Source organism: Synechococcus sp. Lug-A (assembly GCF_024345655.1).
GTDB lineage: Bacteria > Cyanobacteriota > Cyanobacteriia > PCC-6307 > Cyanobiaceae > MW101C3.
In genome coordinates this window covers 112,460-153,998 of sequence record NZ_JAGQBN010000005.1, presented here as the reverse complement: position 1 = coordinate 153,998, position 41,539 = coordinate 112,460, and the positions used below count along the sequence as shown (strand labels likewise).

Genomic DNA, 41,539 nt, shown 5'->3' with positions numbered 1-41,539 from the left:
TGGGCGGTCGCTGCCGGCGCCGGCCTGGCGGCCACTGGTGCCGGTTTGGGTTGGGGCGTTGCTGGTGCCGGGCGCGCAGGTGCGGGTTTGGCGGCTGCGGGCTTGGGCGGCGCGGGCTTTGCGGCGGCGCGGGCGGGTGCGGGTGTGCTGGCGCGCAGCACCAGGCGGCTGCCGGCCTGGATCTCGTCGGGTTCGGTGAGCTTGTTGAGCGCCATCAGCCGCGACATCGGCACCCCGTAGCGATCGGCGATGCCGGAGAGGGTTTCACCTGGTTGGACGGTGTGTTCGCGGGCGTTCCTGTTCACCGCTGCGGGACGGGCGGCGGCGGGGGCGCCGGGCACCACCAGGCGGGTGCCCTCGGCCACCATGTCAGGGTCGCGGATGCCGTTGAGCTCGATCAGGCGCTGCACCGTGGTGCCCAGCCGGTCGGCGATCTCGGAGAGGGTTTCGCCCGGCTTCACGGTGTAGCTGCCGCGCCCACCAGTGGAAGAGCCGGCGCCGGAGCTGGCTCCACCGGGCACGGTGAGGCGGGTGCCGGCCGTGACCAGATCCGGATCCTTGATGCCGTTCAGCTGCATCAGGCGGTTGAGGGACACGCCATAGCGCTCGGCGATCTCCGAGAGCGTCTCCCCGGGCTTCACCACGTGCTGGGCGGCCAGTCCCGGCAACGGGAGCAGCAGGGCGAGGGCCAGGGCGACGATGGCGCGGCGCATGGGCAACGATCAGCTGGTTGAACCTTAAGGAGAACCCTCTGGCGCGCCAGTCCCCCGGCGCCAAATCGTTGGTCCGGTTCAGCCCATCAGCCGCTTGATCAGGCCGAGACGGTCGCCGTAGGGGGGATAGCGCAGCGGCACATCGAAGCGGAACGGGCGCCGCAGCACGCTGCGCAGGTGCGAAAAGGTGTCGAAGCCCGACTGGCCGTGGTAGCGGCCCATGCCGCTGGGGCCGACGCCACCGAATGGAAGCTCGGGCACCCCCACCTGCATCACCACGTCGTTGAAGCAGACACCCCCCGAACTGGTGCCTGCCAGCACCTGCTCCTGGGCGGCGGCACTGCTGCTGAACAGATAGAGCGCCAGCGGCTTGGCTCCACGCCGCACCCGGGTGATTGCCTCATCCAGCGAAGCCACAGGCAGCACCGGCAGCAGGGGACCGAACAGCTCCTCCTGCATCAGCGGATCGTCGGCCGCATCGACCGCCAGCAGGGTGGGGGCGATGCGCAGGCGCTCCGGATCGATCTGGCCGCCGGCCAGCAGCTGCCCCCGCTGCCGGGCGCCCTCCAGCAGGCCGCACAGCCGCTCGAACTGCGGGCGGTTGACGATGCGGGCCAGATCCGGCGACGCCAGCGGGTCGTCGCCGTAGCAGCGCGTGATCTCCCGCGTCAGCCGCTCCACCAGCGCCGGCCGCACTGAGTCTTCCACCAGCAGATGGTCGGGGGCGATGCAGGTCTGACCGGCGTTGAGCCCCTTGCCCCAGATCAGGCGACGGGCAGTGGTGTCGAGGTCGGCGTCGGCCAGCACGATGGCCGGGCTCTTGCCGCCCAGCTCCAGGGTGACCGGGGTGAGGTGACGCGCGGCCGCCTCCATCACCAGCCGGCCCACCCGGCCGCCGCCAGTGAAGAAAATGTGATCGAAGCGCAGCTGGAGCAGCGCGCTGGCCACAGCTCCGTCTCCTTCCACCACCTGCACCACATCGGGCTCCAGGTGGCGCGCCACCAGCTGGGCGATCAGGGCCGAGGTTTGCGGGGCCTGCTCCGATGGTTTCAGCACGGCGCTGTTGCCCGCCGCCAGCGCACTCACCAGCGGCTGGATGGTGAGTGAGAAGGGGTAATTCCAGGGGCCGATGATCAGCACGCAGCCGAGCGGCTCCGGCATCAGCCGGGCCTGGCCCGGCTTCTGGCTGAGCGGCACCGGCACCGGTCGGGGCGCCATCCAGCGCCGCAGCTGGCGCTGGCAGAGGCGCAGCTCCTGACGCACGGCCACCACTTCGAAGTAGGCCTCCACCGGAGGCTTGCCCAGGTCGGCGGCGAGCGCCGCAAGGATCGCCTCCTCCGCACCATCGAGCAGCGCCGTGAGCCGCGCGAGCTGCTCGCGACGCCAGGCCAGCGGGCGGGTGAGCCCCTGGCTGACCGGCTCACGCAGGCTGTCCACGGCGGGCATGGCCACGGCGGGCATGTCCGCCATGGGCATGGCGGTGGAGGCGGTCATGGGAGCGGGCGAACGAGAATGGCTCCAGCATGGCGGCTGCTACCCGGCCACGGGGCCTGCTGGAGCGGGTGTGGGAGCGGCTGGCGGCCACAGCTCCAGCACGATGGTGAGGGCGAGAAGGATGGAACAGCAACTCAATCTCCTGCAGCCAACGCCGCCGGCCGGCACCCCTCAGACGGTGACGCGGGAAGGACTGGCGTTGCGCTACTGGCCCTTGTGGCTGGCGGATGCGGCGTCCTGGCTGGTTCAGCTGCGGACTGACGTGCCCTGGCGCCAGGAGCACATCACCCTGTTCGGCCGCACCCATCCGATTCCGCGGCTCACCTGCTGGATGGGCGATCCCGGTTGCCACTACGCCTACAGCGGTGTTCACCAGGCGATCGAGCCCTGGACCGCCTCGCTGCAGCAGCTGCGCCGGCAGGTGGAGGCCGCCGCCGGTTGCCGCTTCAACTCCCTGCTGCTCAATCACTACCGCGACGGCAACGACAAGCTGGATTGGCATGCGGACGACGAGCCCGAACTTGATCCCGAGCAACCGATTGCCTCCCTCAGCCTCGGGGCGGCGCGCAGTTTTCGGCTCAAGCTCCGGCAACCTTCCGCAGATGCAGAGTCACCGCTGAGCTTTGAACTGGGCGAAGGCGATCTGCTGGTGATGGATCCACCCACGCAACAGCACTGGTTGCATCAGGTGCCCCAGCGGCGGCGGGTCGCACGTGACCGCATCAATCTCACCTTCCGCGTGATTCGAAGGGGAGCGATTGCACAGCGGTGAGCTCGATCGGGGCGTGTGGTTGCAAGGGTGTTGAGCTGAGTCTTTGGCAGGGACTTCGTGAGTGAGTGCGCCTAGGCATTCGACACCATTTCAATCAACGCCATTGCGGATCGATGGTCGCCCTCTGTGACAAGCAGGCAGGAACCACCACGGATACCTGGCAACGCCAGCAGCGGGCCATCCTCCCCAAGCGATCCCGCCCCAACTCCGCCCGTCGCCCCCACTGGGACGATCCTCCTGCTCCTCTGCGGTTGCAGTGCAAGCGTCGCCATCATGTTGGGGCAGTGGCCTGATGCTGTTCCGGGGTGTACTCAACGCGTGCAGAGACGCAGGGTGCGGTGGGCCGGTGTTGCGCAATCGGTTCTGGCTGAACGCAGCGTGCTGCAGTTGGGGGGTCCGCGTCTTTGGCCGAGGCGGTCAGCCGCGCCGACGGCTACAGCCCCAGCTTGCGCCGCCCCTGCCACATGCCCACGCCGTAGCCGATCGCAGGTAGCAGCAGTGCAGGGCGCAAGGGCAACAGCAGCAGCAGGGCGATCCCCACCAGCCAGGGCAGCAGCAGCAGGCTGCCGAAGGCCAGCTGGCTCAGCCGCGAACGGCGAGCCAGGCTGCCCGAGCGCTGAACCAGCCGAGGCACGCCCTTGCCCAGGCCAAAGCCCAGCAGTGCGGTGAGAACGGTGAGCAGGATCGCGCCCATGGCGGGGTGGCAGCCGTTGGGAGTCTGCCGCCCGGTCGCTCCCGGCGATGGGGACCGCCTGGCCACACCTTGCCAAGGGGATCGGCAGCCCGAAGGTCCAAGTGAATGGCCGGAAAGGGGTGGGAGGAAGCCCTTGACGAGACTTGAACTCGTGACCTCTCCCTTACCAAGGGAGTGCTCTACCGCTGAGCTACAAGGGCATGTGGAAGGTGGGCCGGGTTGGATTTGAACCAACGTAGGCAGAGCCAGCGGATTTACAGTCCGCCCCCATTAACCACTCGGGCACCGACCCGCTCCACCCGAGAAACTTACCAGTCGACCTTCCCCATGCAGCTGCTCGTGCTTCACGGCCCCAACCTCAACCTGCTGGGGCGCCGTGAGCCTGGGCTTTACGGGGTCAGCACCCTGGAAGCCATCAACGCGGCGCTGACGGCCCAGGCAGCGGCGCAGGGGGTGGGCCTGGCCTGTTTTCAGAGCAACCACGAGGGTGCCCTCGTGGACCGCATCCACGAGGCAGCCGGCGTCTGCGACGGCATCGTCATTAACGCCGGTGCCTACACCCACACGTCGATCGCCATCCGTGACGCGCTGCTGGGGGTGGCGTTGCCCTTTGTGGAGGTGCACCTCAGCAACGTTCACGCCCGCGAGCCGTTCCGGCACCACTCCACCCTGGCCGACCGGGCGGTGGGCGTGATCTGTGGCTTCGGGCCCGCCAGCTACAGCCTCGGCCTCGACGGCCTGGTGACCCACCTGCGCGCCCAGGAGCCGGCATGAGCACCACCGCTTCCCTGCCGCTGGCGGCCGGCGTGGCCGGGGCCGCGCCGGCCCGGGTGAAATGGCTGACGGCGCCCAGCAGCGACGCCTGGTTGGAGCAGGCCCTGGCCCACCCCGAGCTGCTGTTGATCGACCATGCCCACTGCGAACGCAAGGCGGCGGGCGTGGCGCTGCAGCTGATGTTCCGCTACCCCTCCGACGGGGAGCTGGCCGCGGTGCTCAGCCCCCTGGCCCGTGAGGAGCTCGAACACTTCGAGCGCGTGCAGGCCCTGCTGGAGCGGCGAGGCCATGCCCTGCGCGCCCTGGCAGCCCCGCCCTACGGCGCCGCCCTGGCCGGCCAGGTGCGGCGGGGCGAGCCGCAGCGCATGCTCGACAGCTTCCTGGTGGCCGGCCTGATCGAGGCCCGCAGCCACGAACGCATGGCCCTGCTGGCTGCCCACAGCCCTGACCCGGAGCTGGCGGCCCTGTACGGCGACCTGCTGGCCAGTGAGGCGCGCCACTTCGGCGTCTACTGGGTGCTGGCTGAAGCGCGCTTCAGTCGCGAAGCCACGGTGGAGCGGCTGGAGCAGCTGGCGCTGGCGGAGGTTCAGGCCCTCACAGGAGTGTTGGCCGATCCAGGGCTGGTTCGGATGCACTCGGTGGGCGTGGCCTGACCCTGGCGGGCGGCAACGCCAGAGGCGTGGCTTTGCAGAGTTGCCAGGCCGCAGGCGTGGCCACGGCCGATTTGCCTGGTCTCAAACGGCGGTCAGCAGTTCGTCGAGCAGGGGGAACCGTTCGGCGATGGCCTCACCGGTGAAGGTGGCCACCCACCCCTCCGGGTTGTCGAAGAAGCGCAGGGCGGCGAAGTGGGGCTCGGGCCCCATGTCAAACCAGTGGGGCGTGCCAGCCGGCACAGAGATCAGGTCGTTGCGCTCACACACCACCTGCAGCACCTCATCACCGAGGTGAAGGCAGAACAGGCCGCGCCCTTCCACGAAGAAGCGCACCTCGTCCTCGCTGTGGGTGTGCTCCGAGAGGAACTTCTGCCGCAGCGCCACCCGATCCGGATGGTCGGGCGTGAGGCGGATCGCATCGACGGTGGGATAGGCGCCGCTGCTCTGCAGTCGGGCGATCTCCTCGGCGTAGAGCGCCAGCAGCGCGTCGGCAGTGGTGGCCTCGCCAGTGGCGGCCCGGGCCGGCCAGCGCTCGAAGCGGATGCCGCGGGCCTCCAGCTCCTGGCGGATCCGGTCGCCGTCGTTGGTGCGCAACGTGGGCGGGCAGGGGGTGGCGGCAGGGGCGGCGCTGCCATCGCTGGGCAGTTGGTGAATGGCCAGCAGAGTCATCGGGGTGCGGCACGGGCGATGGCTCCAGCCTATGGAAGCCCTGCGGGCCGGAGGTGCGGGTTTGTTGCGGCGCCGCCGCAAGGCCTGAGCACGCCACTGGCGCGTGGCCCATGGGCTGAGCCGCTGGCGCCACGGCGTGATGGGATGAACCCCACGGATCTGGTGGCAGCACCCAATGAGCGAGGCCCCCTCGGTGCCCCCAGGCTCCCCCGGTTTTCCCGGCCTGCCAGGCCTTCAAGGCCTGCCCGACCCCACCGGCGCCGCTGCCTTGCCGGGGCTCACGCTGGTGGGTGTGGGTCCGGGCGATCCGGATCTACTCACTGTGGCGGCGGTGCGGGCGATCGCCGCTGCCGACCTGGTGGCCTACCCGGTGGCCCAGGCGGGTGGGGAGGGAATGGCCGCGGCGATCGCGGCGCCGTGGCTGAATCCGGAGCAGGCCACCTTGCCGCTGGTGTTTCCGATGGTGGCGGAGCCTGAGCCGCGCCGCCAGGCCTGGCGGGCTGCGGCTGAGGCGCTGGCGGCCGCGGTGGCCGCTGGCCGCCGGGTGGTGCTGCTCTGCGAGGGGGATGTGTCGCTCTATGCCAGCGCCTCGTACGTGCTGCTGGCTCTGCGCGATGCCCACCCCGCCTGCCCGGTGCGGCTCATCCCCGGCATCCCCGCCGTCGCAGCGGCGGCGGCCGCAGGCCACTGGCCTCTGGCCCTGCAGGGGCAGGGGCTGCTGGTGCGCCCCACGCCCGATGCGCCCGGGGTGCTCGATACCCTGCTCGACGCCATCGCCCTGGAGCCCCCGCAGGCGCGCACCGGCCTGGCCCTGCTCAAGCTGGGCCACCGCTGGAGCTGGGTGCGGCCCCTGCTGGAACGGCGCGGGCTCCTTGGGGACGCCCTGTTCGCCCAGCGGGTGGGCTGGCCCGATCAGGTGGTGGTGCCGGCCGATGCGGTGCCCTCCGAGCAGCGGCCCTACTTTTCGCTTCTGCTGATCCGATCCGGCTGGCCGTCGGTACTTCCTTAGCGCCGGCGCCCCTCGGCTGTGACAGCCTTTGGCTGGCTTCCCCACCCCCCACCAACTGCTCCATGACCCCGATCGACTGGTTCTCGCTGCTGCATCCGGTGCTGGTCATCCTGTTTGTGTATCCCGTGGTGGGTGCCACGATCCGCCTCGGCCTGCTGGCCCGTGAGCGCCGGCTCAAGATCCACCCACAGCCGCCCACCGTGGGGGTGGAGCACGCCGACCATGGCCGCTGGCTCACCGCCGGCATCGTGGTGGCGGTGCTGATCGCCCTCCTCTATTCCTTCATCAGCAAGTTCGTGGTGCCGGAACCCCCCTTCACTGGCGGGGCCGGACGTCTGGCGCTGCTGCTGCTGGTGAGTGCCGGCACCTTCGCGAGTCTGCTGGGGCTCTGGCGGGCGAAGAAAGCGCCGCTGCGGGCCAGCTTCGCCCTGCTCACCTGGGTGGGCCTGCTGGGCCTCGGCAGCCAGCCGGAGATCTGGCGCCTCAGCGACAACCCGCTCAGCCCTGCCTTCTGGAGCTCCCACTACTGGGCCGGCGTGCTGCTCACTGGCCTGATGCTGTTCTCGCTGGCCTCCAAGGCGGAGATCTTCCGCTCCCTGCGGATGCGTCGCCTGCACATCACCGCCAACGTGCTCGCCTCCGTGCTCTTTGCCGTGATGGCGATCACCGGCACCCGCGACCTGCTGGAAATCCCACTCAGCTGGCAGAAACCGGCGATCTATTCCTGCAACTTCGAGCTGCGCACCTGCCCAGCACCGGCCCAGTCAAGTGTTGACGCTCCTGCCCCGTCAGCCAACACAGCGACGGTGTCAGCCGCTGCCGCTTCCAGCAGTGCCCTGGCCTCCGCAGGGGTGGGCGCGCGCATCAGCTGATGGCGCAGTTGGGCGGCGCCGGCGAAGCCCTGGCAGGTCCAGCCCATGTGCTTGCGGGCGATCTGCAGGCCTTTCGCCCCTCGGTAGGCCACCAGCGCCTGCAGGTGCTCGGCCGCCAGGGCCAGCCGCTCGGCCGGCGAGGGGTCCGGTGGCACCGGCCGGCCGCTCAGGGCCGCGTCGATGCGGCCCACCAGCCAGGGGGCTCCCAGGGTGGCTCGCCCCACCATGACCCCATCGGCGCCGGTGATGGCCAGGCAGCGCAGGGCTTCTTCGGGGGAGGTCACGTCGCCGTTGGCGATCACGGGAATGCGCAGGGCCTGCTTCACCCGGGCGATGGCGGCCCAGTCGGCGCTGCCGGAGAAGCCCTGCTCCCGTGTGCGGCCGTGCAGGGTGAGCGCCTCGGCACCGGCCTCCTGCAGACCGAGGGCGAAAGCCACCGGATCGGCGCTGCTGCCGCACCAGCCCAGCCGCGTCTTCACCGTGACCGGCACGCGCACCGCAGCCGCCACCGCCGCCACGATCTCCGCCGCCAGCGCGGGCTCGCGCAGCAGGCCGCTGCCGCCGCCTTTGCGCGCCACCTTGCGCACCGGGCAGCCCATGTTGATGTCGATCAGGAAGGCGCCCGCCGCCTCCGCCCGCCGGGCGGCCTCGGCCAGGGCCTGGGGACGGTGGTCGAACAGCTGCACCGCGATCGGCCCGCTCTCGCCGGCCAGAGCCTCGAACTTCTCACTGCCGTGGCCCCGCTCCAGGCAGGTGGCGTGCACCATCTCCGTATAGAGGAGGGCGTCGGGAGCCCAACGGCGCACGAAGCCCCGAAAGATCTGGTCGCTCACCCCCGCTAGGGGCGACTGGAACACCCGGCAGCGCAGCTGGCGCGGCTGGCCGCGGCCCTGAAGCTGAAGTGGAAGCGGTGGCAGGGTCATCAGAGGTTCATCTTCCCGCTGCCCAGCGCCGCGCTGACCCGCCGAACAACTGCCTCGTTGACCCGACCAACCACCGCCTCGCTGACCTGCTGACCCGCCGCTTCGCCATGACCGCCGCCTCCCCCCATCCGCTCAGTCGGCAGTTGCTGCAGCTGATCCTCGACGACCGCACCAGCGACCGCTTCGTCTGCGAACTGGTCTGGCAGCGGCTGGGCTACGCACCCGCTGACGGGCTGGTGGATGGGCCTGCTGCTGAGGCGGAACCCACGGCAGAGGCCACCACCGCTGCCGTGGGCGCCGCCGGCGCCGCACAGGGGCCAGCGCCGTGGCGCGCCACCACCGCCACACCGGACGACTGGGCCCTGGCCTACCCGCTGGCGCCGCCGCTGATCGCGGAGCGTCCGGCCAGCGTGCGGCTCACCCGCTCGATTGCCGCCGCCCACAAGCAACTGCTCAAACACCAGCTGGGCTTCGCCGGCTACCGCATCGGCGAGCTGTTTCCCCGCCGCACCCGCCGCGCCACGGCGGTGAACTGGCTGCTGGCTCACCTGGCCGAGCGTGGCGAACCGCTGCCGGACACAGGGCCGCTGCCACCGCTGCTGCCGGAGCCGGCCGATCCGGTGGCGGGGCACCCTGGAGATCTGCCGGTGCAGTAGCCGGTGGACCGCCCCCGAGCCACGTAGGCCCCCCCGTTCAAATCCCCATGGCCACCCCATCGAGCCGGTGATCCACGCCGGCCTCCAGGCTGGTGCAGTGGCCGGAGTCGTCGCGATGGAGGCGCACCATCTGGGCACCCCCCTTGAAACCCACGAAGCCATAGGAATCGCCGAGCTGATGGCCGCGGGCCACCAGCTCGTGGCCCACGTCTGGATTGAACTGCGGATCGATGTGAACCACACCGCTCTGCATGACCAGCTTGAAGCGCGGGGCATCCACGGCCTGCTGGGGATTCATGCCCAGATCGAGGGCGTTCACCAGGATCTGGGTGAGCCCCTGGGGGTGGGCGTTGCCGCCGATCACCCCCATCACGAATTCAGGCAGCCCATCGCGCAGCACCATCGCCGGCAGGATCGAATGACGCGGCCGGTGGCCGGGTGCCAGGGCATTGGGATGGCCCGGCTGGCTGGAGAACTGGGCCGCCCGGTTGTTGAGCAGCACCCCCGTGTCACCCGCCACCAGCCCAGAGCCGAACAGTCCGCTGATGCTGGTCATCAACGACACGGCGTTGCCCTCGCTGTCCACGGCGCACACGTAGCTGGTGTCGCCCGAATGGCCGCCCTGGGGCCGGGTGGCCGGCCGGGCCTGGGCCGTGATGCGGCTGCGGGCGGCGGCCAGTCCGTCCGGGCTGAGCTGCTGCCGCACCAGTTCGAGCATCGCGGGGGTGGGCTCCCCCACCCCATCGATCGCCAGCTCAAAGCCGAGGCGGATCGCTTCGATCTCATGGTGCAGACGCTCCGCCTCGCCCATCGCGGCGAGGGGCAGGCCGTCGAGGATGCCCAGAGCATGCAGAGCCACCACCGCCTGGGAATTGGGTGGCAGGCCCAGCACCTCCCGGCCGCGGTAGCCCACGCTCAGGGGCTCCACCCATTCGGCGCGGTGCTGCTGGGCGGCCACGTCGGCTGTGGTGGTGGGCACACCGCCCGCGCTGATCGTGGTGGCGATCGCCGCGGCCACGGGCCCTTCGTAGAAGCCCTGGCGGCCCTCCCAGGCCACGCGCTCCAGGGTGTCGGCCAGCTGCGGCAGGCGCATCAGCTGGCCCGGCTGCGGGGCGCTGCCATGGAGCAGAAACACCTCGCGAAGCACTGATGAGGCGCTCTGCCCCAGCATCGCGGCGCCAACGGCCCAGAACCCCGCGATCGATTCGCCCACCGGGTAGCCCTGGCGCGCATAGGCGATCACCGGTTCCCACAGCTGCTGCAGCGACTGGGTGCCGAACCGCTCCAGCAAGGTGCACCAGCCATCCACGGCGCCGGGAATGGTGACCGAGGCTGCGCCGTGCTCCGGCATCAAGGGGCGTGCTCCGATGCGCTCGAGGCTGGCGCCGCTCGGGGCCATGCCGCTGCCATTGAGACCCAGCACCCGCTGGTCCTGCGCCGACCACACCAGCACCATGGTGTCGCCACCGAGGCCGCTCATCATCGGCTCGGCCAGCGCCAGCATCCCGGCCATGGCTACCGCGGCATCGGCGGCGTTGCCGCCCTGCTCCAGCACCCGCAGGCCCACGCGGGTCACCAGCGGCGAGCTGGAGGTGACCATCGCACGCCCGGCAAAGACGGGTGAGCGGCGATGAAGAAAGGCAGGGTTGGCCATGGCAGCGCGCGGCTCTGGCGGTCAGGCCGCAGTCTGGTGTGGGTGGCGCCTCCGCCACAGCGGCATAACGGTGTTGAAAGGTTCGAGCGTGCAAGGTTCCTGCTTCCAGGGCTCGGAGTTGCAGGGTGACGCCGCCAACACTTCTCCAGGCCGGCCACAGCTGAGCCAGCCTGTAAGGTCGAAAAGAGATCGTTGATCGGGATATTACGTTTTGGCGCTACCAGTCGTCGCCGTCATCGGGCGCCCCAACGTGGGCAAATCCACTCTGGTGAACCGGCTGTGCCGCAGCCGGGAGGCAATCGTCCACGACGAGCCCGGTGTCACGCGTGACCGCACCTACCAGGAAGGGTTCTGGGGCGATCGGACCTTCAAGGTGGTCGACACCGGCGGCCTGGTGTTCGACGACGACAGTGAGTTTCTCCCGGAGATCCGCGAACAGGCCAACCTTGCTTTAGCCGAAGCGGTGGTGGCCGTGGTGATCGTCGATGGCCAGGCGGGGGTCACGGCGGCAGATGAATCGATCGCCGAATGGTTGCGCGGCCAGAACCGGCCGGTGCTGCTGGCGGTGAACAAGTGCGAGTCGCCTGATCAGGGCCTGGCGATGGCCGCCGACTTCTGGGGCCTCGGCCTGGGTGAGCCGTTTCCGATCTCGGCCATCCACGGTGCCGGCACCGGCGATCTGCTCGACAAGGTGATCGAATTCCTGCCTCCCGCTGACGCGGAGGAAACGGAGGAGCCGATCCAGCTGGCGATCATCGGCCGGCCGAATGTGGGCAAATCCAGCCTGCTCAATGCCATCTGCGGTGAGCCTCGGGCGATCGTCAGCCCGATCCGCGGCACCACCCGCGACACGATCGACACCACGATCGAGCGGGAGGGTCGTCTCTGGAAACTGCTCGACACCGCCGGCATCCGCCGCCGCCGCAGTGTCAGCTACGGGCCCGAATACTTCGGCATCACCCGCAGCTTCAAGGCGGTGGAACGCAGCGACGTCTGTGTGCTGGTGATCGACGCGCTCGATGGGGTGACCGAACAGGATCAACGCGTGGCGGGCCGCATCGAGGAAGACGGCCGCGCCTGCGTGATCGTGGTGAACAAGTGGGATGCGATCGAGAAGGATTCGCACACCATGACCGCGATGGAAAAGGATCTGCGGGCCAAGCTCTACTTCCTCGACTGGGCACCGATGCTGTTCACCTCCGCCCTCAGCGGCCAGCGGGTGGAGAGCATCTTCTCGCTGGCGCTGCTGGCGGTCGAGCAGCACCGGCGCCGCGTCACCACCTCGGTGGTGAATGAAGTGCTGCAGGAGGCCGTGAGCTGGCGCTCGCCGCCCACCAGCCGCGGTGGCCGCCAGGGCCGTATCTATTACGGCACCCAGGTGGCGGTGCGGCCGCCGAGTTTCACCCTGTTCGTGAACGATCCCAAGCTGTTCGGCGACACCTACCGCCGCTACGTGGAGCGGCAGATCCGGCAGGGCCTGGGCTTCGATGGCTCGCCGATCAAGCTGTTCTGGCGCGGTAAGCAGCAGCGCGACGCCGAGAAGGAACAGGCGCGTCAGCAGGCTCGTTCCGCCACCCCGTGAAGCGGCTCCACTTCCTGCAGCACTGAATGGACTGGCTGAAGCAGCTCCCGATCGGCCAGTACGTCGATGGCGACAGCGGCTGGCTGCGCCGCGTCGATGCGCGCCTCAAGCTCGCCTGGACCCTGGCGTTCCTGATCACACCCATCCTGGCCGGCCCCGTCTGGCGGCTGGCGCTGGTGGGGGCGTTGCTGCTGATCACGGCGCTCTGCGGGCTGCCGTGGCGGCTGTGGCGCCGCAACCTGCCTCTCCTGCTCGCCCTCAGCCTGCTGGTGGGGCTGCTCTCTGCCTTGCTGCCGGCCGGTGGCGCGGGCACTGCTCAGCTCTCGCGCGATCCGGCTGAGCTGCGCCTGGCGCCGGCGCCGCCGGGGGCACCGCCGGTCGAACGCAGCGGTGAGCCCTGGGAGGTGCTGCGCTGGGGGCCCGTGCAGCTGGGGCCGCTGCCGCTGGGCCCACTGGTGATCAACCGCCGCTCGGCGGAACTCGGCCTGAACAGCGCCACCCTGCTGTTCACCCTCATCCACAGCGCCAACCTGCTGCTGCTCACCACGCCGCCGGAAGAGCTGGTATGGGCACTCAGCTGGGGCCTCACCCCTTTGGGCCGGTTGGGGCTGCCGGTGGAGCGGCTCGGCTTCATCCTGCTGCTGGCGTTGCGCTTCCTGCCCCTGGTGCAGGAGGAACTGCAGAACCTGCTGCGCTCGATCGCCACCCGGGCACTCAACCTGCGGCGACTGGGCTGGAAGGGAGTGCTGGGGCTGGGGTTGGCGGTGGCGGAACGGCTGCTGGCCAACGTGTTGCTGCGCGCCGAGCAGGGGGCCGATGCGCTGGTGGCCAGGGGCGGCCGCTGGGTGCCGCCGCAGCAGCTGCGGCTGGGGGTGCCCGTGGCCCGACGTCTGAATCTCATGGCCTGCCTGCTGCTGCTCCTGCTGCTTGGGCTGCGGTGGCAGTACGGTGCGCTGTGATTGGTAGCCGAACAAACCATCAGTGAGCGCTGAGTCGAGTACCGAGCGATATCTCAACCATCCCACCTTCGGGCTCCTTTACTGGGTGGCACCGGCCGGAGAGGGCCGCGATCTGTTCGCCACCCTTTACGCCCAGCGGATGTTCTTCCTGGTCACGGCGCAGCCGCGCGGCGCCCATTTCGAGGTGATTCCGCTGATGGATGCCCGCCACTACGCCGAGCAGAACCTGGCGCGGGCCCGGCGTGACCGCAGCGAAAAACTCGGCCATTGGCGCCAGCTGTTCGACCAGACCTTCATCTGAAATGGGCGCTGACGCTCCAGCGGCCCTGGCGGTGCGGTGGCAGGCCCTGCAGGAGCAGCTGCCGTCCGGTTCCCGCCTGCTGGCGGTGAGCAAGGGGCAGACGGCCGAGCGCATCCGCGACCTGGCCGCACTCGGGCAGCGCAGCTTCGGCGAAAGCCGCCTGCAGGAGGCCGAGGCCAAGCAGCTGGAGCTGGCGGATCTTCCCCCCCTGGATTGGCACTTCATCGGTCGCCTGCAGGCCAACAAAGCCCGTGGGGTGCTGCGCCACTTCGGCACCATCCACTCGCTCGACAACCTGCCGCTGGCGCTTCGCCTGCAGCGCATCGCCGCCGAGGAGGGCCTGCAGCCGCGGGTGTTCCTGCAGGTGAAGCTGCTGCCCGATCCAACCAAGGCCGGGTTCGAGCCCGATGAGCTCGACCAGCTCTGGCCCCAGCTGCAGGCGCTGGCGCCGTTGCAGCTGGTCGGCCTGATGACGATCGCGCCGCTTGGGTTGGATGCAGCCGGTAGCCGTGCCCTGTTCGGCTCCTGCGCCGCGCTGGCGGCCCGTCTGGGGTTGCCGGAGCTGTCGATGGGCATGAGCGGCGACTGGCGCGAGGCCGTGGCGGCCGGCAGCACCTGGGTGCGGCTCGGCTCGGTGCTGTTCGGCCCCCGCGGGGCCTGACCGGGGCCCCACGGGGACTTCGGGGCCGCCCCGGGCCTGCGCAACGCGCTTGCCCCGGCCAATCACGGCGGGGTCCTGAGGCCGCCTTCGCTGGGGGCGGTGGGGGCGTTCGCCACCCGGCGGAAGCATGAATCCAGTGATTTCAAGGGTTGCGACCAGTTGCAACTGGGAGCGTGGGACGCTATTCAGGTACTGACCTCACGAAGGAACCAAAGGTGTCGTTGTTCTCCCGCCTCCGTGCCGTCGTCTCCGGTGACGACTATCTCGATGGCGAGTACGACGACCTTGACTACGACCCCGGTGACGACCAGGCCCAGACCGCCCAGTCGCGCGCCACGCAGGTCGGCAGCGGCAGTGCCCTGGCCCTGTCCTCCCCCTTCGGCTCCGACGACCTCTTCCCCGGCAGCAAAGTGATCGGCATGCCGGGCCTGTCGGCAACGGCCGCGGAGGTGACCCTGATGGAGCCCCGCAGCTTCGATGAGATGCCCCGTGCCATCCAGGCCCTGCGTGACCGCAAGACCGTGATCCTCAACCTCACGATGATGGAGCCGGATCAGGCCCAGCGGGCCGTGGATTTCGTGGCAGGCGGCACTTTCGCCATCGACGGCCACCAGGAGCGGGTGGGCGAAAGCATCTTCCTGTTCGCGCCCAGCTGCGTCACGGTCACCACAGCCTCGATGGAGGAGCCCTCCTCTCCCACCATCGTCTCCACCCGCGACACCGGCTCCGATGCCGATGCGGCCCCGAGTCCGGCCTGGGGCCGCTCCGACTTCGCCGTCGGCGGCTGAGCACGTCTTCTGAGCACGTTTCCCGCCACCGCCACCGGTCCATGACCGAGCACGCCGGGGCCTCTGAGCCCCTCCTGTCGGGCCTCGGGATCATTGGCCTGGGGCAGATGGCCCAGGCCTTGCTGCTGCCGCTGCTGGAGCAGGGGGATGTTCGTCCTGCTGCCGTGCGGGCGGTGGTGGCCAGCCCTGCCTCCGCCGAGCGGCTCCAGCAGCAGTTGCAGGTGGCTGTCTGTGCCGCCGCCGATGGGCAGGCGGCTGCGGCCTGGCAGGCGCCGGTGGTGCTGCTGGCCGTCAAGCCGCAACAGCTCGCGGCGGCAGCCACGGCGGCTGCAGATGCGGCGGCGGCAGTTCGAGCGGCACACAGCCGATCAGGGGCGTCCGCCGCGGCATCGGCCACACCCCCAGCTTCTGGTTCAGCAGCCTTCGCCTCGCCAGCAGCGCCCTCTGAGCACGGCGACGCCTCCCCAGCCGCCTCCCCAGCGGCGTCCTCAGCGCACAGCGACGAGAGCCCTCTGCTGATTTCCGTGCTGGCGGGGGTCAGCCTGGCTCGCCTGCAGGCGTCATTTCCCGGCTGGCGCGTGGTGCGGGCGGTGCCGAACACTCCCTGCCTGGTGCGGGCCGGCATCACTGGACTGGCCTGGGGAGAGCAGCTCAGCGATGGGCAACGTCACTGCGTGCGCCAGCTGTTCGGCCGGGTGGGGCAGGTGCTGGAGCTGCCGGAGCCCCAGCTCGATGGGCTGCTGGCGGTGGCCTCCTCCGGGCCGGCGCTGATGGCGGTGGTGATCGAAGCCCTCGCCGATGGCGGCGTGGCCGCCGGCCTGCCGCGGGCGCTGGCACAGGAGCTGGCGCTCGCCATGACCGGTGGCACCGTGGCGCTGCTGCAGCAGAAGGGCCTGCATCCCGGCCAGCTCAAGGACATGGTGAGCAGCCCGGCCGGCACCACGATCACGGCCCTGCGTCAGCTGGAGCGGGGCTCCGTGCGTTCGGCTCTGATCGAGGCGGTGCTGGCGGCTGCTGAACGGAGCCGGGCGCTGGGCTGAAGCAGCGCCCGGTTCTCGGATCCAGGCTCTCAGCTCCCGCCTCAGGTCGGGGTGTTGGGTTTGTCTGCGCCGATGCGTGGCTCGGTGCCGTCCATGATCCGGGCCAGGTTGCTGCGATGGCGCCACAGCACCAGCACGGTGGTGAGCAGGGCAAGGGCCAGATAGGCGGGCCGCAGCCCGGTGCCGGCGCTCTGGAAGGAGCCCAGCATCAGCAGCGGCAGGCCCACCGCCGCCACCACGCTGGAGAGCGACACGATGCGGGTGAGGGTGAGGGTGACGAGGAACAGCCCGAAGCTGGCCAGCCCCACCGCGGGCACCAGACCGAGCAGCACGCCCAGCCCGGTGGCCACGGCCTTGCCACCCCGCCAGCCCAGCCACACCGGCCAGATGTGGCCGGCAAGAGCCGCCAGCCCCGCCGCCACCACCCAGGCATCGCCAGCGGCGGAGACGCCGAGTGGCTCCACCACCGCCTTGGCCAGCAGCACGGCGGCCGTTCCCTTCAGCACATCCACCAGGAACACCACCAGCGCCGGGCCCTTGCCCACCTGGCGCAGCACGTTGGTGGCGCCGGTGGAGCCGGAGCCCAGCTGGCGCAGATCGACGCCGGCGCACCATCGCCCCGCCAGCCAGCCGCTGGGGATCGAGCCGAGCAGGTAGCCCGCCAGCAGCACGGACAGGATCAGCAGGGGATTCACAGCAGCTCCTCGTCGATGGCCAGTTCCGCTGGAGTGGCGGCGAAGGCGAGCCAGAGCGGGAACTGCAGCACCGGGACGTCGACCACCTGTTCGGCCGCATCGATCACGATGAACGGCAGCTCGCCGCGCTCCTCGAGCCGGTCGGCGCGCTCGATCAGGGCATCAGGCCGCTCGAACAGCACCACGCCGCTGTTAGGCCCAAAATCTTCACGGCTGAGCCCGAGGCAATCCTGCAGGCCGCGGCGCCATTCCCCCAGCCGCTCCGGCTGGCCGGCCAGCACCAGGGTCTGGAAGCGCTCGCCGTAGAGCTCGCCGAGGATCGCCACCGCCGCCGCCACCGTGAGCGCATTGCGGCTGCGGCTGCCGGCGCTGGCGTGGGCGCCACGCCCGCCCTGATAGAGGAACCACTCCTCCAGCAGAGCCGCGGCAGGGGCTTCCAGGCTGCGGCGCAGCTTCCAGGGATCGGCGTAGAAATCGGGCTGGCCCTGGAAGCGCTCCAGCTGGCTGCGGATCAGTTCTTCGTCCTCGCTGAACAGACCCGCCGCCGCCGGTGCGGCAGGGGCAGCCGCGGCGGCCACTTCCGCCGGCTGATCCAGTGGCGAGGGCTGCACCACCACCGGCTGCACCACCAGCTCCATCTGCTCGGCCTGGCCGGCCAGATCCTGCAGCGCCACCACCAGGTAGTCCTGGAAGCCCTTCAGGCGCCGGGCGATCGCATCGGCCTGACCATCAAAGCTGCTCACCAGGCTCTTCTGCAGCTGGTTGCGGCGGGTTTCCAGCTCCTGGATCTCCGCCTCCAGTGCCGCGCGCCGCTCCTGCAGCTCCTTGAGGGCGAGCGCCTGCCAGGGCTCGAATGGCTTGGCTACAGGGGCCGGGTCGGCCGCAGGCGAGGGCTCGGCCGCAGGCGGTTCAGGCACGCTCAGGGGCGGCGGGGATTGGTCCGGCGGCACGCTGGGATCGGTCATGGCGAGGTGCTGACGTGCAGCTCCAGTTGTTGGCGCAAGGTGGTGGCATCAAACAACACCGGCAGCAGGTGAATGCTGCGCTGTTCACGGAAATAGAACAGCACCGGCACCGGGTTCCAGAACACGGTCCAGGCGATCCATTCGTCGTAGGGGAAGCGGCGCAGCAGCGTCGACTGACGCCACACCAGCAGGGCATCGCCGCTGAACTGCAGGCGCAGCAGCACGGCCTGCAGCAGCAGGAACAGCCCGAACAGCACCACCACGCCGCTGAGCCACAGCGCCCCCGACCACAGCGGCAGCAGGGCCAGGCCGGCCAGCCCCAGCACCACCACCCCCAGCGGCACCCCGTAGCGGGGTGCGAGCACCGTTCCGGCGGCGGGATCGAGCGTGGCGGCGGGGGAGGTCATGGTGGCGGCGGAGAGAGGCGGAGGTTCCATGCTGGGCAGCTGGCGGCCTAAGCGCCGAACAGCAGCTGGGTCAGCAGCACATCCATCAGGCTGACCGTGACCAGAATCATCACCACGGCGCCGGTGGTGCTGGTGCCCACCTCCTTGGGGCCGCCGCGGGTGGTGAGGCCCCAGCCGCAGGCGATCACGGCGATCTGCAGGCCGAACACCACCGCCTTGACCAGCATCGAGGGCAGGTCGCTGGCGGTCATCCAGCTGCGCACGGAATTCCAGAACACGGTGGGCGGGATCGAGAAGAGAAAGGTGCTGCTCACCTGGCCCGACCAGACCCCCACCACGAAGAACACCAGGCACTGCACCGGGGCCATCACCACCATCGCCAGCACCCGGGGCACCACCAGGTACTCCACCGGATCGGTCCGCAGCATGGTGATGGCGTCGATCTGCTCGGTCACCTTCATGGTGCCGATCTGGGCGGCGTAAGAGGTGGCCACCTTCCCGGTAAGCAGGGTGGCGGTGAGCAGCGGTGCGATCTCGCGCGCCAGCCCCACCGAAAGGATGCCTCCCACGGCCACGCTGGCCCCCTGCTTGGTGAGCTCTGCCGCCACCTGGATGTTGAACACGGTGCCTGCCGCCAGCGCCGTGATGAACACGATCAGAAAGCTGCCGGGCCCTGCCTCCAGCAGATGTTCGAACAGGTCGTTGACGTTGATGCGCCCCCTGCCGATCGCCGCCACGGTCTGGCCGCCGATCAGGCAACTGCTGCCGAGGCGGTTGAGCCAGCGCGGTGACTTCATGGCTGGGCCTGAAGCAGGTGGGCGCCACGCTCAGGCCAGCGCCGCATCACGATCAGCCCCAGCACCACCAGCGTGGCGGGGATCAGCCCCATGCACAGGCGGATCGCGATCAGGGCCGTGTCGGGTTGGACGATGCCCCTGGCCGCCACGTAGCCACTCAGGCTCATCAGGTTGCCGAAGAAGAACAACGCCAGGCTGATGCAGATCTTCTGGGTGAACACCATCCAGGCGCTGTAGAGGCCGGCGGGCTTTTCAGGATCGGCGTCGATGGCATCCGGCAGCAGCGCCCAGGGGATCAGGTAGGCCGTCGAGGCGCCCAGACCCACCACCAGGATGGCCACCAGCAGCGCCACCAGCCGCAGCCCGTTCATCCAGGAGCCCACGGGCGAGAGGTCGGGATCGAGGGGGATCAGCAACATGGCGAGCAGGCAGCCGCCGATCCAGAGCGCCGTGCCCCGGTGCAGCGCCTGGATGCGGCCGTAGCGGTGGGAGAAGCGGTTCCAGATCTGCAGCCCCACGAGGGTGCTGATCTGAAAGGGCAGCAGGATCCAGTTGCTCCAGCTCTCCGGCAGCCGCATCACCACCGGCAGGTAGATGAGGGCGGCGGTCTGCATGATCTGCAGCGCGCACCAGAGCATCAGGTAGAGGCCGAGCACCTTGATGAAGCGACCGTTCTCGCGCACCCGGCGCAGCATGCGGCGGGTGGAGCCTTGCTGGCTGTTGGGCCGCTGGCAGTTGCGGGCCGCCGGGGCGATGCCCCAGGCGCAGACCAGGGTGAACACCGCGATGATGCTGCCCGACAGCACGCCCACCTTGAAGTAACTGCCGGGGTCCTGGTGGTTCTGGAGCAGCAGCCCTCCCAGCACGATGCCCACCAGCCCGGCGATGATCGAGCCGGTGAACCGCGCCGTGTTCAGGCGGGTGCGCAGGCCGGTGTCGGTGGTGAGCTCGGCCGCCAGGGCGGAGTAGGGCAGGTTGACGCAGGTGTAAAGGCTGTTGGCCACCACCGAGATGGCCAGGAAGATGCCGAACTTCACCCAGAGGCTTCCGGGCGGAAGCCACCACATCATCGCCATGGCGATCCCGAGCGGAATGGCGCTCCAGAGGATCCAGGGCAGGCGCGGGCCCCAGGGGCTGCGGGTCTTATCGCTGAGCCAGCCCACCACCGGATCGTTGATGGCATCCCAGAGGCGGGCCAGCATCAGCACCAGCCCCGCCATCCAGGCGGGCAGCCCGGCGGCGGCGGTATAGAAGATGAACAGGTAGAAGCCGATCAGCGACGCCGCCATGCCGGTGCCCGCATCGCCAAGGCCATAGGCCACCAACATGCGGCGCTGGAACCCCCTGGGTGCATCGATGGCGTCACTGACGCCGGTGGTGGAGCTCATGGCCGCAGGGTTGGCGGAAGGGACGACCGGATCAGGAACAACGGTCAACGGCCGGTGGCTTCACGCAGGCCATAATGCTTCAGCCGCAAAGGCAGTGGCACCGCGGGCCACACCAGCACGGCAACCGAGTGATACACCTGTATCCCTGCGGGCGTAGTTTAGTGGTAAAACCTCAGCCTTCCAAGCTGATGATGCGGGTTCGATTCCCGCCGCCCGCTTTCTTTTCACCAGGCTTCTTCTCTGTTCAGCAGGCTCCCTGGCTGCTCACCAGAAGGCCGGGCTGTTTTCCCCATCCTCCGCCAGGCCCGGCGATGGGGAAAGGGACGGCGCGGGCGGAGGATGGGCGGCCAGGGGCGGCGCGGAATTGTTGTCTTTGAAGGTGGCGGCGATGGTGGCGAAGCGATCGGCTACCTGGCGGAAGGCTTCCACGATCACAGGATCGAATTTTCGGCCGACCTGGCTTTCGATGAAGCGGGCGGCTTCCTCATGGGAGAAGGCCTGCTTGTAGAAGCGTTTGGAGATGAGGGCGTCATACACATCGGCCACGGCCATCAGACGGGCGGACAGGGGGATGGCTTCTCCTTGCAGCCCCTCGGGATAGCCGCTGCCGTCCCAGTTCTCGTGGTGGTAGTGGGCGATCTCGCGGGCAAATCGCAGAAAGCTGCTGGGGGCATCCAGCAGACCTTCTGCTTGCGCAATGATGTGGGAACCCAGCTCCGAATGCTTCTTCATCACCATGAACTCTTCAGGGGTGAGCTTGCCTGGCTTCAGCAGGATGTGATCAGGAATGCCCACTTTGCCGATGTCATGAAGCGGCGTGGATTTATAGAGCAGCTCGATTGCCTCTGCGTCGAGCTGGCTGGCGTAAGGGGAGTGCCGGTGTAAGTGCTCAGCCAGAAGCTTCATGTAGTTCTGGGTGCGGCGCAGGTGCATTCCGGTTTCGTTGTCGCGGGTTTCCGCCAGTGATGCCATCGCCAGGATCGTGACGTCCTGAACCTTCTGGACCTCGCGGGTCTGGCGCTCCACTTCCTCGCGCAGGTAACGGTTGTGATCAGAGAGGAGGTCGCTGGCGCGCTTCAGGGCCACATGGGTGGCCACTCTGGCCAGCACGATGTCGGGGGAGAAGGGCTTGGTGATGTAATCCACGCAGCCATCAAGAAAGCCTCGCTTCTGATCAACTTCCTGGTTCAGCGCCGTGAGGAAGATCACAGGAATGTCCTGAGTGGCGGGGTCGGCCTTAAGCCGTATGCACACCTCATGGCCATCAAGATCCGGCATCATGATGTCCAACAGAATCAGATCCGGCTGGGGCGTCTGCAGGGCCAACTCCAAGGCAAGTCCGCCACTGGTGGCCAGGCGCACTTTGTACAGCCCACGCAGCAGGCCGTTCATCACCTGCAGGTTTTCCGGCGTGTCATCCACCACCAGCACGGTGGGCTTGCTTTGCCCAAGGCTGTCGGCGAGATGGGTCATGGATCAGGCCTGCAGCAAGGGAGGAACGCGTAGCTGCACGGCCCTGCGCGCCTCTGAGAAATCAAAGCGCATCAGCTCAGCGGCCATGCGCTCAAAGCCCGCCGATCCCAGGGTCGTGATCAGGGCCTCGCGGTGCTGGCTGATGAATTCCAGGGCTTCCCCATCAAAGGCGGCCAGCAGAGTATCGAGCTTGCCCAGCAGGTGCTGCTGCTCCAAGCTCAGCACTGCTGTCCCCGGCCCTTCCGGTGAGGGGGCGGTGCCCTCCGCCGGCTCCATCGCGAAGGCCGCGCGGATGCACGCCATGGTGAGCTGCAGCTGAACCTCAAAGTTCTGCCTGGTGTGGCTGTGGCAGAGCTGCTGGTTGAGTTCGAGCTCCAGCCGCGTGGCGGCCTCCGCCAGGGAGGTGGCCCCCAGATTGGCGGACACCCCTCTGAGGGCGTGCACGATCAGTGCCGCCTCCTTCAGATTGTTGGTCTCAAGGGCGGCCTCCAGCCGCTGGGCCGCATCCGCCTGGGTGTGCACCAGGCTCTGCAGCAGCTGACAGTAAAGAGCGCGGTTGCCAGCCACCCGCCTGAGCGCTCCGGGCAGATCAAAGCCTTCCAGGGCCAGTCCATTCAGCTCCGAACCTCCCTGCTCCGCACCATTCAGCTCCGAGCGATCCAGTCCCGGATTCTGCGGCGGTGATTCTTCATCGGCTGGCGCGGGCTGGGGGATGGCCGGCTGGGCAGAGGCTGGAGCTGGTTCGCCTGGGCCCTGACAGTGGCGGCCGCTCCAGTGGTGCAGCCGTTCGTAGAGGTGGTCCGGATCGATCGGTTTGGTGATGAGGTCCTGCATGCCGATGCGCATGCAACGGTCGCGCTCCGGCTGCATGGCGTGGGCGGTCATGGCGAGCACGGGCAGCAGCTGCCAGCGGGCATCGGCACGGAGGCGACGGGTGCATTCCCAGCCATCCATTTCGGGCATGTTCAGATCCATCAGCACCAGGTCGCAGGGGGGCAGCGGCTGCTGCTCCAGCCAGGCGAGAGCCTCCACGCCATTGCGGGCCGTGCTCACCTGCACGCCGGCGATGGTGAGCAACTCTGCGGCGATCTGCTGAATGATCGGATTGTCTTCCACCACCAGCATCTTCAGGCCCTGCAGGCCCCACGCCAGCTCCTGGCCCTGTGTGTATTCGGCCGCCGCCGCCGCCGATCCCGCGCTGTCGCCACCTTCGAACATGGCAGTGAGATGGTCCATCAGCTCAGAGGAGCGGACCGGCTTGCACAGGATTCCATCCAGCAGCCCCGGAGGGGTGAGCTGGCAGGCGTCTTCGCCGCCGTAGGCCGTGATCAGCAAGATCCTCGGCTGCTGGATCACCGGGTTGGCGCGGATGTCTGCGGCCACCTGCAGGCCATCCAGCTGATCGCCGAGTTGCCAATCCAGCAGGACCAGGCCATAGGGCTGCTGGTGGGCGTTGGCTTGGTGCATCATGGCCAGGGCTTCGGCGCCGCTGCCAGTGGCATCACAGCGCAGGGGGAGCTGGTGCAGCAGTTGCGTGATCACCTCACGGGCCACGGAGTTGTCATCCACCACCAGCACGCGCACCTGGCTCAGGGCCTCCGGCAACGCCCGCGGGGTGGCGCAAGCACCGAGGTGAAAACGGCAGCGGGCAGTGAAACAGGACCCCTCACCAGGCACGCTGCTCACCACGATGGAGCCGTCCATCAGCTCCAGTAACCGTTGGCAGATGCTCAGGCCCAGGCCGGTGCCGCCGTACCGGCGCGTGGTGGACAGCTCTGCCTGGGTGAAGGGCTGGAACAGGTTGCCCATCTGGGCTTCGGTCATGCCGATGCCGGTGTCCTGCACGCGGAACACCAGCTCCACCTCCACCTGCTGAGGCTGCTGCTCGCCGACGCTCACCTGCAGCTGGATCTGGCCCTGCTCGGTGAACTTGGCGGCATTCGAGAGCAGGTTGAGCAGCACCTGGGTGAGGCGCAGCGGATCGCCGTTGAGGCAGGTGGGTACGTCGTCGTCGACGCGGAAGAGGAGTTCGACGCCCTTGGCGAAGATCCTGTCGGCGATCAGGGTGGCCACATCGGAGAGCACCGCATCGAGCTGGAAATCGATGGTCTCAAGCGTGAGTTTGCCGGCCTCGATCTTGGAGAAATCAAGGATGTCGTTGATGATCCCCAGCAACCCCTGGCCTGCGTTGCTGATTTTCTGCAGGTAGTCGCGCTGGTGCGGGTTGAGACCCGTTCGCAGCGCCAGATGCGACAAGCCGATGATCGCGTTCATGGGGGTGCGCAACTCATGGCTCATGCGCGAGAGGAACTCGCTCTTGGCCCTGTTCGCCTCCTCCGCCTCCTGGCGCGCCTGCTCCAGCTGGATTTTCTGGGCGCGCAGGCTGGTGATGTCTTCACCGGAGCCCAGAAGGGCAATCGGTTGGCCGTCGGCGCCATCGAGCAGGCTCAGGTGCCAACGCATGAAGCGGGTGCCGCGTTGGTTGGTGCAGACGCGGTACTCCAACGCTCCCTCGGGGGGAAGCCTGGAGGCGGCCGCCTCGTTGAGCCAGCGGCGCAGCAACGGCTGATCCGCGGGATCCACCACATCGGTGAGCCAGTTGAGGCCGCTCCAGCAATTGGAGGCGATGCCGATCAGCGCACAGCCGCTGCTGTTGAGCAGGGTGACGCGGCCCTCGAAATCAAGCGCCAGCAGGGTGGTTTGCGCCGTCTGGATGTAAGCGTGCAGTTGCTCCTTGGTGTTGCGCAGGTTGCTGGTGCGCTCCTTGATGCGCTTGGCTAGCACATTGATGGTGCTGGCCAGGGAGGCAATCTCATCGTGGCCTCTCACCACCACCGGGGTGAGGCTGGCTTCATCGGCAGGATCGAACCCCTGAATCGCCTGGTGCAGCTTCTGGATCGGACCCGCCAGGCGCCGGCCGAGCGCCACGCCTGCCATCGTCACCAGGATGGCGGTGGTCGCCAGCACCATCAGCAACTGCTGGGTGAGCGACTGGCTGTCGAGCCGTGGTTCTGCCTCGGGGATGGTAACGAGCACCGCCACATGGCTCTGCGGGATCTGCCGCCAGGCACCGAGCTTCAATGTGCCGCTGCCGGTGCGCAGGTAGCCGGCCCCGCCGTTGCCCAGTTGGCGCTCCGAAAACGTCAGACCACCGCTCAAAGTCGGTCGGTAGTTCAGGGCCTCGGAGTCCTCGGTGGCCTGCCCCATCGGCACGGAGAGGAACTGCCACTCGTCGCCCCGGCGTTGTTCGATCACCAGATGCGTCTCAGCGCCGTGACTCAGTCGCTCATAACGCCTGTTGATCACCTCGCTGAAGGAGGCGGCCTCCAACCGCCCCACCAGCAACAGATTCTGATTGGCGCGGTCCTTGAGCGGCACGGCCATCCAGGTGGCTGTTTCCTCCGTGCAGGGATCGTGCTTGAGGAGAAGCACCGTCAGGTGGCTCCAGGTGCCCATTCCTTCCACCAAATTGTTGAGGCCGCAGTGACGCAGGAGCGGACCCGCCAGCGACTTGCCGATCAGGGCGAGATTCACCGCTGCGCCGATGACCCGGCCTGAGCCGCGATCGATTAGCAGCAGTTCTGCAAAACCGAGCCGGGAAGCCTGCTGTGGCAATTTCTGCTGGAGCGGGGCGGGCTGCCTATGGAGTTCCATGGCCAACTCATCAAGCTCGAGGCCCTTGCTGGTGAGCATGGCCTGCAACTGCTCCACCTTGCCGTTGGCCATCTGCTCGGTGGCATCCAGGTGGTGGCTGAGGATGCGCTCCCGGTAGGCGTTGAGCGCCACCACCTGGGAGAACAGCATCGGGGTGAGACCCACACCAAGCAGCAGCACGGTGAGCCGGCTGGAGAGCGTGAGGGCGCCCAACCGCTCACGCCAGGTCTGGATGGTGCGGACCGGCTGTGTCATTTCAGAGCGAGATCAATCGGCTCCGTGCTCACCCTCGGCAGGGGCACGCGGCCACGGATCAAACCCAGCTGCTTCTGCACGGCGAGGACGTCGGCGAGGTTGCGTTCGAGCTTGCCGCCGGGCAACAGCATGTGCCGTTGCTCCGAGAGTGAGAGATAGAGAAGGCCTTTTTCCCATTCGCGAAACACCTCAGCTCTCACACCCTGTCGCCTGGCCATGATTTCCTGCGCTTCGGGATCGCGATCCGCCAGATCGTGGGCCTGCTGCCACACCCGCACCAGGCGCCCCAGAATGTGCCGGTTGGTGCGGTAGTACTGCGGATCAACCACCAGCACATCAAAAATTTCACCGGGAATCTCTGCACTTGTGAAGGCCGTGACGGCCTCGCCGCCGTCCAGTACCGCATCACTGAAGGGTGGGTAGAAGGCCGCCCCGTCGATCTGCCCGCTGACGAGACGGCGCCCCATGTCGGCTAGGGGCACGGCCACGATGCGTACATCGGCGAGGCTCATGCCATGACGGGCCAAGGCCCGGCTCAATACAAACGGGCCGAGGGTGCTGGGGGTGACGGCCACGCGCTTGCCCCGCAGGGCCGCGATCGTGCCGAGCGAGCGGCGCACGGCCACTTTGTCGCCACCACGGGATTCATCAAGGATCAGCACCACCACCGGGCAGCGTTTTGGCTGGCGGCTGCAGATGTCCACGGCTTCCACCGTGGTGAGCTGGGCGATCGGGAAACGGCCCTCTTCAAAGGCCTTGACAATCTCAGGCGGATCGGAAAAGCCCAGGGTGTCGATCACAAGCCCCGCCTTCTGATCCAGCTGCTTTTCGTGGGCGAGGTGGAAGTACTGAAAGCCAGCCCAACTGGCAATTGGAATGGTGACCACCGCGGGCTTCTGGCAGCCCATCACGATGAGCGCAAAGGCTGCCAGTGCCGCGAGCGCTCGACGTTGGAACACGAGTGGAGCCAGAGGATAGTTTGAACCTATGCGGTCGCGGCCTCAGAGATTGTTCAACCGCTGTGCAAACGGTTCACGGCCGGCGGCCATTCGCCCAGCTCCCATAGGCTCAGCCGCAGTGTGCGCTTCCCCGATGGCTCCCGACTCCTTCCAGTACGAGCCGCTCGAGCGCTTCGGCGAGGGGCTCACCACCCGCCGGCCCTGGAACACGGCGGCCCTGGCCGGGGTGGAACTGCTCAATGGCCGCGTGGCCATGCTCGGCTTCGCGGCGGCCCTGATCGGTGAGGCGATCACCGGCCTGGGGCCCGCCGGTCAGTTGCTGGCGCTGCTGCGCTGGTATCTGCGCTGAGGCGCGTCAGCCGTCCTGGCGCACCCGCTTCACGGCCAGGCCCGCCTCGGTGGCGGTGACCCCAGCCAGCAGCACGAGACCCAGCAGCCCCACCAGCTGGTTCTGGGCTTCTGCAGCCGCTGCGGCGTCCTGCCCCAGCACGGCCCCGGCCACGAACCAGGCGGTGGCCAGCGCCGAGGTGATCCAGTAGGCCTTCCAGCGGCGCTGGTAGAGGTAGCCGGCGCCCAGTCCCGGCACCACATTCAGCACCACCGCCACCCAGCCGGCGGAGGCGGCCAGGATCTGCTCGCGGGTGGGGGCCATGGGAGGGGAAGTGAATGAACCCACTCTGGCGCTTGTGGAGGGGAGTGGGGATGCGGAGGTGATGGGAGTGGTGCAGTCGGGCGGGGTTCGGCGAACAGGATTCCGACACTTTCAGCCTGAAGGATCTCCTGGTGATGCGCAAGCCCTGCTTTGCGACTTCGCTTTGGATCCTGCTGCTGTGGTTGCCAGCTGTAGGGGGAAATGCCTGGTGATCCGTTGCTTTGATTGAATGGGTTGGGTGGATTGGTGATGCTGGCCAGGGCTTTTGAAGAGCAGTGCAGAAAGCGCCTCACTGGACCTGGGGCTCCTATTCATGGCAATAGGTACTCGCACAACTAACTCGACGGCTTTCCTTTCTTCGGCTTTGGCTCAGGTATCACCTTCCACCAGACCGATACGCCTACTTTGCGGCGCTCCAGCATGAAGCCAGGGCGAGGGCTATGGCTGGTGCTCCAGCTGGAAACAGTGCTGCGAGATAGGCCGAGCAGGTGAGCCAGTTCATCGCTGGTGATCCAGGCTCCCAGCTTGGCCGCTTCAGCTAAGCCACGGGCGACCGCCAGGGGATTCAACCTGGGCGCCGGCTGTATGGCTGCCACCAAGGCGGCTAGGGCCAGGATGCTTTCGCTGCCAGCTGTTGCTGGCGGCAACGTTAGGGCTTTACGCTGATCATTGGTGCCGGTTGATGGCATCACTGACAGGGCCTCAATGCTCACACTGGTGGTAGCTGCTGGCTGCGCTGAGGCCAAGAAATTGGAGAGGGTGCAGCCCTTCCTCTGCAAGTGCTGGTGCAGCTGATCGCCCAGGGGGATGAGATCACCGGGCCAGACCGTACGTGTGCTCGATTCCCTGATCAGATCGACCCCCAAGGCGGAAGCACGGGATTTGACGGCCTTTCGGCTAATCCCCCAGCGGCTGCAGCAGTCGTCGAGAGGGAGATCAACACTGGCTTCGCTTGTCACTGATGGCACCAGCTGACATTATTGATCGCTCCATCATGCCGGTCCGCGGGAGGTTCGCCATCGACCGGGGATCTATTCGGCGCTTGCTGCAAAGAACGAGCAGCCAGCTGGACGTCACTGCATGGATTCGATCAGCAAGTAGGAGCAATCGTCCAACCAAGCGGCAGTTGCACAGGCAGAAGAGGAAAGCTCTCGATGCGGAGCAGGCAACTGCCTGATTGACGAGAACGGGTATGAGGCGCCATCGCACAGGCTTGATCTGGGCAGCCATTGTTTGGGACTGCAGCGATCAAGCTGACCTCGGCTAGCCGAAATGAATTGAACCCGTCAACCGAGATGGGCGTTCGTTCCCGTTCAGCGGGGGACGGGACAGCCCTTGGGCCCTAACTCTTCGGCAAGATGCTGCTTGGCTGATTCCATGGCGGCACTGGGGATATCGGATCTTTGCTTGAAAATCTCGGTTAACCAATCTGTGGCGTCGTTGCGGGAGAGCAAGCCGATATCCAACAGCGCACATACCGTGATGCCGCTTCCGACAAGAAAGCCATACCAGTAACTTTGCTTGTCCCGAATGTCGGCGTGAACATGCAGTGGCAGCAACATGCTCGATGTCGCGACTAGGCTGATCGTTAATCGCTTTAGATTTCTGGTCAGGTTGGCTGAGTCCAAGGCGACCCAAATCATCTGCTCTTTGGCTGCCAGAGTAGGCGGCTGGATTCTGCAGTTGCCACCTGCCACGCCAGCGACCAGGCTGTACCACTGAGGTGCCAAGATTTAGAACTTGTCTGTCGGATGTAGCGCCTCACACCACGCCTGCCATCCTTCTGTGGGTTGCAGCACATAGGCGCAACTGCCCATTCGTTCACCGATCAGATGGCAGCGCCGGCAGCGGACGCTCCAGCCGGTTGGGGATGCCCTTCACGCCACCGGGCAGGGTTTTGCGGGAACGGGGGCCGCTCCAGGAGGCGAGGTAGATCCGCGCCTCGTCGCCCAGTTGGCGCAGGTCGGAGAAGTTGGCATTGATCACCTGGGCCCCCGAGCCTTCGCCCGTCTCCAGGTTCAGGGCCCATTGGCCGTCGGTGGGGGTGGCGCTGGCCGGCTGGCCGAAGAAGAAGCGGGTGCCCTCCACCTTTGCACCGTCGAGATTGGCGCCGCACAGATTGGTGCCGGCCAGATTCGCCTCGCTCAGATCGCAGTTGCTCAGGTTGGTGCCGCGCAGGTCGGCGCCGTTGAAATCAATGCCGCGCAGGTCGGTGTCGGAGAGGTCCACGCCCCGCAGCACCTGGTGCAGGTTGATCACCGGCACTCCCGCGAGCCGGTCTTCCTCGTAGTTGCCTTCGCCATCGAGGATGGCCCGCCCGAGGCGGTGGTCGCGGCGCAGGGGCGTGAGCAGGCGGGCGTGGGAGAGGAAGCGCAGGATGCGGGCCTTGCCCTGGCTTTCGATGCTGCCAAGCACCGCCGCCAGCCGCCCCTCCGCCAGCATCCGCTCCAACGGCCAGTCCTCCAGGAGTCCGTCTTCATCACTGATCAGCTCGGAGATGCCCTGGATGAAGCTGTCGATCGTCTGCCCCTGGGTGATCCGGTTCTGCTGGGTGGTGAGCCGTTGATCCACCTGGAACTGACGCCAGGCGATCACCAGGGCCACGAACGCCACCAGGATCTGCCCGAAGGCGCCGATCACCCCCTCCCCGATGGCGCCGATCGCCTCCCAGTCACCGCTGCGGTAGACCCGCACCAACGGATCCCACCAGCCGAACAGCACCGACAGCACCACCAGCGCCAGCACCAGCGTCAGCAGCGCCACGGTCTGAACCGTGGCCTCGTCGTCGAGGCGGGCGCGCAGCTGGCTCCATAGAGGAGGCGCCAATCGCACCAGCGCCAACACCAGGCTCACCAGCGCCGCCGCCAGGGCCAGCCAGGAGAAGCCCAGCACCAGGGCCAGCAGGGTGATCCCCGCGGCGATCAGCAGCTGCAACGCCGGCAGATCTCTCACGCCCGCCCAGAAGGCATGGCTGTGGAAGGGCATCGCTGGGCGTTCATCAGCCGGCGGGGTCATCGGATCAGGCCGACTGGAAGTAGAAGCCGGCCGCCAGGATCAGGTAGGCCGCCAGCAGCAGCACGCCTTCCAGCCAGTCGGAGCGACCATCGATGGTTACCAGGTTGCTCACCACCACCGCCGTGATCACCGCCACCAACTCGTAGACATCAAAGCTCAGAGGCAGGGGGTGGCCCAGCAGGGGGCCGATCAGCACCAGCGCCGGCACCACCAGCAGCGCCACCAGCAGGGTGGAGCCCAGCGCCACCGACACCGACAGATCCATCTTGTTCTTGCGGGCCATCGAAACGGCCGTGAGGTATTCGGCCGTGCCCCCCAGCAGCGGCAGCAGCACCACCCCCGTGAACAGGGCGGAGAGGCCGAAGCCTTCGGTGACGGTTTCGATCACGCCCACGAACAGCTCAGATTCGTAGGCCAGGGCGACGGTGGCCGCCACCAGCACCGTCAGCCATACCCACGGATTCGGGGCATGGAGCTGGTCTTCGCCCAGCTCTGCCTCCGCCACCTCATAGAGGCCACGGTGCGTGCGCAGCGAGAACAGCAGGGTGAGGGCGTACACGCCCAGCAGCACCCAGGCCACGAAGGCCCCGAACGGTTCGGTGCTCTCCGCCTCCTGGCCGCCCGAGAGCACCGCCAGGCTTGGAATCAGGATTGCCAGCACCGCCAGGGTCATGGCGGAGCCGTTCACCCGGGCCACCACCGGCTTGAACTCCTGCTCCTGCCGTCCGATGCCCCCCACCAGCATCGAGAGGCCCAGCGCCAGCAGCAGGTTGGCCATCACCGTGCCGGTGATGCTGGCCTTGACGATGTCCACCAGGCCGGCCTTGAGCGCCACCAGGGCAATGATCAGCTCGGTGGCGTTGCCGAAGACGGCATTGAGCAGGGCCCCGATCGAGGGGCCGAACACCAGCGAGAGCTCTTCGGTGGCGGTGCTCAGCCAGATGGCCAGGGGCAGAATCGCCACCGCCGAGGTGACGAACACCGCCAGGTCACCCCAGTGCAGCGCTTCCGCCGCGATCGAGACCGGCACCATCGCCAGCAACCCGATCGAGGCAACCCGGCGGATGGTCATGGGGACAGCGCTCAAGCGGGCAGACAGAAGTTAGGTGGAGGTTGGTGCTGCCGCACTCCAGGCCTGGGTGCGCTCACCCAGGCACTGCGCAGCGATGCGCTTCCCGCCTGCGCCGGTTCAGGCCATGGCCACCAGGGGGCGAGCCTCCTGGTGGCGCTCCCCTGAGGCGGCAGCCGCCTTGCGCAGTTGCTCGCAGAGCCGATCCGGATCGGCGATGGCCTGGATGCCCCGGCCGGCGGTGGCCAGCAGCTGGGGGTTGGCGCAGAGGTTTTCGAGCATCTCGGCCAGGAAGATGTCCGGGTTCTGCACCAGCCCCGCCGCGATGCGCCCGCAGTGGCCGCCGATGCTCCAGCGGATCACACCTGCCGGATCGGTGACCAGCACCGCCGGGCGGTGCGCCAGCCGCTCCTTGATGCGCTCGGGATCACGGCTGAAGAAGAAGGCCTCCGCCTCCGCCTCCTGCGACGTGCAGCGGATCAAGGCGGCGGCCTCCGCCAGCGGCTGGAAGCGCCGCAGCACCTCCGCCGTGGGCCCCGCTTCAGGGGGCAGACCCCAGTGCTCCGCCTGCCAGTTCACATCCAGCGCCACCAGCACGCTGCTGGGTGCCGTGCGGTTGAGCACCATCTGCAGCACCTGGTGCTGGCTGGCGCCGAGCAGGGCGTCGCTGGTGATCAGCAGCCAGAACGATTCGTTGATCTCCGGCAGCATCGCTTCGGTGAGGCCGGCCGGCGTGTGGCCACCCGCGCCGGGAGCGTCCTGGTCGCGGGTGTCTTCGTTGTCAGCGTCTTCGTTGCGGGCCTGTGGGGTGTGGGCCGCTGCGGCTTTGGCGTCTGCGGTGGGGGTCTCCTCTGCGTCATGGAGCGCCTGGGAGAAGGCCACCACTTCGGTGTGGGCGTGAGGACGTCGGGGTGTGGTGAGGGTCATGGCTGGGTGTGGGTGAAGGGAGGGGACTGTGTTCGTGCTGTTGGCTGTTGGCTGTGCGCCGGGGTCAGTCGTTCTTGCTGGCGAAGCGATGGAAGCGATCAGCCAGGTCGTGAAAGAAGGCATCGCTTTGCTGCAGCAGCGCGTCCCAGTTCTCCTGGCTGCTCTGCTGCAGTTGCTCCAGCTGGGCCGTGGCCTGGTTGCGGGCGTTGCTGAGATCGTCGAGGCGTTGCCGGGTGGTGCTGCGCATGGAGTCGGCCAGGCCGCTCATGCCCTCCTGCAGCTGCTCGATCTGCGCCGACCAGGCCTCGATCTGCACGCGTTTCTTGTTCAGAACCGCTTCCTTGAGTTGAGCATTGGCCCGGTCCTGGTCGTTGCGGCTGTCATTGCTCAACGGTGCATCGTTCAACTGTGCGTTGTTCATCGGGGCTTTGTTCACCGGTGCGTTGGTGGTCGTCATGGTGCATGTCTCCGTGATGGCAACATCGAACGCGCTGCTCCGCTGGCTGCACCCGAAGTGCTGCGGCTTGGCGGAATCGGAGGGGAGATCCTTTCCGCCGTTCAGTGACACCGGCCCCTGTGGGGCTCGGCGCATGAGGGGCGCAACAGGGCGGGGCCGTTGGTTCAGATGCTCAGGCGATGGTTGTCAGACCATTCGGCGAGCACGGAACTGATGAAAGGGAACGAAGCCTTTGAAACGGCGGAAGCGCTTGGCGCGCTCGTTACCTTCAACCTATTCGTTGTGGCTGAGACGTCAACATCTCGCTGCTGCGTTGCTGCGCCCATTTGGCATCGTGGTGCTGTTCAGCCGCACCCCACGCCTGCGCGCCCCGCCGATGCCCCTTCCCCGCCAACCGATCCTGCTGCTCGGCGGCTTTCTGATCAGCGCCGAGGCTTATGCGCCGATGGTGGCGCGGCTGCAGCAGCTGAGCGGTCAGCCCGTGCAGCTGGTGGCGGTGGGCAAGCCCGAATGGCTGCTCACCGTGTTCGCCTTCGCCTGGGCGCGCATCCTCGATCGGGTCGCCACCACCGCCGCTCAGCTGGCCCAGGCCTCACCCACCGGCAGGGTCACCCTGATCGGCCACAGCTCCGGCGGCATCATGCTGCGGCTGTTCCTCGATCACGCCCCCTTCCAGGGCCGCTCCTACGACGGCAAGGCCCTTGCCGACACGCTCGTCATGCTGGGCAGTCCCCACACCGCCCTCAAGGCCACGGTGCTGCGTGAGCTGGTGCAGCAGCGCCTGCCCGGTTCGCCCTTCGCCGATCGGGTGCACTACGTGTCGGTGGCGGGGGATCTGGATCTGGCCACCGCCAGCCCGCTGGCCCAGCGCCTGGCCCCCACCGCTTACCGCAACAGCACCGGTGATGCCGCCGATCGCGGCGACGGTCTGGTGCCGGTGGCCTCCGCCCTGCTGGCCGGCTCCACCCCGCTGGTGCTGGCGGGCGTGGCCCATGGCGGTGCCTTCGGGCCGTGCTGGTACGGCAGCCCGGAGGTGGTGGAGCGCTGGTGGGAGCTGGCTCAGCCCGCCGCCTCCAGCAGCTCCGCCAGCGGCACGAAGCTGTAGCCGCGCCGGCGCAGCGCCGGAACGATCCAGCGCAGGCTGGCCTGGGTGCGCGGGCTCAGCTCCGGTGTGTCGTGCAGCACCAGGATGCCGCCGGGGTGGACGTTGAGCCGTACGAAGGCCTGCACGAACCACAGCGGTGGCTGGTAGGTGTCCCAGGGAAAGATCGAGCCCAGCACCAGCCGGTAGCCGCGTTCCGCCAGCCAGCCCAGCATCGCCGCGTGGAACCAACCCCGCCCCGGGCGGCACCAGCGCCAGCGCAGCGTCTGCGGCGCCGCAGCCCGCTCCACCGCCGCTTCGGTGTCACCCAGCTGGCCCAGGAACGCCGCCTGATCGAGCCCGGCGGAGCGCACATCGCGCCAGAGGTGGTTGCCGATGGCATGCCCCTGCTCCAGGGCCCGACGGGGAAAGTGCGGGTCGTTGGGCAGATGGGAGCCGATCAGGAAAAAGGTGGCCGGCACCTCCAGCGCCCGCAGCAGCTCCAGCAGCGCCTGTGAGCCGGCGCCACTGGGCCCGTCATCGATCGTGAGCGCCAGCCGCCGCTGCCGGCCCCCGCCACAGAACACCACCGCCGGGTTGAGCGGCGCCAGCAGCGTGCGGATCACCAGCGACGGCAGCAGCACGATCACGGCCAGCGCGATCAGGCCCAGCAGCAGCCCGGCCAGCGCGGTCAGTGCGATCAGGGCCAGCGGGTGTGGGAGTGGGGGCATGGCGGCGATCGCTCAGTCCAGGAGAGCCGTGTGCGTCACCCTGCCACCGCAGGCGGCTTGAGGGGGCAGAATGAGAACCGTTCTCAGCCGTGTTTTCAGGGCTGGACGGTCGTTTGTTCTCGCCTTATGGCACAGGTTCCCGTCACCGTCCTCACTGGCTTCCTCGGAGCCGGTAAAACCACCCTGCTCAACCACATCCTCACCAACCAACAGGGGTTGCGCACTGCCGTGCTGGTCAATGAGTTCGGCGAAGTCGGCATCGACAACGAGCTGGTGGTGGCCACCAGCGACGCCATGGTGGAACTCAGCAACGGCTGCATCTGCTGCTCGATCAACGGCGAGCTGCAGGAGGCCGTGGAGCGGGTGCTGGACCGCCCGGACCCTGTCGATTACATCGTGGTGGAAACCACCGGCCTGGCTGATCCACTGCCTGTGGCCATGACCTTCATGGCCGGTGAGTTCCGCGACCAGCTGCGGCTCGATTCGATCATCACCCTGATCGATGCTGAACACTTTGCCGTCACGGCCCTGGACAGCCCGATTGCCCGGGCCCAGGTTGTGTACGGCGACATCCTGCTGCTCAACAAGTGCGACCTGGTGGAGGAGGAGCGCCTGCTCGCGGTGGAGGCCTGCCTGCGCGAGATCAAGACCGACGCCCGCATCCTGCGGGCCGACCACGGCGCGGTCCCCCTGGCCATGCTGCTGAGTGTGGGCCTGTTCGAAACCGATCGTCTGGCCGAGCTGCAGGCCCGCGAGGATGCCCTCGCGGACGCCCGGCACCCTGTCCAAGGCCAGGATCACAGCCACAACCACGATCACGGCCACAGCCACAACCACGATCAGGGCCACAGCCACAACCACGATCAGGGCCACAGCCACGATCACGGCCACAGCCATGCAGTGGGCCATGCCCACACTCCTGAGCTGGAAGGGTTCCTTTCGGTGTCCCTGTCGGTGGAGACCCCGTTCGACCTGCGCCGGTTTCAGTCGTTCCTCGATAACGAGCTCCCTTCCACGGTGTTCCGGGCCAAAGGGGTGCTCTGGTTCCGGGAGAGCGAGCGCCGCCACCTCTTCCACCTTTGCGGCAAGCGCTTCACCATTGATGATTCCGACTGGCCTGCCGGCACGCCTCGCCATACCAAGGTGGTGGCGATCGGTAAAGGACTGAATCCGGCCATTCTCAAGGCCCAGCTCGAGGCCTGCATGGTGGCGCCATGAGCACGGTGCTGCTCATCTCCGGGCCGCCTGGCTGCGGCAAGACCAGCTGGATCCTCAACCAGCTGCAAGCCCACAAGGGGCCCTGCAGTTATCTGCGGCTGGAGGGTTTCGCCACCGGGGAGCTCCAGCAGGCCCCGGATGGGGGAATCGATCGGGCTTTCCTGGTGGATCAGTGCCCGGGGCTGCTGGATCTGGCCCCATCAGATCAGGCCCCATCAGATCAGGCCCCATCAGGCCAGGACCCGGCAGGCCGCCCGCAGGATCTGCTGGCGTTGATCGAGCTGCCCCAGTGGCAGCCCCCTCCCCAGGCCGGCCTGCAGGGGATCGACCCTCGACTGCTCCCCCGGCTGGAAGCTCTGCAACTCCTGCCGCAGCGCCATCTGCACTTCGGCCGCGACGCGGACCTTCCCGCTCAGGACACCTTGCAGTTCAACGCCCTGGAGTGCTGGAGCCTTGACCTGACCCGAAGCGTCTGGGATCCCCCCAGCCTCAACAGCTTCTGGTTTGAGCTGGTGAATGGCGCCTACGGCGACGTCTACCGCGCCAAGGCGCTGATGAACCTGCCCGATGGTCGCAGTTTCTACTGCAACTGGATCGTGAGCCAGGAGGGGTCTCAGTTCCTGCCGCTGGAGGCGGTCGCTCCGCCCGAAGGCCGCCCGCAGCGCCTGTCGCGGCTGGTGGTGCAGGGCAAACGCCTGGATGCCGCCGGCCTCGAGGCCACGATCGCCGATGCCCTGCTGAGCGATGCGGTGCTCGAACTGCAGCAAGCCCCACAACGCTCCGGTGGCGCTCCGCTCCCCGCCACCCGCTGACTGCCTCCTCTCCACCCACCGCCGCCCCATGGCCCACGCCGTCATCTCCTGTCTGCACGCCAACCTCGCCGCCGTGGAAGCGGTGCTCAGTGACATCGAGCAGCTCGGCATCGACAGGATCACCTGCCTCGGCGATCTGGTGGGCTATGGCCCCCAGCCCAATGAGGTGGTGGAACTGATCCGCGCCCGCTCCATCCCCACCTGCCAGGGCTGCTGGGATGAGGACATCATCGAAGGGCTCAACGCCTGCGAATGCAGCTACCCGTCCCAGCTGGCTGAGCGGCGGGGACAGCAAGCTCACCATTGGACAGCCGCCCAGCTCAGTGAGGAGAACAAGGAGTTCCTCGCCAGCCTGCCGTTTTCCCTGCGCCGCGACCGCCTGCTGTTCGTGCATGGCAGCCCCAACAGCCAGCACGAATACCTGCTGCCCGACATGGACGCCTTCGCGGCCCTTGAGCGGGTGGAAGCGGCGGAGGCCGACACGCTCTTCTGCGGCCATACCCACCGCCCCTATGTGCGAGACCTTTGCGAGGGTTCCATCAGGCTGCGGGTGCGCAGGTCCGCGGCCAGCGCCCCCGCAGGAGGGAAGCCACTGAAGGAACGGCTGGCACAAGCGCCGCCTCCGACGCCCACCGAGCAGGAGGTTGCCCTTCCCGTCCGCCGGATCGTCAATGCGGGATCCGTGGGAGAACCACGGCACGGCGGAACCAATGCCACCTATGTGATCCACGACGAACAGACCGACCTGGTGGAGATCCGCGAAGTGCCTTACGACGTGGAGCGCACCTGTCAGGCCATCCTGGCAACCGGACTGCCGCCGCTGTTCGCCTGGCGCCTGCGCCACGGTTTCGAATACGCCGAGCGAGCCGACGATCCCGGCCACGTGTGTGAGCGCTGATGGCACGTTGGGCACTTCTCAGCGGCTTGTGCGGTGACCTCGAGGTCTATGAGGCGGTGCAGGCCGACCTGCGCCGCCGCAACGTTGACACGTTGTTTGTGCTCGGGGATCTGATCGGACCCACCCGTGATTGCAACCCTCTGCTTGAACGGCTGCAGCGGCCGCGCCGCGGCGAGCTGCAGCCGCACTGCCTCTATGGGTGGTGGGAAGAGCAGCTGCTGGCCGAACGGGGCTACCGCGGCGAGCGCCGCGCTGATGCCCTGCGCCAGTGCGAGGGAAATGGGGCCGTGGAAGCGCTGCTCAAGGCTGTGGATCCTGGCCAGCTCAGCTGGCTGGCCGCGCTGCGTTTCGGGTTCATCGAATTGGATTGCGCCCTGCTGCACGGTAGCTCCGCCGACGTGGCCGACTGCCTTGCTGCCGATAGCCCACCCCTGCGGTTGCTCGATCGGCTCACGCGGATGGAGGTGAATCGGTTGTTCACAGCCCGCAGTGGCGAGCAGTTCTGCGTGGAGCTGTGCGGTGGCGGGATCGAATCGCGGCTGCGGGACCACGAGGGAGAGCGGAAGCAGCGCCAGGCCGTGCCCAGCCGCAAGGTGATCGGAGTCGGACGGGGGCTCAGCTACACCCTTTACGACCCCGGCAGTGATCACATCGATTTCCGCACGGCCGACAGCTCGAGCCGCTCAGGGAGCAGGGGGTTCGCATGAACCCGAGCATCGATGGCGTGCTGGAAACGCTGTTCCTCGATCTGGCCGGCCGACGTCTCCGCGTGGTGATCGAGCGCCGTGGCCCGGCTGACGCCCCCGCCTGGCTGTTGCTGCCGGCCCTCAGCACCGTGTCAAGTCGCAGCGAATGGCAGCCGCTGGCGGAAGCCGTGCAGGATCAGCGGCAGCTGGTGAGCTTCGACTGGCCGGGTTTCGGTGACAGCGAGCGCCCGGCCCTGACCTACGACGCTGAGCTGCTGCGCTCGTGCCTGCGCGCCATCCTCAGCTACCTGAGCTGCCGGAACCACGCGCGCCTCACGCTGGTGGCCGCTGGGCACAGCGCCTCCATCGCCCTCGGTCTCGCCAGCGAATGGTCAGATCGGTGGCGGCGCCTCGTGCTGGTGGCGCCCACCTGGCGGGGCCCTCTGCCCACCATGACCGGGTGGCCGCCGCAGCGCTTCGGCTGGCTGCGCGAGCTGATGGCCGCCCCGCTGATCGGCCCGACGCTCTACCGGCTCAACACCAGCAAGGCGGTGCTGCAGCTGATGCTGCGGCGTCATGTGTGGGTCAACCGGGCCTTGCTGACGCCGGAGCGGCTGCGGGAGCAGCAGCGGTTGGCCCGCCGCCGCGGCGCTCGCTTCGCCAGCGCCGCCTTCGTGAGCGGTGGGCTGGACGCCGCCGAGCAGCGAGACTGGTGGCTGGACCAGGCCCGCCAGCTGGAGTGCCCTCTCCATGTGGTGCTGGCCGGGGAAGCACCACCGCGCTCCAGCGAGGAGATGCAGAGGCTGGCCGAGGCTGCCGATCAGGTGTCGACATTCCCGGGGCGGCTGGGGCTTCACCAGGAATTCGGCGCCGCGCTGGCTCAACGGTTGTTGGAAGACAACGACGCAGGAAACTGACCGGGACGGCCTTCGCCCCGGCCGTAGCTCCCTTCCAGCAACCGCCTATTCCAGCGACCGTCTATTCCAGCATCCGTCTATTCCAGCGACCGACTATTCCAGCGATCGCCCGGACCAGATCAGCTGGGAAGATCATCTACGCAGATCAGTCAGTCAGTTAGTTAGTCAGTCAGTTAGTCAGTCAGGTCAGTCAGGCAGATGCCCTCAGCAGATGAGCCGGGCAGATCGGCTGAGGGCGCCTGCCATGGACATGAATCACCCAGGCAGGTTCGCCTGACTGATGGGCCCTAGCTTGACGCCTTCTGGGTAATACTTCCAGCCGTCTCTGATTCTTACCTTCTCATCCCAGGGAAGCTTGTAGCAGCCATCGGCAAGATCCTTGACCCAGGTGAGATAGTTTTCTTTCTCGCCACCGGGTTTGCCGACATAGGCCCGGCAGCCCAGGTTGAAGATGTTGTTTTCAAGTGCCCAATTCTCTCTGGCCTTGTCGGCCAATCGCGGAAACAGCTCTGCGGTGACAATCTCCCACGGATTCCGCTGCCCCTGCTGAATCACGTTGCCATCATAGTTGCAAACTGTGCCCTCGCCGAAATAATAGAAGACCCCATCATAGCCAGCAAGATTCACGGATATTGTATACATGAGATTCTGCCACGCATTTGTTTTGTTGGTCCAGATCCACTGATCGTTGACCTGCGTGGAGTAGCCAGAAATGCGGATGTAAACATTGGCTCCTTTGTAGGCGGCCTCTCGAGCGAGTTCCGGAAACATTCCGTCGTGGCAGATGCAAACAGCCAGCTTCGACCCCTTTGGCCCATCGCAGACAGGCATGCCGTAATTCCCCGGGGACCATGGCTCGATCGGTACCCATGGCTGCAACTTTCGGTAGTGCAAGGCAATATCGCCTTGAGAGTTGATGATGATGGCTGAATTGAACGGTGGCAGGCTGGGGTCATCATTCTGTTCCATCAACGAGAACACACCCCACACATCATTCGCTCTGCAGGCTGCGCGGAAGCGGTCGATCTCCGGCGAGTCGATGCGCAGCAGCATCTCGTCATAGGTCCAGATCCCCGTATTCAGTCCCTGCGTTGAATACTCCGGGAACACAACCAGATCGAGGTCTGGGTAGCCCGCTTTGGTGGAAGCGACAGCCCTGCAGATCTGATCCACTTGGGTCTGGATGTCTGAGGGGCTTTTGATCACGGGAACGGGATATTGAATCATCGCGACGAGAAGAGACTCTTCCCAGGCGCTGACGCTGCCGGTGCTGCCCATGGCTGCAAGAATGATAGTCATTATCATTCTAGAAATCTCGCAAGGCTGAATCTGTCGCTTCAGGCACTGTTTTGGTGCGCCTCGCCCATACACCTCGCCCCTCCGCCTCGCCCATGCGCCTCTTCCATGCGAGCGGCCAGGCCCGCAGGGCTCAGGCCGGCAGACTCTGGGCAGAGCGTTTCAGCAACTGTCGCCAGGAGACACCTTGAGCCGCCAGCCCTGCCTGCAACGCATCCACCAGGGCGAGCGAGTGGGTGAGGTCGCCACCTGCCACTCCCTGCTGCCAGTCCCTGATCACGGCCTGGCAAGCCGCTTCGAGCGTTGCGGCCGGATCGGCGGCGTTGCTGCCGGGGCAGTCCGGTTGTGGGCCGCGGGCTCGGGCACTGAGGGCATCCACGGGCGGAAGCAGGGCTTGCGGCCCTCCACCGCTGGGCTTGGCTGAAGCTTCGAAGAAACAGCTGCGGGCTCCGGTGTGGCAGGCCCCGTCTCCCACCTGCTCAACGGTCAGCAGAAGGGCATCGCCGTCGCAGTCGTAGCGAAATCCGCGCAGCAACTGGATGTGACCACTGGTGGCTCCCTTGTGCCAGAGCTCCTGGCGCGAGCGGCTCCAGTAGTGGACCTGCCCGGTCGCAAACGTGGCCAGCAGCGCCTGGCGGTTCATCCAGGCCAGCATCAACACCGCGCCGTCGAGCCAGTCCTGCGTGATGGCGGGGATCAGGCCATCCGCGTTAAAGCGCAGGTGATCGACGCAAGCGTGTGGCCATCGCTCCATGGCGCTCATGCCCGGGCCCCCTCGAGCGGATCGAAGGGCCACAGCACCCAGCCGCCCTCCTCGCCGCCAGCCGCCAGGGCCTTGCGGTCGGCTCGCCAGGCCACACCGCTCGGCGCCTGGCCCTTCAGTTCGAGCACCTGCAGCCGGGATCCAGCTTCTGACCACAGCGCCGCGGTCCCATCCTGTGAGGCCGTGGCGATCGGGGCCTGGCCAGAAACT

Annotated in this window: 43 protein-coding genes, 3 tRNA genes and 1 pseudogene; 20 read left to right on the top strand and 27 right to left on the bottom strand. The window is 67.6% G+C overall.

The window, feature by feature from the left end; genetic code table 11:
• Both KBY86_RS05735 and KBY86_RS05730 read right to left on the bottom strand, forming a co-directional pair.
• A partial coding sequence (locus tag KBY86_RS05735; protein ID WP_255140552.1) for a LysM peptidoglycan-binding domain-containing protein occupies positions 1-713 on the bottom strand: 713 nt, incomplete at its 3' end.
• Positions 714-791: 78 nt separating this feature from the next.
• A complete protein-coding gene (locus tag KBY86_RS05730; RefSeq protein WP_399221172.1) occupies positions 792-2,207 on the bottom strand; it encodes an aldehyde dehydrogenase family protein in 1,416 nt (471 codons plus the stop codon).
• A 121-nt stretch (positions 2,208-2,328) separates the two neighbouring features.
• Here KBY86_RS05730 and KBY86_RS05725 point away from each other — a divergent pair, with 121 nt between their 5' ends.
• A complete protein-coding gene (locus KBY86_RS05725) occupies positions 2,329-2,979 on the top strand; it encodes an alpha-ketoglutarate-dependent dioxygenase AlkB (RefSeq protein ID WP_255140551.1) in 651 nt (216 codons plus the stop codon).
• A 433-nt stretch (positions 2,980-3,412) separates the two neighbouring features.
• Here the strand turns inward: KBY86_RS05725 and KBY86_RS05720 are convergent, their stop codons facing one another.
• From KBY86_RS05720 to KBY86_RS05710, 3 genes are all read right to left on the bottom strand, one after another.
• Entirely contained in the window at positions 3,413-3,673 is a 261-nt protein-coding gene (locus tag KBY86_RS05720; RefSeq protein WP_094510017.1) for a hypothetical protein, read from the bottom strand.
• A gap of 128 nt (positions 3,674-3,801) precedes the next feature.
• Positions 3,802-3,873: transfer RNA gene (locus KBY86_RS05715), tRNA-Thr, on the bottom strand.
• A gap of 10 nt (positions 3,874-3,883) precedes the next feature.
• Positions 3,884-3,965: transfer RNA gene (locus KBY86_RS05710), tRNA-Tyr, on the bottom strand.
• 35 nt (positions 3,966-4,000) lie between these two features.
• Between KBY86_RS05710 and aroQ the strand changes: the two genes are divergently transcribed.
• Together aroQ and KBY86_RS05700 are read left to right on the top strand one after the other, a co-directional pair.
• Entirely contained in the window at positions 4,001-4,447 is a 447-nt protein-coding gene (aroQ, locus tag KBY86_RS05705; RefSeq protein WP_255140550.1) for a type II 3-dehydroquinate dehydratase, read from the top strand.
• On the top strand, positions 4,444-5,100 hold the full coding sequence (locus tag KBY86_RS05700; protein WP_255140549.1) for a tRNA-(ms[2]io[6]A)-hydroxylase: 657 nt from the start codon (positions 4,444-4,446) through the stop codon (positions 5,098-5,100). Before aroQ ends, KBY86_RS05700 begins: the two co-directional genes overlap by 4 nt.
• An 81-nt stretch (positions 5,101-5,181) precedes the next feature.
• On the opposite strand, the gene KBY86_RS05695 is transcribed toward KBY86_RS05700, so the two are convergent.
• Positions 5,182-5,769: an acireductone dioxygenase gene (locus KBY86_RS05695; RefSeq protein ID WP_255140548.1), complete on the bottom strand. Its 588-nt coding sequence runs from the start codon at positions 5,767-5,769 to the stop codon at positions 5,182-5,184.
• A 286-nt stretch (positions 5,770-6,055) separates the two neighbouring features.
• Here KBY86_RS05695 and KBY86_RS05690 point away from each other — a divergent pair, with 286 nt between their 5' ends.
• Together KBY86_RS05690 and KBY86_RS05685 are read left to right on the top strand one after the other, a co-directional pair.
• Complete coding sequence (locus KBY86_RS05690; RefSeq protein WP_233132730.1) at positions 6,056-6,778, top strand: precorrin-2 C(20)-methyltransferase; 723 nt, start codon at positions 6,056-6,058, stop codon at positions 6,776-6,778.
• Between the two features lie 62 nt (positions 6,779-6,840).
• Positions 6,841-7,458: pseudogene (locus KBY86_RS05685) on the top strand (DUF4079 domain-containing protein); the annotation flags it as partial.
• Between the two features lie 38 nt (positions 7,459-7,496).
• Here KBY86_RS05685 and dusB read toward each other — a convergent pair.
• Positions 7,497-8,573: a tRNA dihydrouridine synthase DusB gene (gene dusB / locus KBY86_RS05680; RefSeq protein ID WP_255099994.1), complete on the bottom strand. Its 1,077-nt coding sequence runs from the start codon at positions 8,571-8,573 to the stop codon at positions 7,497-7,499.
• A gap of 107 nt (positions 8,574-8,680) precedes the next feature.
• Between dusB and KBY86_RS05675 the strand changes: the two genes are divergently transcribed.
• Complete coding sequence (locus tag KBY86_RS05675) at positions 8,681-9,229, top strand: DUF1823 family protein (RefSeq protein WP_255099993.1); 549 nt, start codon at positions 8,681-8,683, stop codon at positions 9,227-9,229.
• Between the two features lie 37 nt (positions 9,230-9,266).
• Here the strand turns inward: KBY86_RS05675 and KBY86_RS05670 are convergent, their stop codons facing one another.
• Positions 9,267-10,883 carry a gamma-glutamyltransferase family protein gene (locus KBY86_RS05670; protein ID WP_255140547.1) on the bottom strand — a complete coding sequence of 539 codons (1,617 nt, stop codon included), beginning with the start codon at positions 10,881-10,883 and terminating at the stop codon, positions 9,267-9,269.
• Between the two features lie 211 nt (positions 10,884-11,094).
• On the opposite strand from KBY86_RS05670, the gene der reads away from it, so the two are divergent.
• The 6 genes from der (at position 11,095) to KBY86_RS05640 (ending at position 16,214) form a co-directional block, all read left to right on the top strand.
• Positions 11,095-12,465, top strand: coding sequence for a ribosome biogenesis GTPase Der (gene der, locus KBY86_RS05665; RefSeq protein WP_255140546.1), 1,371 nt, complete (start codon positions 11,095-11,097; stop codon positions 12,463-12,465).
• 26 nt (positions 12,466-12,491) lie between these two features.
• Complete coding sequence (locus KBY86_RS05660; protein WP_255099990.1) at positions 12,492-13,424, top strand: energy-coupling factor transporter transmembrane protein EcfT; 933 nt, start codon at positions 12,492-12,494, stop codon at positions 13,422-13,424.
• A gap of 22 nt (positions 13,425-13,446) precedes the next feature.
• The gene (locus KBY86_RS05655) at positions 13,447-13,725 is read left to right on the top strand and encodes a PipX family protein (protein WP_094510037.1); all 279 of its coding nucleotides are present in this window, start codon (positions 13,447-13,449) and stop codon (positions 13,723-13,725) included.
• Between the two features lies 1 nt (position 13,726).
• Positions 13,727-14,386: a YggS family pyridoxal phosphate-dependent enzyme gene (locus KBY86_RS05650; protein WP_255140545.1), complete on the top strand. Its 660-nt coding sequence runs from the start codon at positions 13,727-13,729 to the stop codon at positions 14,384-14,386.
• 215 nt (positions 14,387-14,601) lie between these two features.
• Positions 14,602-15,174, top strand: coding sequence for a cell division protein SepF (locus KBY86_RS05645; RefSeq protein ID WP_255140544.1), 573 nt, complete (start codon positions 14,602-14,604; stop codon positions 15,172-15,174).
• Between the two features lie 41 nt (positions 15,175-15,215).
• The gene (locus KBY86_RS05640; RefSeq protein ID WP_255140543.1) at positions 15,216-16,214 is read left to right on the top strand and encodes a pyrroline-5-carboxylate reductase; all 999 of its coding nucleotides are present in this window, start codon (positions 15,216-15,218) and stop codon (positions 16,212-16,214) included.
• A 41-nt stretch (positions 16,215-16,255) separates the two neighbouring features.
• On the opposite strand, the gene plsY is transcribed toward KBY86_RS05640, so the two are convergent.
• The 5 genes from plsY to KBY86_RS05615 are packed head-to-tail and all read right to left on the bottom strand — an operon-like array spanning position 16,256 to position 20,466.
• Entirely contained in the window at positions 16,256-16,909 is a 654-nt protein-coding gene (gene plsY, locus KBY86_RS05635) for a glycerol-3-phosphate 1-O-acyltransferase PlsY (protein ID WP_255140542.1), read from the bottom strand.
• Positions 16,906-17,874 carry a DUF3086 domain-containing protein gene (locus KBY86_RS05630; protein ID WP_255140541.1) on the bottom strand — a complete coding sequence of 323 codons (969 nt, stop codon included), beginning with the start codon at positions 17,872-17,874 and terminating at the stop codon, positions 16,906-16,908. The genes plsY and KBY86_RS05630 overlap by 4 nt, the downstream gene beginning before the upstream one ends.
• Positions 17,871-18,311 (bottom strand): DUF3119 family protein, encoded by a 441-nt coding sequence (locus KBY86_RS05625; protein WP_255099984.1) that lies wholly within the window; start codon positions 18,309-18,311, stop codon positions 17,871-17,873. The genes KBY86_RS05630 and KBY86_RS05625 overlap by 4 nt, the downstream gene beginning before the upstream one ends.
• Positions 18,312-18,328: 17 nt before the next feature.
• On the bottom strand, positions 18,329-19,078 hold the full coding sequence (locus KBY86_RS05620) for an ABC transporter permease (protein WP_094510051.1): 750 nt from the start codon (positions 19,076-19,078) through the stop codon (positions 18,329-18,331).
• Complete coding sequence (locus KBY86_RS05615; protein ID WP_094510053.1) at positions 19,075-20,466, bottom strand: MFS transporter; 1,392 nt, start codon at positions 20,464-20,466, stop codon at positions 19,075-19,077. The genes KBY86_RS05620 and KBY86_RS05615 overlap by 4 nt, the downstream gene beginning before the upstream one ends.
• A gap of 147 nt (positions 20,467-20,613) precedes the next feature.
• Here KBY86_RS05615 and KBY86_RS05610 point away from each other — a divergent pair.
• A tRNA-Gly gene (locus KBY86_RS05610) sits at positions 20,614-20,684 on the top strand.
• 46 nt (positions 20,685-20,730) lie between these two features.
• Here the strand turns inward: KBY86_RS05610 and KBY86_RS05605 are convergent.
• From KBY86_RS05605 to KBY86_RS05595, 3 genes are read right to left on the bottom strand one after another with little or no spacing between them, the layout of a single operon-like run.
• Positions 20,731-21,939 (bottom strand): HD-GYP domain-containing protein, encoded by a 1,209-nt coding sequence (locus tag KBY86_RS05605; protein WP_255140540.1) that lies wholly within the window; start codon positions 21,937-21,939, stop codon positions 20,731-20,733.
• Positions 21,940-21,942: 3 nt separating this feature from the next.
• Positions 21,943-25,848: a response regulator gene (locus KBY86_RS05600; RefSeq protein ID WP_255140539.1), complete on the bottom strand. Its 3,906-nt coding sequence runs from the start codon at positions 25,846-25,848 to the stop codon at positions 21,943-21,945.
• Positions 25,845-26,735, bottom strand: coding sequence for an ABC transporter substrate-binding protein (locus KBY86_RS05595; protein ID WP_255140538.1), 891 nt, complete (start codon positions 26,733-26,735; stop codon positions 25,845-25,847). Before KBY86_RS05595 ends, KBY86_RS05600 begins: the two co-directional genes overlap by 4 nt.
• A gap of 205 nt (positions 26,736-26,940) precedes the next feature.
• Here KBY86_RS05595 and KBY86_RS05590 point away from each other — a divergent pair, with 205 nt between their 5' ends.
• A complete protein-coding gene (locus KBY86_RS05590) occupies positions 26,941-27,156 on the top strand; it encodes a chlorophyll a/b-binding protein (RefSeq protein ID WP_094510060.1) in 216 nt (71 codons plus the stop codon).
• A gap of 6 nt (positions 27,157-27,162) precedes the next feature.
• Here KBY86_RS05590 and KBY86_RS05585 read toward each other — a convergent pair whose 3' ends face one another.
• From KBY86_RS05585 to KBY86_RS05555, 7 genes are all read right to left on the bottom strand, one after another.
• Positions 27,163-27,459, bottom strand: a complete 297-nt coding sequence (locus KBY86_RS05585) for a hypothetical protein (protein WP_255140537.1) — start codon at positions 27,457-27,459, stop codon at positions 27,163-27,165.
• 335 nt (positions 27,460-27,794) lie between these two features.
• Positions 27,795-28,325: a hypothetical protein gene (locus KBY86_RS05580; protein WP_255140536.1), complete on the bottom strand. Its 531-nt coding sequence runs from the start codon at positions 28,323-28,325 to the stop codon at positions 27,795-27,797.
• A 447-nt stretch (positions 28,326-28,772) separates the two neighbouring features.
• Positions 28,773-29,087 (bottom strand): hypothetical protein, encoded by a 315-nt coding sequence (locus tag KBY86_RS05575; RefSeq protein ID WP_255140535.1) that lies wholly within the window; start codon positions 29,085-29,087, stop codon positions 28,773-28,775.
• Positions 29,088-29,280: 193 nt separating this feature from the next.
• Positions 29,281-30,474, bottom strand: coding sequence for a pentapeptide repeat-containing protein (locus tag KBY86_RS05570; RefSeq protein ID WP_255140534.1), 1,194 nt, complete (start codon positions 30,472-30,474; stop codon positions 29,281-29,283).
• Positions 30,475-30,478: 4 nt separating this feature from the next.
• A complete protein-coding gene (gene cax, locus KBY86_RS05565; RefSeq protein WP_094510069.1) occupies positions 30,479-31,546 on the bottom strand; it encodes a calcium/proton exchanger in 1,068 nt (355 codons plus the stop codon).
• Between the two features lie 117 nt (positions 31,547-31,663).
• Positions 31,664-32,470, bottom strand: coding sequence for a fructokinase (locus tag KBY86_RS05560; RefSeq protein WP_255140533.1), 807 nt, complete (start codon positions 32,468-32,470; stop codon positions 31,664-31,666).
• A 64-nt stretch (positions 32,471-32,534) separates the two neighbouring features.
• Positions 32,535-32,927 (bottom strand): hypothetical protein, encoded by a 393-nt coding sequence (locus KBY86_RS05555; RefSeq protein ID WP_255140532.1) that lies wholly within the window; start codon positions 32,925-32,927, stop codon positions 32,535-32,537.
• Between the two features lie 376 nt (positions 32,928-33,303).
• Between KBY86_RS05555 and KBY86_RS05550 the strand changes: the two genes are divergently transcribed.
• Positions 33,304-34,032 carry a triacylglycerol lipase gene (locus KBY86_RS05550; RefSeq protein WP_255140557.1) on the top strand — a complete coding sequence of 243 codons (729 nt, stop codon included), beginning with the start codon at positions 33,304-33,306 and terminating at the stop codon, positions 34,030-34,032.
• Here KBY86_RS05550 and KBY86_RS05545 read toward each other — a convergent pair.
• Entirely contained in the window at positions 33,987-34,739 is a 753-nt protein-coding gene (locus tag KBY86_RS05545; RefSeq protein ID WP_255140531.1) for a polysaccharide deacetylase family protein, read from the bottom strand. The genes KBY86_RS05550 and KBY86_RS05545 overlap by 46 nt on opposite strands.
• A gap of 126 nt (positions 34,740-34,865) precedes the next feature.
• On the opposite strand from KBY86_RS05545, the gene KBY86_RS05540 reads away from it, so the two are divergent.
• From KBY86_RS05540 to KBY86_RS05520, 5 genes are read left to right on the top strand one after another with little or no spacing between them, the layout of a single operon-like run.
• Positions 34,866-35,957, top strand: a complete 1,092-nt coding sequence (locus tag KBY86_RS05540) for a GTP-binding protein (protein WP_255140530.1) — start codon at positions 34,866-34,868, stop codon at positions 35,955-35,957.
• Complete coding sequence (locus KBY86_RS05535) at positions 35,954-36,769, top strand: ATPase (RefSeq protein ID WP_255140529.1); 816 nt, start codon at positions 35,954-35,956, stop codon at positions 36,767-36,769. Before KBY86_RS05540 ends, KBY86_RS05535 begins: the two co-directional genes overlap by 4 nt.
• Positions 36,770-36,797: 28 nt before the next feature.
• Complete coding sequence (locus KBY86_RS05530; protein ID WP_255140528.1) at positions 36,798-37,667, top strand: metallophosphoesterase; 870 nt, start codon at positions 36,798-36,800, stop codon at positions 37,665-37,667.
• Entirely contained in the window at positions 37,667-38,374 is a 708-nt protein-coding gene (locus tag KBY86_RS05525; RefSeq protein ID WP_255140527.1) for a phosphoesterase, read from the top strand. Before KBY86_RS05530 ends, KBY86_RS05525 begins: the two co-directional genes overlap by 1 nt.
• The gene (locus tag KBY86_RS05520) at positions 38,371-39,270 is read left to right on the top strand and encodes an alpha/beta hydrolase (protein ID WP_255140526.1); all 900 of its coding nucleotides are present in this window, start codon (positions 38,371-38,373) and stop codon (positions 39,268-39,270) included. The genes KBY86_RS05525 and KBY86_RS05520 overlap by 4 nt, the downstream gene beginning before the upstream one ends.
• A 255-nt stretch (positions 39,271-39,525) precedes the next feature.
• Here the strand turns inward: KBY86_RS05520 and KBY86_RS05515 are convergent, their stop codons facing one another.
• From KBY86_RS05515 to KBY86_RS05505, 3 genes are all read right to left on the bottom strand, one after another.
• Entirely contained in the window at positions 39,526-40,548 is a 1,023-nt protein-coding gene (locus tag KBY86_RS05515) for a formamidase (protein WP_255140525.1), read from the bottom strand.
• Positions 40,549-40,699: 151 nt separating this feature from the next.
• A complete protein-coding gene (gene hisI / locus KBY86_RS05510) occupies positions 40,700-41,320 on the bottom strand; it encodes a phosphoribosyl-AMP cyclohydrolase (RefSeq protein WP_255140524.1) in 621 nt (206 codons plus the stop codon).
• Positions 41,321-41,325: 5 nt separating this feature from the next.
• Positions 41,326-41,457 (bottom strand): hypothetical protein, encoded by a 132-nt coding sequence (locus KBY86_RS05505; RefSeq protein WP_255140523.1) that lies wholly within the window; start codon positions 41,455-41,457, stop codon positions 41,326-41,328.
• Between the last annotated feature and the right edge of the window lie 82 nt (positions 41,458-41,539).

Bases quoted from the DNA above. Each gene is read 5' to 3' on its own strand.
- KBY86_RS05730 (WP_399221172.1), bottom strand. From the start codon at position 2,207: ATGACCGCCTCCACCGCCATGCCCATGGCGGACATGCCCGCCGTGGCC.
- KBY86_RS05725 (WP_255140551.1), top strand. From the start codon at position 2,329: ATGGAACAGCAACTCAATCTCCTGCAGCCAACGCCGCCGGCCGGCACC.
- KBY86_RS05720 (WP_094510017.1), bottom strand. From the start codon at position 3,673: ATGGGCGCGATCCTGCTCACCGTTCTCACCGCACTGCTGGGCTTTGGC.
- aroQ (WP_255140550.1), top strand. From the start codon at position 4,001: ATGCAGCTGCTCGTGCTTCACGGCCCCAACCTCAACCTGCTGGGGCGC.
- KBY86_RS05700 (WP_255140549.1), top strand. From the start codon at position 4,444: ATGAGCACCACCGCTTCCCTGCCGCTGGCGGCCGGCGTGGCCGGGGCC.
- KBY86_RS05695 (WP_255140548.1), bottom strand. From the start codon at position 5,769: ATGACTCTGCTGGCCATTCACCAACTGCCCAGCGATGGCAGCGCCGCC.
- dusB (WP_255099994.1), bottom strand. From the start codon at position 8,573: ATGACCCTGCCACCGCTTCCACTTCAGCTTCAGGGCCGCGGCCAGCCG.
- KBY86_RS05675 (WP_255099993.1), top strand. From the start codon at position 8,681: ATGACCGCCGCCTCCCCCCATCCGCTCAGTCGGCAGTTGCTGCAGCTG.
- KBY86_RS05670 (WP_255140547.1), bottom strand. From the start codon at position 10,883: ATGGCCAACCCTGCCTTTCTTCATCGCCGCTCACCCGTCTTTGCCGGG.
- KBY86_RS05660 (WP_255099990.1), top strand. From the start codon at position 12,492: ATGGACTGGCTGAAGCAGCTCCCGATCGGCCAGTACGTCGATGGCGAC.
- KBY86_RS05650 (WP_255140545.1), top strand. From the start codon at position 13,727: ATGGGCGCTGACGCTCCAGCGGCCCTGGCGGTGCGGTGGCAGGCCCTG.
- KBY86_RS05640 (WP_255140543.1), top strand. From the start codon at position 15,216: ATGACCGAGCACGCCGGGGCCTCTGAGCCCCTCCTGTCGGGCCTCGGG.
- KBY86_RS05630 (WP_255140541.1), bottom strand. From the start codon at position 17,874: ATGACCGATCCCAGCGTGCCGCCGGACCAATCCCCGCCGCCCCTGAGC.
- KBY86_RS05625 (WP_255099984.1), bottom strand. From the start codon at position 18,311: ATGGAACCTCCGCCTCTCTCCGCCGCCACCATGACCTCCCCCGCCGCC.
- KBY86_RS05620 (WP_094510051.1), bottom strand. From the start codon at position 19,078: ATGAAGTCACCGCGCTGGCTCAACCGCCTCGGCAGCAGTTGCCTGATC.
- KBY86_RS05615 (WP_094510053.1), bottom strand. From the start codon at position 20,466: ATGAGCTCCACCACCGGCGTCAGTGACGCCATCGATGCACCCAGGGGG.
- KBY86_RS05605 (WP_255140540.1), bottom strand. From the start codon at position 21,939: ATGACCCATCTCGCCGACAGCCTTGGGCAAAGCAAGCCCACCGTGCTG.
- KBY86_RS05600 (WP_255140539.1), bottom strand. From the start codon at position 25,848: ATGACACAGCCGGTCCGCACCATCCAGACCTGGCGTGAGCGGTTGGGC.
- KBY86_RS05590 (WP_094510060.1), top strand. From the start codon at position 26,941: ATGGCTCCCGACTCCTTCCAGTACGAGCCGCTCGAGCGCTTCGGCGAG.
- KBY86_RS05585 (WP_255140537.1), bottom strand. From the start codon at position 27,459: ATGGCCCCCACCCGCGAGCAGATCCTGGCCGCCTCCGCCGGCTGGGTG.
- KBY86_RS05570 (WP_255140534.1), bottom strand. From the start codon at position 30,474: ATGACCCCGCCGGCTGATGAACGCCCAGCGATGCCCTTCCACAGCCAT.
- cax (WP_094510069.1), bottom strand. From the start codon at position 31,546: ATGACCATCCGCCGGGTTGCCTCGATCGGGTTGCTGGCGATGGTGCCG.
- KBY86_RS05560 (WP_255140533.1), bottom strand. From the start codon at position 32,470: ATGACCCTCACCACACCCCGACGTCCTCACGCCCACACCGAAGTGGTG.
- KBY86_RS05555 (WP_255140532.1), bottom strand. From the start codon at position 32,927: ATGACGACCACCAACGCACCGGTGAACAAAGCCCCGATGAACAACGCA.
- KBY86_RS05550 (WP_255140557.1), top strand. From the start codon at position 33,304: ATGCCCCTTCCCCGCCAACCGATCCTGCTGCTCGGCGGCTTTCTGATC.
- KBY86_RS05545 (WP_255140531.1), bottom strand. From the start codon at position 34,739: ATGCCCCCACTCCCACACCCGCTGGCCCTGATCGCACTGACCGCGCTG.
- KBY86_RS05540 (WP_255140530.1), top strand. From the start codon at position 34,866: ATGGCACAGGTTCCCGTCACCGTCCTCACTGGCTTCCTCGGAGCCGGT.
- KBY86_RS05535 (WP_255140529.1), top strand. From the start codon at position 35,954: ATGAGCACGGTGCTGCTCATCTCCGGGCCGCCTGGCTGCGGCAAGACC.
- KBY86_RS05530 (WP_255140528.1), top strand. From the start codon at position 36,798: ATGGCCCACGCCGTCATCTCCTGTCTGCACGCCAACCTCGCCGCCGTG.
- KBY86_RS05525 (WP_255140527.1), top strand. From the start codon at position 37,667: ATGGCACGTTGGGCACTTCTCAGCGGCTTGTGCGGTGACCTCGAGGTC.
- KBY86_RS05520 (WP_255140526.1), top strand. From the start codon at position 38,371: ATGAACCCGAGCATCGATGGCGTGCTGGAAACGCTGTTCCTCGATCTG.
- KBY86_RS05515 (WP_255140525.1), bottom strand. From the start codon at position 40,548: ATGGGCAGCACCGGCAGCGTCAGCGCCTGGGAAGAGTCTCTTCTCGTC.
- hisI (WP_255140524.1), bottom strand. From the start codon at position 41,320: ATGGAGCGATGGCCACACGCTTGCGTCGATCACCTGCGCTTTAACGCG.